The sequence below is a fragment of the Arthrobacter sp. Y3221087 genome, from assembly GCF_059089905.1.
The window spans coordinates 170,110-227,780 of sequence record NZ_JBNHFE010000002.1; the positions used below are offsets into that span (position 1 = coordinate 170,110).

Below are 57,671 nucleotides of genomic sequence, written 5' to 3' on the forward strand. Positions count from 1 at the left end.
ATGCAGGAGGCGGGCCTGCCCGCCGGAGTCCTGAATGTCATCCCCACCTCCACGGCAGGGGCCACCACCGGTCCGCTGATCAAGGACGCCCGGCTGCGCAAGCTCTCCTTCACCGGTTCCACTGAGGTGGGCCGCCGCCTGCTGTCCGATGCTTCGGAGACCGTCCTGCGTACCTCCATGGAGCTGGGCGGCAACGCACCGTTCGTCGTGTTCGAGGACGCGGACCTGGACGCCGCCGTCGCCGGGGCGATGCTGGCGAAGCTGCGCAACATGGGCGAGGCCTGCACCGCGGCCAACCGGTTCATCGTGCACGAGTCCGTGGCAGCCGAGTTCGCGGAGAAGTTCGCCGCGAAGATGAAGGAAATGACCACCGCCCGCGGCACCGAACCCGAGTCCAAGGTGGGCCCGCTGATCGATGCCAAGAGCCGGGACAAGGTCCACGAACTGGTCTCGGACGCCGTCGCCTCCGGCGCCAAGGCGGTCCTGGGCGGCGCTCCGGTGGACGGGCCGGGCTACTTCTACCAGCCCACCATCCTGGCGGGCGTTATCGAGGGAACCCGCATCCTTTCGGAGGAAATCTTCGGACCCGTCGCCCCGATCATCACCTTCTCCTCCGAGGATGACGCCGTGCGGCTGGCCAACAACACCGAATACGGGCTGGTAGCCTACGTCTTCACCAAGGATCTGAACCGCGGCATCCGGATGGGCGAACGCCTTGAGACCGGCATGCTGGGCCTGAACGCCGGCGTCATCTCCAATGCCGCAGCACCCTTTGGCGGTGTCAAGCAGTCCGGACTGGGCCGCGAGGGCGGCCTGGAAGGCATCGAGGAGTACCTCTACACCCAGTACATCGGCATCGCCGACCCCTACGCGGGATAAGCACCCGGGTACTTTGGCCCGGGCAGTCGCGCCCGGGCCGCCGGCCGCCGCCCGCCCTTACCGTGAACGCACGGGCAGGGTGCGGGTGGCGGCCTTTGCCGTTGCGGCGAGGAGCCGGCGTGCCGCGTTGAAGGGTGCCGCAAGCATCCGTCTCAGCCGCCCCATGACCGACGGCGGAAGCCAGGCGGCACGGAATCGTTGCCACCGGGTGGCGTTGGCGCGCAAGGCGAGCTCCAGGGCTTCGATGCGTGCCGCAGCGCCGGTGCCGCCCGCATCCTGCCGCTCCCGTCCGGCGTCGCCCGCCTTCGGGCCGGTCGGGGGCCGGCCGTACCTGTGCCGCTCGAAATCTGCGGTGATCACGCCCGCGGCCTGGTGCGCCGCTGCGTCCATCCCGCCGGGTTCCCCGAAGCGGGCGCGAAGCCGCCCGGCATAGGCCCGCGGGGTCTCGCTGGGGTCCGGGGACACCCCAAAGTCGGTGCCCAGGTCCAGCAGTTCGCTCCAGGCCAGCGGGACGGCTTCACCCGGGTCCCTGGGCCGGAGGCGCCGGGCCCGGGTAGTGGTCCGGACCAGGTGCGGTGACGCCGCCAGCAGGACCGCGCCCAGGACTGCGCCGGCACCGATCAGGAACGGCAGGAGCTGCAGGCCGGCCTCCGTGCCGCCACCTGTGCCGGGAGCCGGAATCGGGGCAGCGCTGGGCGCAGGGGCCGGCGCCGGAGTAGCGTCGGGAACCAGGTCAGCATTATTTTCGACTGCACCGGGGGCGGACGGGGACGAGGACTCGCTCGCGTAACCAGGAACCACGCCGCGGGAGGGGGTGGGCTCGAAAGGCACCCAGCCCACGCCCTGGAAGTACAGTTCCGGCCAGGCATGGGCGTCGCGCGCATCCACCTCGAACTCGGGAAGCGCGCCCTGCCCGGCCACGGTGACAGTGGCCCCGGTCAGCCTTCCCGGAGCGTAGCCCACCGCAATCCGGCTGGGAATACCTTCCAGCCGTGCCATGACCGCCATTGCCGATGCGTAGTGGATGCAGTAGCCGCTCTTCTGCTCCAGGAAGTCAGCCAGCACGGAGAGTCCGTTCCCGTCGTATCCGCCCTGCACCGGCGATTGCAGGGAGTAGGTGAACTCGGCCGAGCGGAGGTACCGCTGGATGGCCATCGCCTTCTGGTACGGGGTGTTGCTGGCGCCTGCCACGGTCCCGGCAGTGGTCCTCACGATCTCCGGGACGTTGCCGGGGATCCTGGTGAAATCCTCGGGAATGTTGTTCCGCAGCGGGGCCGAGGACTGTGCCAGGAGGCCGGCGGAAAGGTTCGGCACCGATGACGTGACCACGTACTCCTGCCGCCGGGAGGTGGTGTCCGAGCCCTTGATGCTGAGGGTGGCCGGATCCCAGGTCCACCGGCCGTCCAGCCCGCGCACCGATTCAGGAGCGTAGGGTGCCGGAAGGTAGGGGCTGCTGAAGGAGCCGGTATCAATGGCAGTCACCTGCTGCACCTGGTCGCTTGCCGGGGCGGCGTAACCGGGGTCAAGCTGCCCCACGAGCGGAAGCCGGGAGGCGTTGCGGTCGTCCGGGCCCCAGGATTCGCCGTCGAAATTGTCCACCGTTACGGACCGCAGGTAGAGCGGGCTGGCCGCATTTGTGGCGTAGGTGATCCTGCCGCTGCCGTCAGGGGTCCGCAGGCTGTTTCCCAGGGTGATCATGGGGTTCAGCCCCGTGGAGGTACCCCAGGGATTTAGCCGGGAGCCCTGCGGGAATGTTCCCTGGTCGAATCCGGGGATGGCCAGGGCAACCAGCTGGGTGGCCAGCAGCGCAGCGGCGCCGGTCAAGGCGGCCCGCCTGATCTGTCCGGGGGTCCGGACGGAATCGGCCTGGGTCCGTGGGTCAGGGGCGAACCATTGGCTGCAGGCGAGGATCATCAGGTAGCCGGCAACGGCACCGGTGAAGCCCCAGAAGCCGACGCTTTGCGGCTTGATCACGGCCGGCACCACCAGGATGGCGAACAGTCCCACTCCGGTGGCGGCGGGCATGCCCAGGGGTACGGCAAGTGCGTCCACGAGGATGACGGCCAGGCCGAGGAGGGCACACATCACCATGACGATTCCGACGTTCGGCGCCACCGGCGCAGTTTCGGATAGAACGGTTTCGCTGGCGCGCCGGATGAGCCGGCCCAGGTCGGTGAAAGTGGCAGGGGTGGGGATGAACCCCAGGATGCTCGACCCCCGGAAGAACGTGAGGGTAAGGATGGCGGCAAGGGACAGGAACCCGCCGGCAGTCACCAGCAGCGGCTGGGCCCGCACGGCCCGCAGCGAGGCCAGGGTGAAGCTCACCACCAGCACAGTGGTGAACACGGGCCAGTACCAGCCCCAGCCCCGCAGTACACCGTTCAGCGAGAGGGCAGCACCGCAGACCGCCACCGATACCGCAGCCGCCATCGCCCAGGGAAAGGCACCAACACGGGACCGGGCCGGGGATATTCCCACAGCCGGCTGGTGCTGCCCGGTCTCCGGCGGCCGGGCCGGGGCCATGGTCACCGGACCACCCCCGCCCCACGCCGGACTTCCACGGCCGGTGCCGGAAGCTCCACGTCCTGGTCAAATTGTCCCCACGCCGAGGCCACCGGGACTGACGGCGGTACGGCCACCGCACGCCACCCGCCCTGGCGCAGCGCTTCGAGGACGGGGCCGAAGTCGGCGGGCCTGTCCGCCACCAGGATGGCAAAGGCATTCGTGCCGTAACCGGCGGCAGGGGCGAGGGACAGCGCCTCCTCGGGTGAGATCCTCCCGAGCACGGCAATCAGGGGCCCCCGCATGCGGTGGGCTGACAGCTTGTCCATCAGCCGGTCGTCGAAGGGGGGAGGCCCGGAATCCTGGCCCGTGCGGTTGCGGGGGCCGGAAAGGGGGATATCGCGGGCCACGGCGTCCAGGATCCGGCTGTCACGGTGATGGTGGTGTGGGCCGGTGAGCTGGATCGCGGCAAGGCTTTCGCCGATGGACTGGAGCCCGGAGGTGCCGCTGTATTCCTCCGACTCCGGGTTGGGCGCGGACGGGGAATGGAGGAACGCCGGTTCCCCGCGGACATCCAGCAGCCGCAGGCCGTAGTTGCGCTCGGACAGATGCGTGCTGATGGACATCGCCGCCACCACGGCCCACTCGAAGGTGCCGCTGGTGGCCATCGCGGGCCCGTCCTGTCCCGAGAGCCCGGCAGGCACCGCCGTGGAGCCGGCGGAAAACGCCGGAAAGCGGTGGTCCAGGATGATGGTTGCCTCGGGCGTGGTGACGGATTCCTCCTGCCTGACCATGAGGGCACCGTGCCGGGCGGTGGCGGCCCAGTGGACCCGGCGCATGGGATCGCCGTGGCGGTATTCGCGGGTCATGACGTCGTCGTCGCTCGGGTTGGCCCGGATCCTGGTCGCTGTGACCCCGTCGTTGCCGCGTGCCCCGGCGAGCCCCGTCAGGGGAAGAACGACGGCGGCAGGCGTCACGGTCAGGATGTCGCCGTCGTCAATGGCCTGGCGGTGCAGGGAAAGCCCGAACGGATCCGTGAACTCAGCAGTGACCGGCCCAATGCGGAACTGGCCCCGCCGGGCAGAGCGCAGGGTGTACTCGTAGCGGCTGGTTCCGCCTGTGGCTGAGCGGGAAGGGAACCGGAAAGCAGGGGATTCACCGAACCGGGACGGCAGGCGCTCCTCCATGGTGGCCCGGCCGCTCCCGTTTCCGGTCCGGGAAACGGCCAGCCGCACGGTGGTGGGGGCCGACGTTTCCACGGGGGAGGGGTTGAACTCGCGGTAGACGCGGAAGCGGGGCTTGACCAGGCGGATGCCTGCCAGCGAAACCATGGGAAGGACCAGCAGCAGGACGCTGAGCGTGAGCAGGTCGCGCCGGCCCATGATGTAGGCCGCGGCCATGGCGGCGGCGCCGGCACCCAGCATCCCCCAGCCGCGCTGGGTGAAGAGATGCCGCGGAAGCCTGTCCAGCAGCGCCATGGTTCCGCCTAGCGGTTCCTGCCGAGGCCGGCCACGGATGCGGTGCTCCTGCCGGCATGAGCTGGGTTGGGATCCGATGGCGCATGCGGAACCGGCAACCGCGACAGGATGCCCCGCAGCACGCTGTGGGGAGTCTCGCCCGAGCCTGCTGCCTTCCGGTCCAGGATGATCCGGTGCGCCAGGACTGCCTCCGCGACGTGGACCACATCATCCGGCAGGACGAAATCGCGGCCGTCAAGGGCGGCCGTGGCCTTGGCAGCACGCAGCAGCTGCAGCATGGAACGCGGACTCGCGCCCAGCCTGAGGAGGGGGCTTTCCCGCGTGGCCCTGCCCACCGAAACCGTGTACTCCTTAACTGCCTGGGACACGTACACCTGCTGGACCGTGGAAATCATGGCCGCCACTTCGGCCGTGCTGACCACTGCCGACACCGTGGCCAGCGGTGACGCCGCCTGGTGCGTTTCAAGCATCTCGATCTCGGCGTCCTTGTCCGGATAGCCCATGGAGATCCGCGCCATGAAGCGGTCCCGCTGGGCCTCGGGCAGCGGATATGTCCCCTCCATCTCAATGGGGTTCTGGGTTGCCACCACCATGAACGGCTGGCCCAGGCGGTACGAGTTCCCGTCCACCGTCACCTGGTGTTCTTCCATGCACTCCAGCAGGGCCGACTGGGTTTTGGCAGAGGCGCGGTTGATTTCGTCGCCGATGACGATGTTGGCAAAGACCGCGCCCGGCCGGAACTCGAACAGCCGGGAGGCCTGGTTGTAAATGGAAACCCCTGTGACATCGGAGGGCAGCAGGTCGGGAGTGAACTGGATGCGGTTGACGGTGCAGTCGATGGTCCGCGCCAGCGTCTTCGCCAGGAGCGTCTTTCCGACGCCGGGCACGTCCTCAAGCAGCAGGTGGCCCTGCGCCAGCAGGACGGTCAGCGCGAGCTTGGCGGCATCAGATTTCCCGTCGATCACGGTATTGACTGTTGTCAGGATGCGCTGGCTGGCGGCGTGGAAAGACTCACCGTCCATCGCGGCCGCCTGCCGGTGGCCGTTCAGCCGGCTGACAGGCTCTGCGACGCCCGCAAAACTACCCGCGGCAGTGCTTCCCTCGGTGGCAATACGTCGGTGGGGTTCCATCGGCAACCTTTCAGCCCGGGTTTCACCTGGACGTGACAGCAAGCCTGCCTTCGCCCCTCGGTGGGCGTTCGCATCTGTTCGTACCAGACTACTAACACAACTGCACCGGCAGACAGAGAGTTCCGACAAATATGGGGCACCCGGCCGCGGTTAGGCTGGATGGATGTGCACTTCGCTGATTCCCGATGCCTACCGCACCACCGCCGCCGGGGAAGCCCCGGATGACGAGGGCGGCCGGACGCGGGATTTCCCGCCTGCACCGGAACCGCTGCCGGTGCCGGTGATGGACAACCACACCCATCTCGATTTCCCGGACGGAAAAGCGCCGGTTGGAATCCGGGCGGCCCTTGACGCCGCCGCCGCGGTGGGAGTCCAGGGAGCCGTCCAGGTGGGATGCGACCTGGAATCCTCCCGTTTCACCGTCCAGGCGGTGGAGCAGGACGAACGGCTACTCGGAGCCGTTGCCCTGCACCCCAATGACGCACCCCGTTATGCGGCCAGGGGTCAACTGGAGGAGGCGCTTGACGAGATCGAGGAGTTGGCTGCCCATCCCCGGATCCGTGCCATTGGCGAAACCGGGCTCGACTTCTACCGGACCCGGGGCGAGGGCCTGGCCCACCAGAAGTACTCGTTCCGGCGCCACATCGATATCGCAAAGCGCCTCGACCTGACATTGCAGATCCACGACCGGGATGCGCACAACGAGGTGGTGCAGGTCCTGCGTGAGGAAGGCGCACCGGAAAGGGTGGTGTTCCATTGCTTTTCGGGAGACGAAGAGCTGGCGGAGATCTGCAACCGGGAGGGCTGGTGGATGTCCTTTGCCGGCACGCTGACCTTCAAGAATGCGGCGAACCTTCGCGCTGCCCTCACGGTAGCGGATCCCGCCCTGGTCCTGGTGGAAACTGATGCGCCGTTCCTCACCCCCCATCCGCACCGGGGGCGCCCGAACGCCAGTTATATGGTGCCCTACACCGTACGGGCCATGGCCGAATTGACAGGATCCGACCTTGGCGTATTGTGCGGTCGAATCAGCGAGAATACCCTGCGGGCATACGGATCCTGGGCTTAATGCCATCGCGACCTTGGAGCCCGACCTGAATACCTGGTATGTAGAATTCTTGGCCGCTTTATAACGCTACGGTTACAGTGGACAACTGTTAGCCGGGGTCGGGGAAGGCCATCGGGTAATTCACTCAACCTGCAACATGTTCTGACGGGCCCTGGACCCGCCCAGGCCGTTGCGCGGAGTGTGGCGGCGCAACGGTGCCCGGACTGCTGTTACCACAGTGGTACCGGGCATTTTATTGCGCAATCCCCGTGCCCGGAAGAACCTAAAGTTACGGGCAAACGTGGTCAAGTTCTTCACAACGGACGGCAAGATCAGCTTTTTCAAGGTTGGGGCCCAGATGCTGGTGCTCTGCGCGCTGGTGGTGGGGCTCGTAGCCTTCGTCGGCAATAACAAAACCGTCACGGTGAACGTGGACGGCAAAGTCACGTCCGTGCAGACCTTCGGCGGAACGGTCGGCCAGGTGGTCAAGAGCGCCAACCTTGAGCTCAAGCCGACGGACCGCGTTTCCCCCGCGATTGACGCCTCCGTGAAGAACGGCACCGTCATCAACGTGAACCAGGCCAAGGAAGTCACCGTGAGCCTGGACGGGGCGGAGAAGACTGTCAACACCACCGCCCAGGATGTGGAAGACCTGGTGACGGAACTCGGAGTTGCCAGTGCCTCGTCGGTATCCGCTCCCAAGGACGCGCAACTCGCCGTTGAAGGTTCCTTCGTGTCCATTTCCACGCCCAAGACCGTCAGCATCGTCGCCGACGGCAAGGTGGACACCACCACCACCACGGCTGCCACTGTGGGCAACGTCCTGGAAGATGCCGGCCTGGCCCTTGGCGCCAATGACCGCACCTCCCAGCCCGCCAACGCGCACGTGGTGAACAACATGGTGATCAAGGTTTCCCGCGTCGATAACGGCCAGACCGCGGTGGCCACCGAGGACATCGACTTTGACACGGTGACCACCGAAAGCGCCGAACTGCTGAAGGGTGAAAAGGAAGTCACCCAGGCAGGTTCCGCCGGCAAGTTGGAGAAGACCTACAAACTGGTCCTGGTGGATGGCCGCGAAGCCTCCCGCAGCCTGGTGTCCGAGACGGTCACGGTGCAGCCGGTGGCGGAAAAGATCACTGTGGGCACCAAGCCCAAGCCCGTCGCCCAGGCGGCCCCGGCACCTTCGACGGGCAGCAACACCGGTGCTTCCGCACCGGCCATGATGAACGAGGCCATGTGGGACAAGATTGCCCAGTGCGAGTCCGGTGGAAACTGGAGCATCAACTCGGGCAACGGCTATTACGGCGGCCTGCAGTTCGATATCCAGACCTGGATTGGAGCCGGCGGCGGTGCCTATGCCCCCAACGCCAGCCTCGCCACCAAAGCCCAGCAGATCGACATTGCCAACCGCGTCTACGCACAGCGTGGCCTGCAGCCCTGGGGCTGCGGCTGGGCAGCCAGCAGCTGACCTCCACCTGAGCCACCCCTTGGCGCCCGCGGCCGGGTCCGGACTTTCCGGGCCCGGCCGCAGCCGTTAACCGGCCGGCGCGGTTCTTTCAGGGCAGGTTGGCGTGCAGAGCTGTCCCGGACGGATTCCCCGCGCGGGATAGGATACCTAGGTGACTGAACCCATCCCCGCCGCGCCCGCACCGCTGTTTGGTGCCTCCGATATACGCCGGCTGGCGGAGGAAATAGGGGTCCGGCCCACCAAGACCCTGGGCCAGAACTTCGTCATCGACGGCAACACCATTCGCCGGATCGTGGCCGCCGCGGACGTGCAACCGGACGAGACCGTACTGGAGGTGGGCCCCGGCCTCGGGTCCCTGACGCTTGGGCTGCTGGACGCCGCTGCCGCCGTGGTCGCCGTCGAAATTGATCCCGTTCTCGCGGCGAAGCTGCCCGAAACCGTGAAGGAATGGCGTCCCTCCGCCGCAGCTGCCTTCCACCTGGTGCACGCGGACGCCATGAAGGTCACCGGGCTTCCGGTCCAGCCCACGGCACTCGTGGCCAACCTGCCCTACAACGTGGCGGTGCCCGTGGTTCTCCACCTGCTGGAGCAATTTCCCAGCCTGCGGCACGGGCTGGTCATGGTGCAGGACGAAGTGGCGGACCGCCTCGCGGCCGGCCCCGGCTCTAAGACCTACGGTGTTCCATCGGTGAAGGCCGCCTGGTACAGCCATATGCGCAAGGCCGGCGTCATCGGCATGAACGTCTTCTGGCCCGCGCCAAAGATCCACTCCGGCCTGGTCGCCTTCACCCGCCGCGAGCCGCCGGCCACCACGGCAACCCGGGAACAGGTGTTCGCCGTCGTGGACGCCGCCTTTGCGCAGCGCCGCAAAACTCTGCGTGCCGCGCTTGCCGGTTGGGCCGGGGGAGCGCCGGAAGCTGAACGTTGCCTGGTGGCAGCCGGAGTGGACCCCACTGCCCGCGGTGAAGTCATTGACATCGCCGCGTTCGCCCGGATCGCCGAGGCCAAGGACACCGGGGCGTGACCGCCGCGCGCCCTGGCCGGTTCACCGCCAGGACCGTCAGGGTTAAGGCACCCGGCAAAGTCAACGTGTCCCTCGACGTCGGGCCCCTCCGCCCCGACGGATACCACTCCGTAGCCAGCGTTTACCTCGCGGTCTCCCTGTATGAGGAAGTGGCCGCCACCAGCAAGGAGACGCCCGGCATCACGGTCAGCATCAGCCCGGACAGCACCCTGGACCTGGACGCCGTTGACATTCCCCTGGACGGCAACAACCTGGCGTACAAAGCCGCCGCGATCATGGCGGACGTTTCCGAACATGCCACCGGCGTGCACTTGGAGATCACCAAGCGGGTTCCGGTGGCCGGCGGCATGGGCGGCGGGTCCGCCGACGCGGCGGCTACGCTCCTTGCCTGCGACGCACTCTGGAACAGTGGCCTCTCCCGGGAAGAACTGGCCCACTTGGCCGCCGAGCTCGGCGCCGATGTCCCGTTCTCCCTCCTGGGCGGCACCGCCGTCGGCCTGGGCCTGGGCGACAAACTGTCCCCGGCCCTGGCGAAGGCACAAACCCACTGGGTCCTGGTGACAGCCGACTACGGCCTGTCCACCCCGGAGGTGTACCGGACCCTGGACCGGCTGCGTGAAGCTGAAGGGGTGCAAGCGGCCGAACCCACCGGCGTCGACCCGCAGATCCTCACGGCCTTGCGCGGTGGCGACGCTGAAGCGCTGAGCCGGGTCCTGGTCAACGACCTCCAGCGGGCGTCCATTGAACTTGCCCCGTCGCTGCGCGATACGCTGGGCATCGGCGAATCCCACGGCGCCATTGCCGGCATCGTGTCCGGCTCCGGTCCCACGGTGGCCCTGCTCGCGGACGATTCCGTGGCCGCGGAGGCCCTGGCAGAGGCCCTGCAGCGCTACGGCTTGTCCGCCCTGGCCGTGCACGGTCCGGTTCCGGGGGCGCGCATCGTCTCCGACACCCTGATCTGACCCCCTTTTTCAATCCCACCCGAGCAGCAGAAAGCAGTTCCCTTTGGCACACCTTCTTGGCGGCGAAAACCTGACGGTTTCCTACGCAACCCGCACCGTCCTTGACGGCGTCACCCTGGGACTTGAGGAGGGCGACAGGATCGGCATGGTGGGCCGCAATGGCGATGGCAAGTCCACCCTGATGAGGCTGCTCGCCCTGCGTTCCACGCCGGATTCCGGCCGGGTCACCAAGCGCGGCGACGTCAACATCGGCTACCTGGACCAAAGCGACGTGCTCGACGGCGACCTGACAGTGGGCGCGGCAATCGTGGGGGACCAGGCCGACTACGAGTGGGCACGCAACCCTCGGATCCGCGAGATCATGGGCGGTCTTGTGTCCGACGTCGACTGGCACGCCAACGTCCATGCCCTTTCCGGCGGCCAGAAACGGCGGGTGGCCCTCGCCAAGCTGCTCATCGAGGACCACGACGTCATCATGCTGGACGAGCCCACCAACCACCTCGACGTCGAGGGCGTGGCCTGGCTTGCCCGGCACCTGAAGAGCCGCTGGCGGGCTAACCAGGGCGCCTTCCTGGTGGTGACCCACGACCGCTGGTTCCTCGATGAAGTGTGCACCAAGACGTGGGAAGTGCATGACGGAATCGTGGACCCCTTTGAAGGAGGCTACGCGGCCTACGTCCTTGCCCGCGCGGAGCGGGACCGGATGGCCGCCGTCGTGGAGAGCAAGCGCCAGCAGCTGGTCAAGAAGGAGCTGGCCTGGCTCCGGCGCGGCGCGCCGGCCCGGACGTCCAAGCCGAAATTCCGGATCGAAGCGGCAAACGCCCTGATCGAGGACGTCCCGGAGCCGCGGGACTCCACGGCACTGAACAAGATGGCCACGGCGCGGCTGGGCAAGGATGTGCTGGACCTTGAGCACGTCTCCCTCAACTTCCGCGGCGGCGACGACGGCCGGAAGCTTTTCGACAACATCACCCTGCGTCTGGCACCGGGTGAGCGCCTGGGACTGGTGGGTGTCAACGGCGCCGGCAAGACCACCCTCCTCAAGCTGCTCAACGGCGAGATCACTCCCGACGCCGGCAAGCTGAAGCGGGGCAAAACCGTGGTCACGGCCGTGCTCACGCAGGAAGTCAAGGAACTCGACGACGTCTCCGATCTCCGCGTCATTGAGGTCATCGAGCGGGAAAAGCGGTCCTTCAACGTGGGCGGCCGGGAATTCACGGCCGGCCAGCTCGTGGAGCAGCTGGGCTTCACCAACCAGAAGCAGTGGACCCCAGTGAAGGACCTGTCCGGTGGCGAACGCCGGCGCCTGCAGCTCCTGCGGCTCCTGGTGGGGGAGCCCAACGTCCTGATGCTCGACGAGCCCACCAACGACCTGGACACTGACACCCTTGCCGCCGTTGAGGACGTGCTGGACGGCTGGCCCGGCACCCTGGTGGTGGTCAGCCACGACCGCTACCTCCTGGAACGCGTCACCGACCACCAGATGGCCCTGCTCGGCGACGGCAAGCTCCGCGGCCTGCCGGGCGGCGTGGACCAGTACCTCGAGCTCCGTGAGGCCGCCCTGGCCGGTTCCACAGTGACCGGCGGCGGCAACCCGGTCACGAGCGCAGGCGGTGGCGCCCCGGCCGCCGCCCAGTCCGGCCCCTCCGAGGCCGAAAAGCGCGAGGCCCGCAAAGCCCTCAACCGGATCGAACGGCAGCTCAAGAAGCTGGACCAGCAGGAGAAGAAGCTCCACGACGACATGGTCAAGAGCACGGAGAAGTCCGACTTCGACGCCCTCGCCGAACTGAACAAACAGCTCAAGGAACTCACGGACGAAAAGGACGCCCTCGAACTAGAGTGGCTGGAGTCCTCCGAACTCCTCGGCGACTAGGTCACTTTGGTGCCGGAGGCGGCCCTTCGCCGTCGCTTAGACACGACGCATAGGGGCACCTGCGGTCGCTGAGCGACCTCCGGCACCCGATGCGCCGCGATGCGCTCCTTTCCGAAGGACCGCCTCCGGCGTTGGCGACGCGGGCACACGGGAGCGGGGCGGCTGTCCGGCAGCGTGCGTCAAAGCGACGAAGGAGCAGCACGCAGAGGACAGGTGCCCCGCTCACGAAGGTGACAACTCACACCTCAGACTGCAGCTCCGGATCCTTCTTGAGTCCGGTGAGCCCGTTCCAGGCCAGGTTGACCAGGTGTGCCGCGACGGTGTGCTTGTCGGGCTGGCGGCTGTCCTGCCACCACTGGCCGGTCATCGCCACCATGCCCACGAGCATCTGGGCGTACATGGCGCCGTCCTCGCCGCTGAAGCCGCGGCGGGAAAATTCGTCGGAGAGGATGTGCTCAACCCGGGCGGTAACGTGCGAGAGTAGGGTGGAGAAGGCGCCTTCCGGCTGGGAGGGCGGGGCGTCGCGCATCAGGATCCGGAAGCCCTCCGTGCGGTCTTCGATATAGGTCAGCAGCGCCAGCGCGGCGCGTTCCACGAGGACCCGCGGCTTTGCCTCCTCGGCCAGGGCGGCGCTGATGGCATCCAGGAGGATGTGGAACTCGCAGTCCACCACTTCGGTGTAGAGCCCCTCTTTCGAACCGAAGTGTTCGTAGATGACCGGCTTGGACACGCCTGCGCAGGCAGCGATCTCCTCGATGGTGGTCCCGTCCAGGCCGCGGGCGGCAAAGAGGCCGCGTCCGACGCCGATCAGCTGGCTCCGGCGCTGGAGTGCGGTCATTCGCGTCCGCGGGGGGTTGTTGCTCACATTTCCATCATGCCCTACGGCCCTGGCCCGGCTTTCCGGGGCTCCGGGGCGGGCACGGCGGACCCGTGTCGCGCGGCGCCCCGAACCCGTGGCAAAATAGGGACTTGTGCCCGGGCGTTGCGCCTGGGGCATGGTCCGCTCTGGTGTAACGGCAGCACCCCGGCCTTTGGAGCCGTGGAGTATAGGTTCGAATCCTATGGGCGGAACTGCTGTGCGAGGAGTTCAGTAGCATGACACCCGGTTCCGTGCCAACAGGCCGCCCGGACACCGCAAACGCCAGCGTAACCCAGGCAAGGAGAGCCCCTACGTGATCCCCGAGAAAACCGGCCCGGCCGCCGTCATCGTTCTGGCAGCAGGCGCCGGTACGCGGATGAAGTCACGTACCCCCAAGATCCTCCACGAAATCGGTGGCCGGTCCATGGTGGGGCATGCGCTGCTGGCGGCCCGCAGCATCAACCCGCAGCAGCTCGCCATTGTGGTCCGCCACGAACGCGACCTGGTGGCGGAGCACGTCGCCCAGCTGGATCCTTCGGCCCTGATCGTTGACCAGGACGACATCCCCGGCACCGGCCGCGCCGTCGAAGTGGCACTCCAGGCCCTTGACGCGGAACAGCAGCTCACCGGCACCGTGGTGGTGACCTACGGCGACGTCCCGCTGCTGTCCGGCGCGCTCCTGGCCGAACTCGTTGCCACCCATGAGAGTGAAGCCAACGCCGTGACCGTCCTGACCGCGGTGTTGGACGACGCCACCGGCTACGGGCGGATCCTGCGCGGTGAGGACGGCACGGTCACCGGGATCAGGGAGCACAAGGACTCCAGCGAGGCTGAGCAGCTCATCCGCGAGGTCAACTCGGGCATCTACGCCTTTGACGCCGCGGTGCTGCGGAAAGCCCTGGGCAAGGTCACCACCGAGAACGCGCAGGGGGAGAAGTACCTCACCGACGTCCTCGCACTGGCGCGGGAGGCAGGGGGCCGCGTGGCCGCCGTCGTCACCGCGGACCGCTGGCAGGTGGAAGGCGCCAACGACCGCGTCCAGCTCGCGGCGCTCGGTGCGGAACTGAACCGGCGCACCGTTGAAGCCTGGATGCGTGCCGGCGTCACCGTCGTTGACCCCTCCACCACCTGGATCGACGCATCCGTCACGCTCGACGAGGACGTCCGGCTCCTGCCGAACATCCAGCTGCATGGAGCCACCACCGTGGCCCGGGACGCCGTCGTCGGCCCGGACACCACGCTGACGGACGTTACCGTCGGTGAAGGCGCCAAGGTGGTCCGCACCCATGGTTCCGGCGCCGTGATCGGTGCGGGCGCCGCCGTCGGGCCCTTCACGTACCTGCGCCCGGGCACGGTCCTGGGCGAAAGCGGCAAGATCGGCGCGTTCTACGAAACCAAGAACGTAACCATCGGCCGCGGCTCCAAGCTGTCCCACCTCGGCTACGCCGGCGACGCCGAAATCGGCGAGGACACCAACATCGGCTGCGGGAACATCACCGCCAATTACGACGGCGAAAAGAAGCACCGGACGGTCATCGGCTCCGGTGTGCGGACAGGTTCCAATACGGTCTTTGTTGCCCCGGTCACCGTGGGGGACGGTGCCTACAGCGGCGCCGGTGCGGTGATCCGCAAAGACGTACCCGCCGGTGCCCTTGCCTTGAGCATCGCTGCCCAGCGCAACACCGAAGGCTGGGTTCCGGCACACAGGCCCGGAACCCGTTCGGCCGAACTGGCCCAGGCGGCCACCAAAGACTCCTCAAGTACCCCGGCATCTACAGAAGAGGGCAAGTAACAATGAGCGAAATTACGGCGCACGGCGAGAAGAAGCTGGTGCTCGCCACCGGGCGGGCACACCCGGAGCTTGCCCGGGAAATCGCCAAGGAGCTTGGAACCGACCTCCTCCCGGTGGACGCCTACGATTTCGCCAACGGTGAGATCTACGTCCGCGCGGGTGAAAGCGTCCGCGGCACGGACGCCTTCGTCATCCAGGCGCACCCGGCCCCGCTGAACAACCACCTGATGGAACAGCTGATCATGATCGATTCGCTGAAGCGTGCCTCAGCCAAGCGGATCACGGTGGTGTCGCCCTTCTATCCGTACTCCCGGCAGGACAAGAAGGGCCGCGGCCGCGAGCCCATCTCCGCCCGCCTGGTGGCCGATATGTACAAGACCGCCGGCGCCGACCGCATCATGAGCGTTGACCTGCACACCGCCCAGATCCAAGGCTTCTTCGACGGCCCGGTGGACCACCTGATGGCCATCCCGCTGCTGGCCGACTACATCCGCACCCGGGTCGACGCCGACAACATCACGGTTGTTTCGCCGGACACCGGACGCGTCCGGGTGGCGGAGCAGTGGGCCGAGCGCCTGGGCGGCGCGCCCCTCGCGTTCGTGCACAAGAGCCGCGACCTGACCGTTCCCAACCAGGCCGTGTCCAAGACCGTTGTGGGCCAGATCGAGGGACGCACCTGCGTCCTGATCGACGACATGATCGACACCGGCGGAACCATCTCCGGCGCCGTCCAGGTGCTGAAGAACGCCGGCGCCAAGGACGTCATCATCGCCGCCACGCACGCTGTCTTCTCCGAGCCGGCCGCCCAGCGGCTTTCCGATTCCGGCGCCCGCGAAGTGGTGGTCACCAATACGCTTCCGCTCTCGGCGTCCCAGCGGTTCCCGCAGTTGACCGTGCTGTCCATCGCACCGCTGATTGCGCGCGCAGTCCGCGAAGTGTTCGACGACGGTTCCGTCACCAGCCTGTTCGACGGCAACGCCTAAAGCCTTTTGCCGCGGCGGTCCCGGTTTAAGGAAACCGGCCCGCCGCTGGTAGGCTTGTCCCCGATACCTTGGCGAGGGAGAGCAGCCGGTTGGGTGTATGCCTGACAACGGCCTGCAGTCTCCGTTATCGACTGGGTCTGATCTGCCCTTCCAATGAAGGGCGCCTTCTTGAAGGGCCGGCTTCCGGCCGCCCGGCGTTGAAGGTCGCACCAGACCTCCGCCCTTGCTGAACACCGTTTAGTCTTCAAGGAGATATCCATGTCTGAGCAGAAGCTCGCAGCAGAACTGCGCACCGAATTCGGCAAGGGCTACGCCCGCCGCGCCCGGATGGCCAACCTGATCCCCGCCGTCATCTACGGCCACGGCGCAGAGCCCGTCCACATCACCCTGCCCGCCAAGGCCACCACCCTGGCCGTCCGCACCCCGAACGCCCTGCTGTCCCTGGACATCAACGGCGAAGGCCACCTGGCCCTGGTCAAGGACATCCAGCGCGACCCGATCAAGCAGATCATCGAGCACATCGACCTCCTGACCGTCCGCCAGGGCGAGAAGGTCACCGTGGACGTTCCGGTACACGTCACCGGCGAAACCGCCCCGGGCACGGTCCACAACCTCGAACTGACTGTGGTGTCCCTCGAGGCCGAGGCGACCCACCTGCCCGACGCCGTCGAGGTCTCCATCGAAGGCCGCGGCGCCGGCGAGCACATCCACGCTTCCGACCTGGTCCTGCCCAAGGGTTCCGCCCTGCTGACCGACGCCGAGGCGCTCGTCGTGAACATCTCTGAGGCCGTGGCAACCGAGGAAGAGACCGCCACCGAAGGCGGCGAGGCTGTTTCCGGCGAAGCTTCCGAAGCCGCCGAAGCAGCAGCCGAGTAATCACCCGGCATGCCCTTGCCAGTGGCCGGATCCCCGTGGGGTCCGGCCACTGCCATGTCCACCGCCGCTGGCCTGCGGCTTGTCCCAATTAGCCCACCCTAGGATTGACCCATGACTGACACCTGGCTGATCGTCGGCCTCGGAAACCCCGGAGTCCAGTACCAAGGCAACAGGCACAACGTCGGCCAGATGGTGCTCGATGAACTGGCAGGCCGGATCGGTGCCGGGTTCAAGACGCACAAGGCGCGAGCCCAGGTGCTGGAGGGGCGGCTGGGGATTGGCGGACCCCGGGTTGTCCTGGCAAAACCGCTGACCTACATGAATGTTTCCGGCGGCCCGGTGTCGGCGCTGGCCAATTTCTACGGCGTCACGCCTGACCACGTGGTGGCCGTCCACGACGAAATCGACATCCCTTTTAATACGGTAAAGCTCAAGATCGGCGGCGGCGAAGGCGGCCACAACGGGCTGCGCGACATCTCGAAAGCGCTGGCCACGAAGGATTACCTGAGGGTCCGCGTGGGAGTGGGGCGGCCTCCCGGCAGGATGGACACCGCCGACTACGTGTTGCGGGACTTCGGCTCCGCCGAACTCAAGGAACTGCCGTTCCTGCTCGATGAAGCGGCGGATGCCGTGGAGGCGTTGCTGCGCGAGGGGCTTACGGCAGCGCAGCGGAAGTTCCATCCCGCGAAGACCGGGCAGTAGCAACTTAGAAACTTAAACCCGTTTCAACCTGTTTCCCTGTGGGTGCCACAGGGTACTCTTCTTGCTATGCGGGGGAGCAATGGGGCTACAACCCGCTATCGGGGATGTAGGGGATAAGTTCATGTCAATCGAGCCACTCAGCTGGGGACGTGGGTCAACACCTCACGACGTAGTGCACACCCATGCCCCAGTAACGCCGGAACAGCAATGGTCCGCGCCTGCGCGAAGCGCCAATCTCGAAACCATCCACACGGCCCTGACCAGCGAAAACTCCCTGGGAGCTGTCATCACCGGCAGCCGGGGTGTGGGTAAGTCCTCCCTCGCCCGCGCGGCAGTGGCCGACCTTGGCCCGGACGTCTGGTCATTGCAGCTCCGCAACGGCCCCGCCGGATCCACCACCCCCTACGGGTGCCTGTCCTTCCTGCTGGCGCGGCTACCGCAGGCCTACATGGGGTCGCCCACAGCCATCCTCCGCGGCATCACGTCGCTGATCCGCAGCGACGCCGCAGGCAGGCCCTGCATCATCACGCTCGACACCGCCGGCAGCATCGACGACATGAGCGCCGGAGTGCTGTTGAACGTGCTCCTGACCGGTACCGCCAAAATCATCGCTGTGGCACCCGGCATCAGCGACCTTCCGGCCGACTTCCACTGGCTGCTCACGGACCACCGGCTGACGGAGGTGCGGCTCAGCAACCTCAACGAGCTGCAAACCCGCCAGGTCCTGCTGTCCCTGCTGGGCCACCGGGTGTCTGCCTCTCTGGTCAACACCTACCACCGCATGGTGGGCGGCAACCCGCTCCTGCTCAAGGCCCTGGTCACGGAGCAGCAGCTGTCCGGAAACCTGGTCCTGTCCGATTCCGTCTGGACCCTGCGCGACAAGGTGGTGCTCGACGGTGCCGCCAGCCTCGATGACATCGTAAGGTCCCGCTGGTCACGGGAAACCCCGGAAACCCGGGAAGTCATGGAGATGCTCTCCTGCGCACGGCGGGTGGAACTGTCCCGCCTGACCTCCATCTACAGTGCCGACGTGGTGGCCGACATGGAAGACGGCGGCCTCCTCGAGATTGACGACTCTGACCACCGCTGGGTGTCGCTGCGCGAAAAGTACATTGGCGACGTCGTGCGGACCTGGCTGAGCATCGCCCGGCGCCGGGAACTGCGCAGCGTCCTGATTGGCGGCGAGGAACCCGATCCCGCAGGCATGACGGTCGATGAGCTGATGGCCTTCGCGGCCTGGACGCACGAGTGCGAGGCTGAGCTGAGTCCAGCCTTCGCCCTCTCGGCCGCGGAAGCAGCGGTCCAGCTGTTCGATCCCAAGTTTGCCCTCACGTACGCTGACATGCTGAAGAGGACGGACCCCCAGTGGGTACCGGCCCAGCGGCAGAAAGCTGCCGCATACCTCCAGCTGGATATGCCGGTACAGGCCTTGTCAGCGCTGGATGAGATCACCCGGCCGGAAATCGATGCACTGGACGACGTCGAGGAATACGCCCATCTGGTGGCGTCCAAGGCCCAGGTGATGATGCGGCTTCCGGACCAGGCAGGAAAGGTGCCCACCCTCCTCGCGGAGGCACGGGAACGGCTGGCGCCTGCAGGAAACGGTGCGTTCTGGCCTGAACCGGGCGCGGCGGCGCTAAACCGCGTTGCCCTGACGGAGTTCGAATACCGGGCGTTCGTGGGCGACTACGCGGCGTTGATTCCCGAACTTGAGTCCGCCGGGGACCAGGCAACGAATCCCGACGCCGAATACCGCATGAATGCCGCCATCATCCTGATGACGGCCCTGGCATTGACGGGGCGGGAGATGGATGCCCTGAGCCTGATGCGGCAGCTAGGCGGGCAGATCAGCGATGCCTCCCATGTTGTGGGCCTGCGCGAGCGGTATAACCGGGAGGCCTACCTGGTGCTGCTGATGGCAGGCCAGTGGCGGCGGTGCATCGATCTTCTGGGCACGCAAAACGCCGAGGAACCATCCCGGCTGCCGTACGGCAGCGCCGCAGCCGAACTGGCCGCCGGAATCGCCTACGTCTATTCGGGCCGTGGCGCGGCCGCCCTCGATCCCCTGATGTCCGCGGCCGCGCAGCTGGAACTGCAGCCCGTGCAGACTGCGCTCCGGTTCGCATACTCGGCCACAGCCCTGGCCCATGCGCAAATCGGCAACGTCGTCCAGGCCAGGAAGTACCTCGCCAAGCTGCAACGGGTCTCCGGCGTATCCGGTTTCGCCACCGACAGCCTTATCGATTTCTGTGCCCTGGTGACGGGGCGCTGGCTGAACGACCCCGATGCCGTCAGCAAGCTCAAGCAATCGGCCCGCCGGAACATGGATGCAGGGCGGTACACGGTTGCAGGGGTGGAGCTCCTTGCGGCTACCGTTAACGGGAGCGACGCGGACTTCCGGCTTCTGGAGGAGATCGCAGACCACCGGCAGGGACCACTGGCAGAGGTGTCGCGGCTGATAGCGCTGGGGAGCCGCACCAAGGACGCCAAGGTACTCCTCGCCGGCGGAGAGCTCGCCGCCACCTTGGAACTGGACGCCGTCGAGGCCCGGTGCATGGCCCTCGCCGTGGACTTCGCACGGCAGGACGGCGACTCGATGTCCGCCCGGACCGCCCAGGCCCGCCTGGACATCCTGGCCGCCACAGTGACCAACCTGCCGATCGTGCCCAGCAGCGGCAGCCCGCTGCTCACCAGCAGGGAGCGCCAGATCGCGCGACTGGCCGGCCGGGGTGCGTCGAACCGCGACATCGCCCTGGAGATGGGCGTGTCAGTCCGGACTGTTGAGGGGCACCTCTACCAGGTGTTTACGAAGCTCGGCGTAACCTCCAGGGGTGATCTGACTGGACTCGTCTAACGGACATAAGACCGGCGCGGCGCAGCGGGCACTTACCGGCCGCCGCGAGCCGCTGGACAGGATCTGCAACATTGTCCGGAACCGCACCAGCCAGGCCGTCTTCGTCATGGCCGGTCCAGGCATCGGCAAGTCCTCGCTCACAGAGACGGTGGCAGAGCGGTTCAGGGGGGAGCTGAACGTCCTGCAGATCCATGGCAGCTCGGCGCTGGCAGCGGTGCCATTTGGTGTGCTGACCCCCTATACGACTGACCTGACCGCAGAGGAGTCGGTTTCGCCCGTAGCGGTCCTGCGGTCCATGTGGACGTATTTCGAGAAGCTGAAAGCCGGAAACGGCAATGCTGTCCTGCTGCTGGTGGACGATGCCCACCATCTGGATGAGGCCTCTGCGGGCGTGCTGGCGGACCTGATTTCGGCCGGCTGGGCGACAGTGGTGGCAGCGGCCAGGCCGCGGCCCGGACTCCCGCAGCCGCTGGACCAGTTGTGGTACGACGGCCTTGCGGAGCGCGTGGACCTGCGGCCCCTGAACCGGGAACAGATCGAGGAGGTTCTGGAGCACCTCCTCGCGGGAACAGTTCCTGCGGCCACCATTGACGCTGCCTGGAAAGCGTCCGGCGGCAATCCCCGCCTCCTGGATGCGCTGCTGCACGATGCCGCCGAAGCAGGGATCCTGTCCAAGCGGAACGGCATCTGGGTCCTGCTGGGCGCCCTGCCCTCTGATGGTGCCCGGCTGACGGCGGTGGTGGCCAAGGACCACCTCCGGCGGCGGCCCGAAGAACAGGAAGCACTCAAACTCATCGCCCTCGCCGGACCCGTTGGCAGGAAGGTCATCGAGGAGATCTGCGGGGCACCGGTGGTCCGTTTCCTGCTGGACCAGCAGATGGTGGTGGAAACGTCCGGTGTCCCGGCTGAACTTTCCCTGTGGAACAGCCTTTTCGCCGAGGCCATCAGGAACACCATCTCCGTGTCGCGCAGCCTGCAGCTGCAGGAAAAAATCCGAGCCCACCAGGACGGCACCGTGCTCCGTGGCGAAGGCCGGCTGCGGTCTGTGGAATGGGCCTTGGAATGCGGACTTAGTGTGCCTGACGCCGACATGCTCGAATCCGCCATCGAGGCGTTGTCCCGGTACCGCAACCCCAGCGCGCGATCCATCGCGGCCAGGGTGCATGCCCCGGACCTCGTGCCGCTGGCGCAGGCGGTGCAGGCCCGAGCCCTGTACAACGAGGGGTCCTATGCTGATGCGGCCACCCTGCTCGACGAATGCTGGCTCCAGCTCACTGGCCATCCCCAGGGCCCGGCGGTCCTGCTGCTGCGGATATCGGCACACCAGGCGGCGGGGCACCAGCTGACCGCCGTCGCGGAGGACGTGCGGGAACAAACGGGCTCACCGGGGGAGGGGACCGGGACCTGGCAGGAGGATCTCCTCCGGTTGCTGAAGGCAGGGTCCGAGGTGGATAACCGTGCGCTGGCAGTGGCTGTGGAAACCGTCAGGGACCGTCCGTTGGGTGGCGGCCACCAGCCCGTGGCGGCCGTTGGTGACGCGCTGCTGGCACACGCGCTCACGGCCGCCGGCCGCCCTGCCGAGGGCCTGGATGCCGCACTCCTGGCCGCATCCGAACTGCCGCCCCTGGACGGCAGCCTGTTTTTCTTTCCCGAATTCGTGCTGGGCCGCCTGGTGGTCACCTACCTGGCCATGGGCGAATGGGAATCAGCGGAACGCGAGTTGAACAGCTACGCCACCCACCACGACGCCGGTGCGGCAACCTTCGACGGCAGCCTGCAGCTGCTCAGGGGCTACTCGCTGCTGCGCCAGGGCCGGATGGAGCGTGCGTACCAGTTGCTGCTGCCGGCCGTGGAGGCACTGAGGCTCAATGACCCGCTCCACCTGTTCCGCTTTGGGTCTTCCCTTGGTTTCTACGTCGCGGCGCGGCTGGGGGATGCGGCCCAGGCCAAGCGCCTGGAACAGGACTACAAGGATGCTGTTGCAGGTGGGCCGCAGCATGACCTCCTGGCTGGCGCATATGCCGCCGCGGCCGGCGAATACCTGGCCCACGACGGCAAGGGCCTCGCCTCGCTGCATACCATGATGACTGCCGCGGAAGCAGCCGGGCGGACGGGCCACCTGCTGGAGCTTCTGGCCGTGTGCTGGGATTTGGGGGATCCTTCGGTAATCCCCATGGTGAAGGACACTGCAGGTGCCGTGCAGGGACGCTGGGCTGCTGCCATGCTGACCTTGGCCACCGGCTGGGAAGCTGCCGACGGCGATGCCCTGATGGCAACCGCCACATCGCTGGAGGAGTCCGGCTTCGTCAACCTTGCCCGCGAGGCGTACGCCCGTGCCAGCACGGTACTGGAGCAGGCCGGGGAACGCCGCCGGTCCCGGCAGGCGGTGGCCCAGCGGGAGAAGTGCGACCACGAACTGGGAGAACGGTTCCGCGAAGGACGCTTTATCGCCGCAGCCCCCGCGGTGCACCTGACCCGCCGGGAACAGGACATCGTGGAGCTTGCGGTCCAGGGCCTCACCGACCGTGAGATAGCCCAGCGCCTCATGGTTTCGGTCCGGACCGTGGAAGGACACCTGTACCGTACCTACGTCAAGCTGGGTGTGCGGAGCAGGGAGGAACTGGAGTCCGCGCTGCCCAAGTAGGCATTGCTACCTGCTTTTCTCCGTGCAGCCTGTACCGCGACGCCGTCAGCTGCCCAAGTAGTTCCTTGCCGCGGAAAACGAGTACACCCTACTCGTGTGCAGAGGGCTACTGCAGGATTTACTTAAGGAGGCAAAGGAGCGGCGGGAGGGAAACCGCAGAGATTGCCTGCAGGACATCAAGGCCTCTATCGACTTCCGGCCCCCAGGGACCGGGCCGAGACGGGGCCGGCGGCGTCAGAGTCTTCTGAGACCGAGACTCTCCCCCCAGCCGTCGCCGGCCCTCCGCTCCGCGGGCGAAGCCCGGAGCGGCTGTGGCGGCTGCCCCCGTGGGCGGCCGCCACAGCCGTGCTGTGGGACAATTGAGTGTCATCCGTTGGCATCTCAAGGAGATCGTTTTGGCCGTAGTAGCAACGCCAGCCACGCTGGAGCAGGCCCTGCCGGTGATGGATAACGCCGAAGTGATGCGCATCCGGAACGACTTTCCGGTCCTCCACCAGCTCGTCAACGGACGCCCCCTGGTCTACCTGGATTCGGGAGCCACCTCGCAGAACCCCGTGAGCGTCATGGAAGCCGAGCAGGAGTTCTATGAGCAGCGGAACGCCGCGGTCCACCGGGGCGCCCACCATCTCGCTGTGGAGGCCACAGAGGCCTTTGAAGACGCCCGGCAGACCGTGGCTGACTTTGTTGGTGCCGACTACTCCGAGACCATTTGGACGTCCAACGCCACCGAGGGCCTCAACCTCATCTCCTACGCGCTGTCCAACGCCGGGCTCTGGGCTTCGCAGGGCCGGGGCGATGCCGGACTGAAGGATCTCGCGCTGGTTCCCGGGGACGAGATCGTGGTCACCGAGATGGAGCACCACGCAAACCTCATACCGTGGCAGGAACTGGCTTTCCGTACCGGCGCCACGCTCCGCTACATCCCCATCGATGATGCCGGAAGCCTCAGGATGGACCAGGCTGCGGAGATCATCGGCAGCCGCACCAGGGTGCTTGCCTTCACCCACGCCTCCAACGTCCTGGGGACCATCAACCCGGTCCGCGAACTCGTGGCACTTGCCCGGGCAGCCGGCGCACTGGTGGTCCTGGACGCGTGCCAGTCGGCACCCCACCTTCCGCTGAAGGTCAAGGACCTGGACGTGGACTTCGCCGTCTTCTCCGGGCACAAGATGCTGGCCCCCACGGGCATCGGCGTCCTCTACGGCAAGCAGGAACTGCTGGATATCCTGCCGCCCTTCCTCACCGGCGGCTCGATGATCACCACCGTGACCATGGAGCGGGCAGAGTACCTGCCCGCGCCCCAGCGTTTTGAGGCCGGTACGCAGCGGATCTCCCAGGCAGTGGCCCTGGCCGCCGCCGCCAACTACCTCACAGAAACCGGGCTGGACCGGATCCACCGCTGGGAGGCCGAACTCGGTGCGCGGATGGTGGCAGGCCTGGAATCGCTCCCCGGCATCAGGGTCCTGGGGCCCGAAGCCGGGAAGGAGCGGATCGGACTGGCCGCGTTCGACGTCGAGGGCGTTCACGCTCACGATGTAGGGCAGTTCCTGGATTCCCGCGGAATCGCGGTGCGCGTTGGCCACCACTGTGCCCAGCCGTTGCACCGCAGGCTGGGCCTGACGGCCACCACCCGGGCAAGCACCTACCTGTACAACACCACGGACGACGTGGACCAGTTCCTGGATGCCGTGTCCGGCGTGCGGGCCTACTTCGGCGCCTAGCCCGAGGATAGAAGGTAAACCCATGAGCCTTGACCAGCTGTACCAGCAGATCATCCTCGACCACTCCAAGGCGCGGCACGGCAGCGGCCTGGCCGCGACCGAGGCCCCGGCGGGGGCATCCATCGGCCAATCCCACCAGCTCAACCCGGTCTGCGGGGATGAAGTGACGCTGCGCCTGGCCGTGGAGGATGGACGGATCGCCCAGGTTTCCTGGGACGGCGCGGGCTGCTCAATTTCGATGGCTTCGGCGTCGGTGCTCACTGAACTGGCCGAGGGCATGACCGTGGCGGAACTGCATCAAGTCATCGACAGTTTCCGGGAGGTTTTGCGCTCTCGTGGGAAGGTCCATGCGGATCCGGAACTGTTGAGGGACGCCGCCGCGTTCGAGGGTGTGGCCCGCTATGCAGCCCGCGTGAAATGCGCCATGATCTCCTGGGTGGCCGCCGAGGATGCCCTTAACCAGGCAGCCTGACCTACCGTAAACGCGAAAAGGCTCTCCTCCCGCCGGGAGGAGAGCCTTTTGGCATGCAGGGTCAGCCGAACAGTGCCATGATGCCGATGAGTGCCGTTGCGGCACCGAGCACCATGGAGACGCTCACCAGCACCACGTGGACGGTGAGGAACTTGGTGGCCTTGCCGGCCCCGTCCCGGGCCCGGGGATCCTTCATGACCCGCCGCAGGAACTGCGGCCAGACCACCAGGGACCAGACGCCGGCCACAATCAGGACCAGGGCCGCGATAACGGGCAGTTCCACCGGGTTAGTGGCTTTCCAGCCAGGCCTGCGCCTGCTGTGCCTGCAGGTTCAGTGCCTTGGCCACCATGGGCTCGGCAGCGTCGGCGATCTTGCCGCCCAGGAAAGGCACGGAGGACTTGACCTCGCCCTCGAGCTCAACGCGGGTTCCGCTGGCCTCGGCCACCAGGCGCTGGACGGCGGTGACGTCCACGGGTGCGCCGGCGATCTTGACGGTGATGTTGCTCTGGCGGGAGCCGTCTTCCGCGGGGGCGTTCCAGCTTTCCACCTGGGTCACTTTCAGGTGCTCACCCACGAACTTGCGGGCAAATTCGGGCAGGCGGGTGGTGGGAAGGGTGCGCACCGAGGTGGCGTTGAACGCGCCGGCGACGTCACCGTCCACGGTGAAAGATTCCAGGTTTCCGCCCACCAGCTGGCTGACGTGGCGCTGGAAGTCCTCGTTCACCAGGACAGCTGCGACGCTGTCGACGGAGTGCGGAAGGGAAGTGGTTGCGCTCAGGGCCATGGGTCCTCCTGGGACATTGGGGAACGGATTTAACTCAAGACATCCTACGGGGTCCCGGCCGGCCGCTCCGCATCGATGAGCTTTTGTGCCGCCCCGGTGATGTTCCGGGCCATCGCCGGGAAGATCAGGCTGTGGAACGGCAGGACCGCCAGCCAGTAGAGCCGGCCGCTGAGTCCCTTGGGGAAGAAGATGGCCCGCTGCCGGTACAGGCTGCCGGTGCCGTCGGGTTCCATGGACAGTTCCAGCCATGCCCGGCCGGGCACCCGCATCTCGGCCCGCAGCCGGAGCAGCCTGCCGCGGTCGATCCGTTCCACGCGCCACCAGTCCACCACCTCCCCGGCGGCCAGCATCTTGGGGTGCCGGCGCCCGCGCAGGAGCCCGGCCCCGCCGGTCAGCTTGTCCAGCCAGCCGCGCACCTGCCACGCAAGCGGGAGCGAGTACCAGCCGTTCCGGCCGCCGATTCCCTCGATAATCGTCCACAGGTGTTCCGGGTCCACGTCCCCGTGGAAGGTGCGTTCGTCGATGTAGACCGTGTGGCCGGACCAGTCGGGATCGCTCGGCAGGGGATCGGACGCCACTCCGGCATTTGCCCAGGTGGTCTCCACCTGGCCGTCCCGTTCCTTGCCCAGAGCCAGCGCGACGGCGGTGCGGTACGGCGTCAACCCGCCGTCGGGCTGGGGGATGAACCTGTCGATGTCATGCTCGCTGGATATGGCGTCGTGCTGCAGGGACTGGACCAGGGGGAAAGCCATGGACAGCGGGATGGGCGTGGTGAGCGCCACCCACATCCCGGCGAGCTTAGGGGCCGGGACCGGCAGGGCCAGCACCACCCGGTAGGGCAGGCCGGCTTCGGCGGCGTACTCCTTCATCATTGCCGCGTACGTGAGCACCTGGCGGCAGCCGATATCGAAGGTCCGGTTGATGGGCCCCTCCACGGATGCCGCGGCCACCAGGTAGTACAGGACGTCCCGCACGGCGATCGCTTCGATCCGGTTCCGGACCCAGCTGGGCGCCGGCATCAGGGGCAGCGTCTCGGACAGGTGCCGGATCATCTCGAAGGACGCCGAGCCGGAGCCGATCACCACGCCCGCCTGGAAGACAATGGCGTCCACCTGGCCGTCCAGGAATACCTGGCCCACTGCCTCCCTGGACCGCATGTGGGTGGATAATTCCACGCCCTGCGGATGCAGGCCGCCGAGGTACACCATCCTGGCCACCCCCGCATCAGCCGCCGCTTGGGCCGCGATGCCGGCCATCGCCTTCTCCTTGGCTTCGAAACCCGCCCCGGCAGCCATGGAGTGCACCAGGTAGTAGAAGACGTCGACGCCGTCCAGCGCCTTCCGCAGCGCGTCGCCGTCGTCCAGGCTGCTTTCCACCACCTCCACCTTGCCCCGCCACGGCACCCCGGCAATCTTGTCCGGTGACCTGACCAGCACCTTGACGGTGTGGCCTGCCTCAAGGAGCCGGGGCACCAGCCGGCCACCGATGTAGCCGGTGGCTCCCGTCACCAGGACTGTCTTGGGAATGTGGGGTGCATTGGTTCCGGTCATGCTCGCTCCTGTTCGTCCTCAGCAGTTCGGAGCGGCGGCCTGTCCGGACGGCCGCCCCGGTAAATGAGTGGGCCCTGCCAGCCTAAGTGCAGGATCCGCTGGCGGGACTGCCGGGGCCCGGAATGTCGCCGGTGCGCGGTAGGCTGGAGGTTACCCGGGATTCGCAGCGAATTTCGGGTTTTCGCGTTGCCTGCGATCCCCTTGAACACCACAGGAGCTTCTGCCATGAGCCTTCCCGGCCCGTCCGCCGCCGGCCAATCCACTGCAGGCCCGTCGCTGGATGGCCTGCGGCGCGTCCTCGCCGAGGACCAGACGTTCGCGCGCGTCCGGGCGGAAGCCGCCAGGGGATTCAGCGTCCGGGGCCAGGATTACCAGATCAGCGCGCCCGCCGGGCTGCGTCCCGTGCTGCTCGCCGAGATGTCCGACGGCCTCAGGGCCGCCGGGCCAGAAGAGTCCGACGGCGGCGGGCCGGGCGTGGTCCTCGCCGTCACCGCCACCGGCCGGGAGGCGGAGGACCTGGCGGCGGCACTTCGCGCCTACCTGCCCGCGGGTGCCGTGGCCGAGTTCCCCAGCTGGGAAACGCTGCCGCACGAGCGCCTCTCGCCGCGTTCGGACACGGTGGGACGGCGGCTGGCCGTCCTGCGCCGGCTGGCCCATCCGGAGAGTTCGGCAGCGGGCCGGCTCCGGGTGGTGGTGGCGCCCGTCCGGGCCGTGGTCCAGCCCGTGGTGGCCGGACTCGGTGACCTGGTGCCGGTCATGTTGAAGGTGGGCCAGGACATCCCGTTCACGGACGTGGTGCGGAGCCTCGCCGATGCCGCCTACGCCCGGGTGGACATGGTGACGCACCGGGGCGAGTTCGCCGTCCGCGGCGGCATCATCGACGTGTTCCCGCCCACCGAGGACCACCCCATCCGCGTGGAGTTCTTTGGCGATGAGGTGGACCAGATGCGCTGGTTCGCTGTGGCCGACCAGCGCTCGCTGTCAGCCCCCGGAATCCACCACCCCACCGAACTGCATGCGCCGCCCTGCCGGGAAATCCTCATCACCCCGTCCGTGATGTCCCGCGCCGCGACGCTCAAGTCCCAGCTCCCGGCCGCCGCCGACATGCTGGAGAAGATCGCCGGCGGCATCGCCGTGGAGGGCATGGAGTCCCTGGCGCCGGTGCTGGTGGACGCCATGGTCCCGTTCGTGGACCAGCTTCCTGCCGACTCCATTGCCGTTGTCATCGAGCCCGAGAAGGTCCGCACCCGCGCCCACGACCTCGCCGCCACCAACGAGGAATTCCTGGAGGCGGCTTGGTCCACGGCGTCCGACGGCGGGACGGCGCCTTTGGACCTCAGCTCGCAGGCGTCGGCGGCGCTGCACTCGGCGAGCTTCCGCTCGCTGGGCGAGACCCGCGCGTCCTCGCTGGAGCACGGCGTCTCCTGGTGGTCCATCACCTCGCTGGCCCAGGACGCGGAACTGCTCCCGGAGATCGACGTCCTGAACCTGCACGCACGGGAGCCCCGCGGCTACCAGGGCGACGTGGCGGAAATGATGGACTTCATCGGTTCGCATGTGCGCGACCAGTGGCGGATCGTCGTGGCCACTGAAGGTCCCGGTCCCGCACAGCGCCTGGCGGAACTGTTCCACGACGCCGATATCCCCTGCGCCCGGGTGGACAGCCTGGACCACGAGCCCCAGCCGGGGATCATCGAGGTGACCACCGCCGCCGTCGGACGCGGTTTTGTCCTGGACGGCCTGAAGCTGGGACTGCTCACGGAAGCCGACCTGCTGGGCCGGACCTCCGCAGCCTCCACCAAGGACATGCGGCGGATGCCGTCCAAACGGCGCAACGCCGTCGACCCCCTGCAGCTGGTGGCGGGGGACCATGTGGTCCACGAACAGCACGGTATCGGCCGGTTCGTCGAGCTGATCCAGCGCAAGGTGGCGGGCGGAGCCGACGGCGTACGCGAGTACCTGGTGCTGGAGTACGCGCCGTCCAAGCGGGGCGCACCGGGGGACCGGCTGTTCGTGCCCACTGACCAGCTGGACCAGGTGACCCGCTACGTGGGCGGGGACACCCCGGTCCTGAGCAAGATGGGCGGCGCGGACTGGGCGAGCACCAAGTCCAAGGCCCGCAAGGCCGTCAAGGAGATCGCCGGGGAGCTGATCCGGCTGTACTCGGCACGGATGGCCTCGCGCGGGCACGCCTTCGGCCCGGATACCCCGTGGCAGCGGGAACTGGAGGAAGCCTTCCCGTACGTCGAGACGCCGGACCAGTTGACCACCATCAACGAGGTCAAGGCGGACATGGAGCGGGAGATCCCGATGGACCGCCTGGTGTCCGGGGACGTGGGCTACGGCAAGACCGAGATCGCGGTGCGGGCGGCCTTCAAGGCGGTCCAGGACGGCAAACAGGTGGCCGTGCTGGTGCCCACCACCCTCCTGGCCCAGCAGCACTACGAAACCTTTACCGAACGGTTCTCCGGCTTCCCGCTGCGCGTCAAGCCGCTGTCCCGGTTCCAGGGTTCCAAGGAAGCGAAGGAGACGGCGGAAGGCGTCAAGAACGGCTCGGTGGACGTGGTGATCGGCACGCACCGGCTGCTGTCCAAGGACTTCGAGTTCAAGGACCTCGGACTGGTGATTGTGGACGAGGAGCAGCGGTTCGGCGTCGAGCATAAAGAGGCGCTGAAGAAGATGCGCACCAATGTGGACGTGCTGGCCATGAGCGCCACCCCGATTCCCCGGACACTCGAGATGTCGCTCACCGGCATCCGGGAGACCTCCACCCTGGCCACGCCGCCGGAGGAACGCCACCCCGTGCTGACCTACGTGGGCCCCTACACGGACAAGCAGACCTCCGCCGCGATCCGCAGGGAGCTGATGCGCGAAGGCCAGGTGTTCCTGGTCCACAACCGGGTGTCCACCATTGAACGGACGGCGGCGAAGATCCGCGAGCTGGTTCCGGAAGCCCGGGTGGAGGTGGCGCACGGCAAGATGTCCGAGAGCCGCCTGGAACAGATCATCGTGGACTTCTGGGAGCGGCGCTTCGACGTCCTGGTGTGTACCACCATCATCGAGACGGGCCTGGATATCTCGAACGCGAACACCCTGATCGTGGACGGTGCGGACAAGTACGGCCTGTCCCAGCTCCACCAGCTCCGCGGGCGCGTGGGCCGTGGCCGCGAGCGTGCCTACGCCTATTTCCTGTACCCGTCCGAGAAGCCGCTGGGGGAGGTGGCGCTGGAACGCCTCAAGGCCGTGGCAACGCACAACGAGCTCGGCGCGGGCATGCAGCTGGCCATGAAGGACCTGGAAATCCGCGGTGCCGGCAACCTGCTGGGTGGCGAACAGTCCGGCCACATCCAGGGTGTCGGCTTCGACCTCTACATCCGGCTGGTGGGCGAGGCCGTGGCGGACTTCCGCGGTGAGGCCGAGGAAAAGGCTGCCGAGATGAAGATCGAGCTGCCGGTCAACGCCCACCTTCCGCACGACTACGTTCCGGGCGAACGGCTGCGGCTCGAGGCCTACCGCAAGCTGGCGGCAGCGCAGACCAACGAGGCGATCGACGAGGTCTTCGCCGAACTGGTGGACCGCTACGGTGAGCTTCCGCTGCCGGCCCAGAACCTGGTGGCCGTGGCCCGGTTCCGGGTGGCTGCCCGCGAGGCAGGGTTGTCCGACGTGGCGCTGCAGGGCAACTTCATCAGGTTCTCGCCCGCGCAGTTGCCGGAGTCCAAGGTCATGCGCCTGAACCGGATGTACCCGGGATCGCAGTCCAAGCCCGCACTGGACGCGGTGCTGATCCCCAAACCAAAGACCGCGCGCATCGGCGGCCGGGACCTGCAGGACGCGGAAATCCTGGGATGGGCCGACGGCGTCATCCGGAACATCTTCTCCGACCAGTCCGTTCCCGTCGCTCAGACAGGGGCCTGACGGATGATGGGAGGACACCACGCCGCGTCGGGAGCCGCGGCGTGGGTAGCTGTTGCCTCCACGGGCCCCTACACGCTGGGCTGGTACCCGTTGGATCCAACCGGCATCCTGATTGGCGGCCTGGCCACTGCAGGAACGGCACTGGTCTGCGACTGGGACCACCGCTCCAGCACGGTGGCCCAGTCCCTGCCGCCGCTGTCCAACGCGATTGCCCGCGGGATTGAGAACGCCAGCGGCGGGCACCGGCAGGGAACGCATTCCATCCTGGGCGCGGGGGTCTTCGTCCTGCTGGCCGCGCTGGCGTCCCGGTTCCAGCTGGAGACCCCCTGGGGGCTCCTGTCCGTCGGTGCCGGCCTGCTGTGCATGTGCCTGATCAACATCGCGGCGAAGGCCCTGAAGCTTTTTCCCAAGAGCGGGTTCCTGACCAACTGGGCTTTCGCACTGGCGATGGCCGGACTGGTCACGGTGTATGCCCCGGAACAGTGGACCTGGCTGCCCGTGTCCATGTTCATTGGTGTGGTGGTGCACATCGTGGGCGACCTCATCACCACCGGGGGAGTCCCGCTCCTGTGGCCGCTGGTGGTCCGGCCCCCGAAGGCGCTGCGCAGGGTCCCGCTGCTGCGGTACGTGTGGCGGCCCAACGGGGCACTGTCCTTGCCACTGCTGGGACGGGCCGGCTCCAAGCGCGAGTGGCTGGTGCTGATCCCGGTGAGCGCGTACGCCATGGTGGGCATGACGGTGGCCGGCTGGTCCATTGCGCACAGCCAGTGGACGCGGATGGCCGATGCCGCCGTGGCCTGGACCAGGCTCTGGTTCTAGCGCACGAAAAAGGACCCCCGGACGGGCGTCCGGGGGTCCTTTTCGTACAAAAAGCTTCTTAGTGCTCGCCCGCTGAGTCCGAGCGGCCCCAAATGGTCTGCGGGATCCAGAACGCCAGGGCGAACAGCACCAGGCAGACGGCCATCGGCCAGGGGTTGCCGAGCGTGAGGAAGGACAGCGAGTAGATCGCCCCGAAGAACAGCGCCATGATGATCACGAACAGCACAATGCTGCCGGAGAGCTTGTTCTCGTTCTGCGGGGTCCGGACAGTGCGCTGGTCCGATGTGTCCTGGCCGGACGCGTTAATCTTGCTGGACAATTTCGTTCCTCCTCGGCCCCGCAGGGCTCAATCTGTGGCGGCGTCCGGCCTGCCGTCAGTAGGCGGCTGAACCCTGTTCACCCTTGACGATGGCAATACCGGAGCTGGCACCAATACGTGTTGCACCAGCAGCAATCATAGCCTGAGCATCGGCCAGGGAGCGCACGCCGCCGGAGGCCTTGACGCCCAGGTCCGGGCCCACGGTCCTGCGCATGAGGGCGATATCCTCGGCCGTGGCACCTCCACCGTTGAACCCTGTGGAAGTCTTGACGAAGTCCGCGCCGGCTTCCACGGCCGCCTGGCAGGCGAGGACCTTCTGGTCGTCCGTGAGAAGGGCGGTCTCAATGATCACCTTCAGGATGGCGCCGCTGGCATGCACCGCCTCCGCCACAGCGCTGATGTCCTCGATGAGTGCACCCTTGTCGCCGGCACGGGCGGCGGCAATGTTGATAACCATGTCCACCTCGTCGGCGCCGTCAAGCACGGCGCCGCGGGCTTCGAAGGCCTTGACGTCGGTGGGTGTGGCCCCCAGCGGGAAGCCGACCACCGAGCAGGTGAGGACGCCGGAGCCTTTCAGGGCATTCTTGACGGTCTTGACCCAGATGGGGTTCACGCACACGGACTTGAAGCCGTATTCGGCAGCCTCGGCGCACACTTTCAGGACGTCGGCCTCGGAGGCTTCGGGCTTCAACAGCGTGTGGTCGATGTAGGAGGCAATGCTCCCGGCATCAGCGGGGGCTGGCTGAACGGAAGGGGTGGCTTCGTTGCTCATGATGGTCCTTTCCGGGGGCCTTATGGGCCCCGGCACGTCCTGGAACTCGGTTCGGCACCATCTTGTCACAGCCGGGGCAACAGCAAGATGCGGCCGGTCAGGCGGCTGCCTGCAGGTCCGGCCCGGTTGAGGCCGCGGCCAGAAGCTGCGTGGCGCAGGCTCCCGCGGCGGAAGCTGCCGCCACGAGCAGGCCCAGCCGGACGCCGTCGTACGCTGCGGCGTCCCCGATGGCCCAGATGCCGGGGACGGACGTCCGGAAGTCCTGGCTGATGACAATTCCTCCGCTCGCCGCGGTCCGCAGTCCCGCGCTGGCAGCGAGGCTGTCCCGTGCCACCCGCTCTTCAGCCAGGACCACCAGGTCGCCGCTCATGCTGCTGCCGTCCTCGAAGACCACCGCGGAGGCCGCCAGCCCGGACACGGACTGCCCGGGGACGACGGCGGCCGGGCGGGCGGTGGTGCGGATGGGCCGCACGCCGCGGGCACGCAGGACGGCCTCAGCCTGGCCTGCAGCCGCCCCGTTGCCCACCAGGATCCCCAGCGGCCGCCTGCCCAGCTCCCGGGTCACCTGTCCCACGGCCTCGGCAATGCGTGCGGCGTCGTCGATGGTGGAGTAGCTCAGGCACTGCGCCGCCCCCTCCACGGGGTTGGCGACGGGGGATGATCCGGTAGCAATCACCAGGTTGTCGTAGGAGAATTCCAGGCCGTCGGCCGTGGCCACGGTCCGGTTCACGGCGTCGATGTGGCTGGCGGGCTGGCCGAACCGCACCGACACCTGGGGGAGCAGTGCAAGCTCCAGCAGTTCCTCCGGCGTGTCGTCCCGGCCGCTGAGGACCGTGATGGTGCCGGCGAAGCTTGCCCGGTCCAGCTGCCTGACCAGGGCCTGTGCGGCCGGGCCGGCTCCGGCGATGACGATGCGGGTGGCTGCGGAGGTGGACGGGGTGGGTGCCGGAGCGGACATGTGCTGGCCCTTTCGCTGGCGGCCTGGACGGCCGGAAGTTCGTGATGGAACCCAGCGTAGGGGGACGCTTTTACCGTTGTGTTTCCCCTCGGTTGCCGTTGTGAGGGGGCCCGTTCGACAGTTTTTACCGGCCGGTAACAGAACCGGTGACGCGGCTCTCATTCGGCCGGCGTCCGACACACGGGCCCCTCAAACGGGAGCAGCGGGGTGCTAGACGCGGATCCGGTAGCCCCGCTTGACCACGGTTTCCACCAGGCGTCCGTCCGGCAGCGAGGACCGCAGCCGGCTCACGGTCATGTCCAGGGCGTGGACCGATCCCCGCAGTTCCAGCAGTTCGGAGAGCGACTCGCGGGAGAGGACTGCACCACCGGCGCCGAGCAGCGCCCGCAGCAGCAGCAGCGGGGCAGGCGCCAGTTCCACCGGCTGGCCGTCGATGCGCAGGCTCCGCCCCCGCAGTTCGATGTTGCCGGACCTTGTTTCCAGGCGGCGGACGTGGTTCAGCGCCAGGTGCTCGCAGACCAGCCGGATTAGCGCCCCCATGCGGAAGCGTTCCGGGACCAGGGGCGCCACCCCGGCATCAATCAACGGCTGGGCGGTCACGGGACCCACCACCGCGGTGGTGACGTTGGTCTTCAGGCTGTCGATCAGCTGCTTGTAGACGCCCATCTCGTGCGCCGTGCTCCACATGGCATCGACGGCGGGGGCGCTGGTGAAGGTAAGGACGTCCAGGTTCCCGCTGCAGGCGGCCTCGATGAGGCGCGGAAGCTTGTCTTCGCCGTCGGGCTTCACCCAGCGGTAGGGCGTGACGGTCAGGACGGTGGCGCCGGACATGCGCAGGCGCTCCAGCTGGCGGACATCCGTGTAGCCGTGCAGCTGCACGGCCACGGTCTTGCCCCGCACACCTTCGGTCAGCAGCATGTCCACCAGGGTGGCGGTGGTCTCGTCGCTGCTGATTCCGACGTCGGCGAGTCCGGCCGCGCGCACGGCGCCGCGCGCCTTCGGTCCCCGCACGAACATCCGGCACGCGCCCAGGGTCTCCAGGAGTTCCTCGCCGATGCCGAAGGAATCCGCGGCCTCGCACCAGCGCCGCATCCCGTAGGCGGTGGTGGCGATGCACAGGTCCGGCCTGGCCGCGATGATGGCGCGGGTGTCTTCGATGAGGCGCATGTCCTCCTGGACGGGGGCGATTTTCAGGGCAGGGGCGTGCAGCACTTCAGCGCCGCGGCGTTCCAGGGCATCGATCAGATCCTGGGACCTGCGGTCCGACGTGACGCCGATCCGGAAACCCTCCAGCGGGGCTTCTGCGGCATCGGGTGTTTCTTCGACCTGCGGTGTTTCGGCCGGTGCGAGTGCATTCATGGAGGTCAATCCTTTCACGAGCCCAGCAGCGAGGCCGCCAGCCTGTCCAGGTCGGCGGCGGCCTCAGCATGCCCGCGGTTGGCTTCCGCCACCCGAACCACCTCGCCGATGACCAGCACGGCCGGGTTGCTGCACCCGGCAGCGGCGGAGGCAATGGTGCCCAGGTCCGCGATGGTGGTCCGCTGGCCCGGGCGGTACCCGCGCTCGACGACGGCCATCGGCATGTCGGGGCGCATGCCTGCCCGGCGGAGTCCGGCGGCCAGCTGGTGGAGGGTGCCAATACCCATCAGCACCACGATGGTGCCGCCGAGGCCGGCCAGGTGCTGGTGCTCCTTTTCGGTGAGCGGCGCGTGGCCGGAAACCACGGTGAACATGTGGCTGACTTCGCGGTGCGTGACCGGGATGCCGGCAGCTGCCGGGACGGAGATGGCGCTGGTGACGCCGGACACCACATGGACCTTGACGCCGGCGGCCACGCAGGCGGCAACTTCCTCGCCGCCGCGGCCGAAGACGTACGGGTCGCCGCCCTTGAGGCGGACCACGTTGTTGCCGGCGAGGGCGCTTTCCACCATGAGCTTTTCGATGTCCGCCTGGCTGACCTTGTGGTGGCCCGGCTTCTTGCCCACATCCACCAGTTCGGCGGAGGTGAGGGACGGCAGCTCCTGGTACGGGGCCAGGCGGTCGTAGAACACCACGTCCGCGTCCCGCAGTGCCTTGACCGCGGCGACGGTCAGGAGTTCGGTGGTGCCGGGTCCGCCGCCCACCAGGGTGACGTGGCCGGCGGCACCGGCAGCGGGTTCGGCGGCCACCGGAATCCCGGTTTGCCGGCAGCGGTCCAGGAGAGCGTCCCAGCCGGGCTGGCCGTCGTCGACTGCCGCCACCAGGAACGGCCGCTCGGGCAGCGGGCCGTCATGGCCCGCGCCCTGCGGGGTGCTCAGGCGGTAGACGACGGCGCCCGCGGCTTCGTAGCGGCGCACCGCCTGCCGCGCGGCAGTGTCGGAGCCCGTGACCAGGACGTCGCGTCCGGTGAGGTCGATGCTGAGCTGCATGGCTATGCCTCGTTCTCGTTGCCGGCACGAACCGGGATGGAGGCCCCGATCAGGACCTTGCCCTTCTCTTCCGGCGTGGCGGGGCGCATCTGGCCGCGCTCGTCCGGGACGAAGGTGATGGAGTCGTCCTTCTGGTCCGGGGCGTTGACGAAGGAACGGAACCGGCGCAGGCGCTCGGGGTCCTTGAGGGTGTCGGCCCACTCGTCGATGTAGGTGTCCACGTGCTTGGCCATGGCCGCTTCAAGGTCCTCGGCGATGCCCAGGGTGTCCTTGACCACCACGTCCTCAACGTGCTTGATGCCGCCGTCGAGCTCTTCCTGCCAGCGGGCCGTGCGCTGCAGGCGGTCCGCAGTGCGGATGTAATACATGAAGTAGCGGTCAATGTACTTGATCAGCGTTTCGTCGTCGAGGTCCTTGGCGAGCAGTTGCGCGTGCGCAGGGGTTGCACCGCCGTTGCCGCCCACGTACAGGTTCCAGCCGTCTGCCGTGGCGATCACGCCCACGTCCTTGCCGCGGGCTTCGGCACACTCGCGGGCGCAGCCGGAGACACCCATCTTGAGCTTGTGCGGGCTCCGCAGGCCGCGGTAGCGGAGCTCCAGTTTGATGGCCATGGCCACCGAATCCTGGACGCCGAACCGGCACCAGGTGGAACCGACGCAGGACTTCACCGTGCGCAGGCTCTTGCCGTAGGCCTGGCCGGATTCGAAGCCGGCGTCCACCAGTTCTTTCCAGATCTCGGGGAGCTGTTCCAGCCGGGCGCCGAACATGTCGATCCGCTGGCCGCCGGTGATCTTGGTGTACAGGTTGTACTTCTCGGCCACGGCGGCGATGACGCCGAGCTTTTTGGGCGTGATCTCACCGCCGGCGATGCGCGGGACCACCGAGTAGGTGCCGTCCTTCTGCATGTTCGCCAGGGCGCGGTCGTTGGTGTCCTGGAGGGTCCCTCGGCCGGCGTCCAGCACATAGGCGCTGTTCTGGCTGGCCAGGATGTTGGCGATGGTGGGCTTGCAGATGTCGCAGCCTGCGCCCTTGCCGTACTTGGCCATGATCTCTTCGAAGGAGGTCAGTTCCAGGACGCGGATGGCGTCGAAGAGTTCCTGGCGGGACAGTTCGATGTGCTCGCAAAGGGCCTTGGAGACCTCGACGCCGGACTTGGTGAGTTCGGTTTCCAGCAGCTTCTTGAGCATCGGAACGCAGGAGCCGCACTGGGTGCCGGCACGGGTGCAGCCCTTGAGCTCGCCGAGTTCCTGGACGGGTGCGTTGCCCTCGCAGGCGCCGCAGCCGTTGATGGCGTCGCGGATGCTTCCCGCGGTGACGTTGTTGCAGGAACACAGGGTGGCGTCGTCCGGCAGCTCTGTTTCGGGGGCGTCGCCGCCGCCGGCGGCACTGAGGAACGCTCCGGGCTCGGCGGGAAGTTCGCGGCCGAGGAGCGGGCGGAGGCTCATGTACGGTGAGGCGTCGCCGACGAAGATGCCGCCCAGCAGGGTCTTGGCATCGTCGGTGGTGACGATCTTCTGGTAGACGCCGCGGGCGGGGTCGGCGTAGACAATCTCGAGGGCGTGCTCAGTCTTGGCAAAGGCGTCACCGAAGCTGGCCACGTCCACACCGGAGAGTTTCAGCTTGGTGGCGGTGTCGAATCCGGGGAACGTGGCGTCGCCGCCGTGGAGGCGGTCGGCCACGATCTCGGCCATGGTGTTCGCGGGAGCCACCAGACCCAGGCACATGCCGCCGTAGTTGGCCACCTCGCCGATGGCCCAGATGCCGGGTACTTCGGTTTCGCAGTAGTCGTTGATCACCACGCCGCCGCGGGGACCAAGGCTGAAGACCTGTTCCTCGCCCTCGGCGGCGCGGAAGAGTTCGTCGCGGGGCCGGACGCCGATGGCCACAATGACCATGTCCGCTTCGATGATGCGGCCGTCCGCCATGAGGACGCCGGTGACCTGGCCGTCGTCGGAGAGCACCTCGGACGGGAAGACGCCGCCGTGGACTTCGAAGCCCTTGGCCTTGATGAGCCGGCCCATTGCCTGCCCTGCGCCCTCGTCCAGCTGGGTGGCCATCAGCCACTGCGAGCCGTCAATGACGATGGGGTTTGCGCCCAGCTGTTCCGTGCCGGCGGCCGATTCGAGGCCGAGCAGGCCGCCACCGATGGTGACTGCATTGACCTTCCGGCCGAGCTTCTCAGTGAGTTCGGCAATTTTCTGGTTGATGGTCCAGACGTCTTCAAGCGTGCGGTAGACGTGGGTGAGCTCGTTGCCGGGGATGGGCAGGCGGGCGGCGTTCGAGCCGGTGGCCACCACCAGTTCGTCATAGGGGTAGGTGTTGCCGGTGGACGTCTCCACGGTCTTCGCGCCGGCGTTGATCTTCACAACGCGCTCGCCGGTCTTCAGCTCCAGCGAAGGGTGGTCCCACATGGAAGCGGATCCCAGGGTCAGGTCCACGCCGGTATCGGTGAGGGCCTTGGACAGCGCGACGCGGTCGTAGGGGAGGTGGGCTTCCTCGGTGAGGACCGTGACATGCCAGCCATCGAGGCCACGGGCATGCATTGCGTCCGCAAAACGGTGGGCCGCGGGGCCGCCGCCGGCGACGACAATGCGGCGCGTTGTCTCGGTGTTTGAAGTCTGTTCGGTCACTGTGGGCCTTTCGCATGGGCCGCAGCGGTGCTCCGGCCTTCTCTGACGAGTGTCCATCCAGACTAGGGAGAGGCAGTTTCGCCTCAGTTTCCCCTTTGTTTCGCGAACTTAACTTCTGCATCACGAACGCATTTCGGGCCGGGTTAGGTGTCTTTTACGCGCCGGACACATTTGCTGCATCCCCACGAAACACCCCGCGCCTAGCGTGGAACCCGGCCGCACAGGCAGCCACAACCCACGGACAACAAGCACAGGGAAAGGAGCCGGACATGACGGCAACACTGGAACTTGGGGCGCTCGACACCGCAACCGCCGAGGCCGGAGCGGCCGCCGCCGGGTGGCACCGGGTCTGCCACCTGAACGACCTGGAACCCTCCTGGGGTGAAGCGGCCCTGGTTGCCGGGCGCCAGATCGCCCTCTTCCGCACCGGGCCCGGTGAAGTCTTTGCGGTGGCCCACGAGGATCCGGCCACCGGCGCGCATGTCATGGCGCGCGGAATCCTTGGCTCCAGGGGGGCCCGGCCCACCATCGCCTCGCCCCTGCACAAAGAGGTCTACGACCTCGAAACCGGGGAGTGCTTCAGCGCTCCCGGCCTAAAGCTTGCCGCCTTCAGCAGCCGGATCGTCGACGGTTTCGTCGAAGTGGAGCTGTAGACAACAGCACATCATCCCGCACCACCCAGGAAAAGGGGCGCGCAGGCAGGCGCCCCTTTCACGGCTTAAAGTCCCAGCGCCTCGCTGACGTCGCGGAGCACTGCATCCAGCGATGCCCGGGCTGCCTGCCGGGCGGCGGGCAGTTCCGCGGCGGAGGCAGCCTGGTGGATCACTTCCAGGTAGCACTTGAGCTTGGGCTCAGTGCCGCTGGGCCGGATGATCACGCGCGTCAGGTCCCGGGTCACGTACAGCAGGCCGTCGGTGGGCGGCAGCTGGTCCGTGCCCTGGGCAAGGTCCGTGAAGACTTCCACCGTGGACGATCCGAAGGATTCCGGCGGTGACACCCGGAGCCGGTTCATCATCGCGTCAAGGAGCCCCAGGTCGGCGACCCTGATGCTCAGCTGGTCGCTGGCGTGCAAGCCGTGCTTCAGGTACAGCTCATCGAGGGTATCGAAGATGGTTTTCCCCTCGGCCTTGGCTGTCGCCGCGAGCTCGGCGATGAGGACCGCGGCGGAGATGCCGTCCTTGTCCTTCACGACGTCCGGTGCCACGCAGTAGCCGAGGGCTTCCTCGTAACCGTAAACCAGCCCGGGTACCCGGGAAATCCATTTGAATCCGGTGAGCGTTTCCTCGTGGGCGTAGCCGGCGGCCGTGGCGATCCTGGCCAGCAGCCGCGAGGACACGATGGAATTGGCAAAAACCCCGCTCACGCCCTGGGCCTCACCGCCGGGGTCAGTGGCAGCCAACCGGGCCACCACGTGGGCACCCAGCAGTGCCCCCACTTCGTCTCCCCGCAGCATCCGCCAGGCCCCCGTGTCCGGGTCCTTTGCGGCCACCGCGGCCCGGTCCGCATCGGGGTCGTTGGCGATCACGATGTCGGCATCCAGCCGCGCTGCAGTTTCCAGGGCGAGGTCCAGTGCCCCGGGTTCCTCCGGGTTGGGGAAACTGACGGTGGGAAAGCCGGGGTCCGGCTCTGCCTGTTCGGCCACCAGGGTGACATCGCTGAAGCCCGCGGCCTGAAGCACGGCCCGTGCTGTTCGGCCGCCCACGCCGTGCAGGGGAGTGAGGACGACGCGCAGGTCCCGGGAGGGAAAGTGGTCCTGCAGGGCGAGGGACGCCGTGGCGCGCTGGTAGTCCGCGGCGATGGAGCCGTCCAGGACGGTCCAGCCCTCCGGTGCCAGCATGATCGACTCCAGCGGCCCCACCGCGCTGATCCGGGCCGAGATCTCTATGTCATAGGGGGTGACGATCTGGGCGCCATTTCCGCTGTCAGGTACGGCGTGGCGGCCCAAGTACACCTTGTAGCCGTTGTCCTGCGGCGGGTTGTGGCTGGCGGTGACCATCACGCCGCCGTCGCAACCCAACGCCCGCACGGCGTAGGCCAGCACGGGGGTTGGCAGGGCCGAGGGCATCAGGAAGGTTTCGATACCGGCAGCAGTGAAGATGGCCGCGGTTTCCGCCGCGAAAATGTCCGAGTTGTAGCGGGCGTCGTACCCTACGACGGCGCGCGGCCGGGTTCCCCGGGAGGCCCGGCTCACCGCGTCCGCCAGGAACGCTGCCAGGCCCGCCGCGGCACGCCGGACCACCACGCGGTTCATGCGGTTGGGCCCGGGGCCGAGCGCGGCCCGCAGGCCGGCCGTGCCGAACTGGAGGGTGCCGCGGAAGCTGTCTTCGAGTTCCTGCCGGGCGGCAGGATCACCCTCTTCCACCAGCCTGACCAGTTCAAGGAGGGACGCCGACGTTGCGGGATCCGGGTCTTGGGAGGCCCAGGTGCGGGCTTCGTCGAGCAGGCGGAAATCGGCATCGGAAGACGTCATGGGCATAACGCTATCGTCATTGTCCGCCTACTTCGCGCAACGCGGAGCCCGTTGGGGCGCCGCCTCTTTCAGAGCTTGGCGATGATATCGGCGAGGAGCCTGGAGATCCGCGGGCCTGCTGCCTCTCCCGATTCGATGACCTCCTGGTGGCTGAGCGGCTGCGGGCTGATGCCGGCGGCAAGGTTGGTGACCAGCGAAATCCCGAACACCTCCATGCCGGCATGCCGGCCTGCGATGGCCTCCAGCGCGGTCGACATGCCTACCAGGTCTGCGCCAATCCGCTTGGCATACTGCACTTCCGCCGGCGTCTCGTAATGGGGCCCGCTGAACTGGGCGTAGACCCCTTCGTCGAGGGTGGGGTCCACCTCGCGGGCAAGGTTGCGGACCCGTGAGGAGTAGAGATCTGTCAGGTCCACGAAGGTGGCCCCCTCCAGCGGGGATGCCGCGGTGAGGTTTATGTGATCTTTGATGAGTACCGGTGTGCCGGGCGCCCAGTCCTCGTTGAGTCCGCCGCAGCCGTTGGTGAGGACCAGCGTGCGGCAGCCTGCGGCGGCTGCGGTGCGGATGCCGTGCACAACGGCGCGTACCCCTTTGCCTTCGTAGTAATGCGTCCTGGCGCCAAGGACCAGGGCGCGCTTGCCGTTCCTGGCCAGCACCGAGCGGATGGTGCCAACATGCCCTTCCACGGCGGGGGCGTGGAAACCGGGGACTTCTTCGGCGGAAAGGGTGGCCGTGGTTTCACCGATCAGGTCGGCTGCGGCGCCCCAGCCGGAGCCAAGCACCAGCGCCACGTCGTGGCGGTCCACTCCTGTTTCTTCGGCGATGTAATCGGCAGCGGCCCGGGCCGCGACGAAGGGATCGGTGTTCAGGAAGTCTGTTGTACTCACCAGTACAAGTTATCCTGCCGCTCCTGTTGCGCCCACCACAGGCGCCCGCGGCGGAGCGTGGAATTCTTGGTGCTGCGGCGGTGATGGGCGAGAATGATTGATTGTGACTACGCATCCAGATTTCAGTTCACCCCGGATCGCAATCCTGGGAGGTGGTCCGGGCGGATACGAAGCCGCCATGGTGGCCGCCTCGCTGGGAGCGCAGGTCACCATCATCGAGCGCGCAGGCCTGGGCGGATCCGCCGTCCTGACGGACGTTGTGCCATCCAAGACCCTGATCGCCACAGCGGACCTGATGACGCGCGTTGCCGAGGCAGGCGAGCTGGGCGTGAAGTTCGACGTCGACGGCGGCGATTTCGTCCCGGTGATGCGCGCGGACCTGAAGCACATCAATGACCGCCTGCTGAACCTGGCCCGCAGCCAGTCAAAGGACATCCACGACGGACTCGAGGGCCAGGGCGTGCGCATCCTGACCGGTTCCGGCCGGCTGCTGGATAACCACACCATCGAGGTCATCACCCTGGACGGCACCGAGATCGTGGAGGCGGACACCATCCTGCTGGCCGTCGGCGCGCATCCGCGTGAGCTGCCCACCGCCCGGCCGGACGGTGAACGCGTCCTCAACTGGACCCAGATCTATAACCTGGACGAGCTGCCCGAGGACCTGATCGTGGTGGGCTCCGGTGTCACCGGCGCGGAATTCGCCTCGGCCTACAACGGCCTTGGCTCAAAGGTCACGCTGGTTTCCAGCCGCGACCGCGTGCTGCCTGGTTCCGATGTGGATGCCGCTGTGGTGCTGGAGGAAGTGTTCGAACGCCGCGGCGTCCGCGTCATGTCGCGTTCACGCGCGGAATCCGTGGAACGCACGGAGGACGGCGTGGTGGTCACCCTCAGCGACGGCTCCAAGGTGACCGGCAGCCACTGCCTGCTCTGCCTGGGCTCCATCCCCAACACCGCCGGCATCGGACTGGAAGAGGCGGGCGTGGCGCTGAGCGAGAGCGGCCATATCAAGGTCGACGGCGTCTCCCGGACCAGTGCGCCGAACATCTACGCTGCCGGGGACTGCACCGGCGTCCTGCCGCTGGCCTCCGTGGCAGCCATGCAGGGCCGGATCGCCGTCGCCCACTTCATGGGTGACGTCGTTACTCCGCTGAAGCTGCACCAGGTGGCTTCCAACATCTTCACTTCCCCCGAGATCGCCAACGTGGGGGTCTCCGAAGCGGATATCGATTCGGGCAAGTACCAGGGCGATGTGGTGAAGCTTTCGCTGCGCAGCAACGCCCGGGCCAAGATGCGCAACGCCCGGGACGGGTTCGTGAAGATCTTCGCCCGCAAGGGATCCGGCACGGTTATTGGCGGCGTCGTGGTGGGGCCCAACGCCTCGGAGCTGATCTTCCCCATTTCCATCGCCGTGAAGCAGAAGCTGCATGTGGACGATGTGGCCAGCACCTTCACCGTCTACCCGTCGCTGACCGGGTCCATTTCCGAGGCGGCGCGGCGCCTGCACGTGCACCTGTAACAGCGGGGTACCGGCAGGGGGCGGGAAAGTCTGGACCCTGCTGCGGCCGCCTGCATAGACTCCTTCAAGGACCGGCCGGGAATTCCGATTACGAATCTCCGGCCGTCCCTGCATCAGCCGACGACGCGAGGAGAATCCCATGGAACTGCAGGACGTCAAGTGGAACGAGCAGGCACGCGAGAAAATCCTGTTGGACGCCGACAGGGCGCTGCAGGAAGCGGTCCGTGAAGCAGCATCGTCACTGTCGGACGCCGGCAAGGACGAGGTGTACAAGTTCCTGTACGAGAAGCTGAAGCCGCAGTTCGTGGACTTCCAACCGGGGCCGGACCTCACCGAGTACGCGGAAGCAGTGGCAGGCGGAGAATTCTCCGCCGCTGCCGAAGCCGGGGCTGAAGGGTAGGCGGGATCATGGCAATGGCTCTTGAACGGCCCCGCCGCGGCAAGATGATCGGCGGCGTTTGCGCAGCACTCTCGGCCCGGTTCGGCCTTCCAAAGTTCCTGGTGCGGTTGGGATTCGTGATCTTCGGCCTGGTGGGGATCGGCGAACTGGTTTACATCGCGCTGTGGATCATTATTCCGAAGGCGCCGGCGTAGCAAACAAAGCAATGAATTGGCCCCGTAAACGGGGCCAACCCATACATCGGGACGGGCCCGTATCGGGAACGCTACTGACTGGTAATAACCTGCAACAGGAGTTAGGCAAATCATCGTGGAAACCCGCATTGATCCTGCGGTCGGGCGGGGCGCGGCCCCTTACTTAGGTGGCTGAGACCGCCTGAAAATGTTTTTCGATCAGCCCCCTGATGTCTTCGTGGCAGCCGCCGCAGCCGGTTCCGGCGCGGGTTGCCTTGGAGACCTCGGCCACGGTGGAGCAGCCCTCCGAGACGGCGTCCTGGATGGCAGAGCCGCTGACGCCCGCGCAGCGGCACACGGTGCCCGCAGGATCGGCGGTACCGGCTCCGGGCAGCTGGTCCGGCCCGTCCAGCCGCAGCAGCAGCGACCGGTCCGCCGGCAGCTCGGCCGAACGCTCAAACAGCCCCACCAGTTCGGCGGCGGTCCGTGGCATGCCCACGGCCACCAGCCCTTCCAGGACGCCGCCCCGGGTGGTCATCTTCACGTAGCGGCCGTGTTCCGGATCCGCCCACTGGGCCACCTGGAGCCGGGGACGCCCGTTGGCAGCGCCGGCGTTCAGGGCTTCCTCGTCCCAGGGATCGGCGCTGTTGTCGCCGGCCACAGCCATGTTCAGGCCGCGCGCTTTCAGGACGATCACGCCGGGCTGTTCGGCCGGCAGTTCCGGCAGGACTTCGGCGTCATCGACCGCGCCGTTGGCGAGCAGGGCCAGGTACTCTGCCAGCCATTCGGCCTGGCGCCAGCCGGGACCCACCAGGCCGGATGGACCCTTGGCGTTGCGGCAGGCCGCGCAGTCCGGGTCCGGGCAGCGCACCTCCGCGCAGTCGCCGATGGCGAAGATGTGCGGTTCATGGTGGGCGCGGAGCCGGTGGTCCACCAGGATGCCGGCTGCGGTGGAGAGCCCGCAGCCTTCGGCCAGTTCGGTGCGGGGGCGGACGCCGCACGAGATGACCAGGAGGTCCCCGTCAATCGCCGAACCGTCGTCGAGCAGCAGCGCCGAGAAACCGCCGTCGGGAGCGTTGTGCTCAACCCCGGTGGAGCGCGCGTTTCCAGCCATCCGCACGCCGCAGTGGCGCAGCCCCGCGGCCAGGACGGCGCCGCCGCCCCGGTCGATGTTGCGTCCCAGCGGGTGCGGGCCATTGTGGACCACCGTCACGGTGGCGCCTTCCTCGGCCGCGGCAAGGGCTGTTTCCAGGCCCAGGACGCCGCCGCCCAGGACCACCACACGCTTGCCGCCGTCCACCGCCCGGCGGAGCACGTCAGCGTCGCGAAGGTCGCGCAGGGCCGTCACACCGGCCGGCAGGACGGGGGAGGCGGGGTCCGGGTTGATGCCCGTCAGGTTGGGGATGACCGGCCGTGAACCGGTGGCGAACACCAGCCGGTCGTAGTGGACGGAGTCGCCACCGGAAAGGAGGACCTGCTGCCGGGCGCGGTCCACGCGCCGGACCCGGACACCGAGGCGGACGTCAACGCCTTCGGCCACCAATGCGGCGGCGTCGGAGAGGGCGAGGGCATCGGCTGTGGTGCGGCCAACGCCCAGGTCCGCCACCAGGACGCGGTTGTAGGCGGCTTCAGCTTCCTCGCCCACCACGGTCAGCCCCACGTGCCCCGCACGTACGGCGGGGAGGAGTTCGTCAACCAGCCGGGCAGCCACCGGGCCGAATCCAACAATGACAACCTGCTCGCTCATGGGGCCTCCGTCGTTTGAAGCATCTTGCTGGAAAGGGGTGCAGCCACGGCCCGCACCCAAACCTTGTTGAACTTGAACTCAGGCATCCCGGACGTGGGGTCCGTGGCCGCCTCGGTCAGGCGGTTTGCGCTGCCCAGTCCGGGGAAGTGGAACGGCAGGAAGACCGTGTCCGGCCTGATGTCGTTGCTGAGCTCGGCCTTGCACACCACCTCGCCGCGCTCGTTGGCCACGGACACGAGGGAATCGGCCGTGATGCCCATGGCCTCGGCGGCAGCGGGGTGGACCTGGACCTTGGCCTCCGGCTGGGACGCCAGCAGCTCGGTGACACGCCGTGTCTGCGCACCGGACTGGTAGTGCTCCAGCAGCCGGCCGGTGATGAGGGTCATGGTTTTCGCTGCGGGGTCAGGGCTGGGGGCAGGCGTACGACGGCGGCGGGGGACCACGGGGGTCATCACGGCTTTGCCGTCGGGGTGGGCGAAGCGGTCCCGGAACAGCCGGGGCGTGCCGGTGCTGCCGGCAGGGTAGGGCCAGTAGGCAGCTTCCCCGCGGTCCAGCATGGCGTAATCGATGCCTGCGTAGTCGGCCAGGCCACCGGCGGAGGCGAGCCGCAGTTCCTCGAAGACGGTTTCGGGGTCCTCGCTGTAGGTGGACGGGGCGTCCAGCCGCTCCGCCAGACGTGCCATGATCCACAGTTCGCTGCGGGCGCCGGCGGGCGGGGCCAGGGCGCGGCGGCGGCGGAGGACCCGTCCCTCGAGGTTGGTGAGGGTGCCTTCCTCCTCCGCCCACTGGAGCACCGGGAGGATGAGATCGGCCTCCGCGGCGGTCTCCGACATGAAGAAGTCACAGACCACCAGGAAGTCCAGGCTCCGCAGGCCGGTGGTCACGGCGTTCGCGTCGGGGGAGGCCACCACCACGTTGGAGGCGTGGATGAAAAGGCACCGGACGCCGTCGGGCTGGCCCAGCGACTTCAGCAGCTGGACCGCAGGCAGGCCGGGACCGGGAATGGTTTCCTCCGGAACGCCCCAGACGCGGGCCATATGGGCGCGGGCGGCGGGGTCGGTGATCTTGCGGTAGCCGGGCAGCTGGTCGGCCTTCTGGCCGTGCTCGCGGCCGCCCTGGCCGTTCCCCTGGCCGGTCAGGGTGCCGTAGCCGCTGCGTGCGGAACCGGGCAGGCCCAGCAGGAGGCTGAGGTTGATGGCCGCGGTGGCGGTGTCGGTGCCGTCGGTGTGCTGTTCCACGCCGCGGCCGGTGAGGATGTAGCTGCCGCCTTGGCGGGCGCCGGCGGCAAGCCTGCGGGCGGTCTCCCGGACCAGGTCGGCGGGGACGCCCGTGAGGGACTGGACGCGTTCGGGCCAGAAGGAGTTGACGCTGCGGACCACGGCGCTGTAGCCCGAGGTGCGTTCCTCGATGAAGGCGGTGTCCACCAGGCCTTCGTGGATGACCACGTGGGAGATGCCCAGCAGGAGGGTGAGGTCGGTGCCCGGCAGGGGCTGGAGGTGGAGGCCGCCGCCGTCGGCCGTGAAGTCGGCTGTGGCGGAGCGCCGCGGATCCACCACAATCAGCCCGCCGGCGTCGCGCGCTCCCTTGAGGTGCTGGACGAAGGGCGGCATGGTTTCGGCCACGTTGGAGCCAAGCATGAGGATGGTGCTGGCGGCGTCGAGGGCTTCCAGCGGGAAGGGCAGGCCGCGGTCCACGCCGAAGGCGCGCATTCCGGCGGCCGCCGCGGAGGACATGCAGAAGCGGCCGTTGTAGTCGATGCGCGAGGTGCGCAGGGCCAGCCGGGCGAATTTGCCCAGCATGTATGCCTTTTCGTTGGTGAGGCCGCCGCCGCCGAAGACGCCGACGGCGTCGGCACCGTAGCGTGCGCGTGCGTCCCGGACGGCGGATGCGGCGAGGTCCAGGGCACGGTCCCAGCTGATGGGCCGGTGCACGCCGTCGGCACCTTTGAGGAGGGGCTCGGTGATCCGGCCCGGGTGGTTCAGGAGCGTTGCGGAGGTCCAGCCCTTGCGGCACAGGCCGCCCCGGTTCGTGGGGAAATCGCGTCCGCTGACTTCAAGGGCAGCCGTTGCCGCAGCTGCCGGGGCGGAGGACCGCAGGGTGGGCAGGAGCGGCACGGGGACTGGCCCCGGCTGGGGAGCCGGGGCCAGTTCCGCTGGAGACGTGAGCGTCATGGCGCACTGCAGGGCGCAGTAAGGGCAGTGCGTGTCGGCGCTGTTGGTCATGTTAGACGTGTCCCATCGCATTTCGGTTGGCGTTGCGGATGTAGCAGAACCAGCAGACGGCGAGCATCAGGGCGTAGGCCGCGACGAAGCCGTAGAAGGCGGGGGTGTAGGAGCCGCTGGCCGCGTTCGATGCGTTCAGCACCTGCGGGATGACGAAGCCGCCGTAGGCGCCGATCGCGGAGATCAGGCCCAGCGCCGAGGACGCCAGGCGCTGGGTGGCCACCGAGCTTGCCCCGGATTTGGCTGCCCGGCTGGAGGTGGCGAAGATGACCGGGATCATGCGGTAGGTGGCACCGTTTCCGAAGCCGCTGGCGGTGAAGAGCATCAGGAAGAGGGCCAGGAAGAGCCAGAAGTTCTTCAGCGGCAGGGTCCAGATCATGGTCAGCGTGATGACGCCCATCGCGGCGAAGGCCGTAACGGTCATCCGGGCCCCGCCCATGCGGTCGGCCATGCGTCCGCCGTAGGGGCGGGCCAGGGAGCCCACCAGGGGCCCGAGGAATGCGAGCGACAGGGCGACGGTACCGACGGCGATTGAGGAGAACTCCGGGAAGTAGTCCTTGATCAGCTTGGGGAACACGCCGGCGAAGCCGATGAAGGAGCCGAAGGTGCCGATGTACAGCAGCGCCATGATCCACAGGTGCGGTTCCTTGAGCGCCGCGACGGAGCCGGCCACGTCACCCTTGGCGCTGGTGAGGTTGTCCATGTACTTCCAGGCGCCGAAGGCGGCGAGCAGGATGAGCGGAACCCACATCAAGCCTGCGATGGGCAGGTTGACGGTGCCGGCGGCCAGGAGCGTGATGGCGATCGGGACGGCGAGCTGCGCGACGGCGGCACCCATGTTGCCGCCGGCGGCGTTCAGGCCCAGCGCCCAGCCCTTTTCGCGGGCCGGGTAGAAGAAGGTGATGTTCGCCATGGAGCTGGCGAAGTTGCCACCGCCGAAACCGGCCAGGGCGGCGATCAGCAGCATGACACCGAACGGCGTTTCCGGGTTGGAGACGCACAGGGCCAGGCCGATGGAGGGGATCAGGAGCAGCAGGGCGGAGACGATGGTCCAGTTGCGGCCGCCGAAGCGGGGGACCATGAAGGTGTAGGGGATGCGGAGTGTGGCGCCCACCAGGCTGGGCATGGAGATGAGCCAGAAGATTTCCGACGTGGAGAAGGCGAAGCCGGCGGAGGGGAGCTGGACCACCACGATGGACCACAGCTGCCACACGACGAAGCCGAGGAACTCGGCGAAGATGGACCAGTTCAGGTTGCGGCGGGCGATGGAGCGGCCTGCGGCTTCCCACTGCTCCTTGTTTTCGGCATCCCAGTTGGCAATCCAGCGGCCGGGACGGAATTCAAGGGCGGGGGCGTCGGTGGTGCGGGTAGTGCCGGGCTGTGCGCTGGCGGATGCGGCTGCTGGCCCTTGTGCATCGTCAAGGTCCAGGGAATTGCCAGTGCCGGCATCTGCGGTGCGGTCGACAGTCACGGGTTACCTCCTTCGGGGGATGTTGTCCTTCCAAGGTAGGGACGGCGCGTTTCACGGACCGACGCCGGATGTTAACGCGTTGTGACATTTGCCTATCGGCCCGCCAGGGCCATCGTTAGGATGTCCCGCGGCTCCACACAATGAGACGGACGACACGCGTCCGCATCCTGGACTTTTCGTCCATTCACTGGACCACGGGAACTAAGATCGAACTCTAACTATTTCGAGCCGGGGGCTATCCCTGCGTCCGGCGGGTTCTCACGAAAGCGTTTACCTTTATGTCTTCCACCGATACGTCCGCGCTGCCGGGCGCACCCCAGCCGGTGAACTCCCGGGGCCGCGTGATCGTCGCCAGCCTGATTGGCACCACGGTTGAGTTCTACGACTTCTATGTCTACGCCACAGCCGCGGTCCTCGTGTTCCCGCAGCTGTTCTTCCCCAACCAGAACGAGACCACCCAGCTCCTGAGCTCCTTCGCCGTGTTCGGCGTCGCGTTCATCGCCCGGCCGCTGGGCTCGATTGTCTTCGGCCACTTCGGCGACAAGTTCGGCCGCAAGGGCACCTTGGTCGCCTCGCTGCTGACCATGGGTATCGCCACCTTCCTGATCGGCTGCCTGCCCACGGCGCTGGTGCCCGGCTGGGCGTTCTGGGCTCCCGCGCTGCTGGTGGTCATGCGGTTTGCGCAGGGCCTGGCCCTCGGCGGTGAATGGAGCGGCGCAGCCCTGCTGGCCACCGAGAACGCGCCGGCCAACAAGCGTGCAATCTACGGAACCTTCCCCCAGTTGGGCGCGCCCATCGGCTTCATCATCGCGAACGTCATCTTCCTGGTGTTCAGCTACGCATTGTCCCCGGCTGACTTCATGGCATGGGGCTGGCGTGTGCCGTTCCTGCTCAGCGCCGTCATGGTGATCATCGGCCTGTACGTCCGCCTGAAGCTGATCGAAACCCCAGCCTTCACCAAGGTGCTCGAGTCCAACGAGGTGGCAAAGCTTCCCCTGGGCCGCGTGTTCAAGACCAGCTGGCGCCAGCTGATCCTGGGAACGTTCATCATGCTCGCCACCTACGTGCTCTTCTACCTGATGACCACGTTCACCCTGACCTACGGCACCCGACCGGCCAGCCTTGAGGCTGCCCGCGCTGCCGCCGAGAAGGCCGGCAAGCCGATGACCGAGGCCGCCGCTGCAGCGTTCGTGCCCGGCCTGGGCTACACCCGCAACGACTTCCTCTGGATGCTGATCGCCGGCGTCGTGTTCTTCGGTATCTTCACCCTCGTCTCCGGGCCGCTGGCGGAGAAGTACGGCCGCCGCAAGATGCTCCTCGCGGTGACCGGAGGCATCTTCGTGTTTGGCCTACTGTTCGTTCCGCTCTTCAGCGGCGGGTTCGTTGGCACCATGGCGCTGCTGGTCATCGGGTTCTCGCTGATGGGCCTCACGTTCGGCCCCATGGGTGCGCTGTTGCCCGAACTGTTCCCCACCAACGTCCGGTACACCGGATCCGCGGTCAGCTACAACTTCTCCAGCATCCTCGGCGCAGCGGTGGCGCCCTTCATCGCCGTCGCACTGTGGGAAGCGGCGGACGGCAGCCCCGTCCTGGTGGGCGTCTACCTGACCGCCATGGCCGTGCTCACGCTGATCGCCCTGTTCGTGAGCAAGGAAACCCGCGACGTGGATTACGAGAACAACGTGGCCTGATATCCGGTCCCGTGCGTTCCGGCCCGGTTAGTGGCTGAAGTGCCCGGCGCGTTCCCCGTCAACAGGGGAGTGCGCCGGGCATTTCGTTGTTCGGGGCGCAGTAACCGGGCGGGAAAGCACGGCGGATAGTGCAGGTCACCGGGCGTAGCGGGCCACGAAGTTCCGCAGGATCTTCATGGGTTCCGTCACGGTGTACTGCCGGGCCTTGTCCATCAGCTCCTCAGCCGATTCAGGCGGAAAGTAGCCCGCATACCGGTAGATGTCGATCCGGGTGACGAGGCCCTCCACATCCAGCTCAGGGTGGAACTGGGTGGCATACAGGTTTTTCCGGATGCGGAACATGTGGACCGGGCAGGCCGCGGACCGCGCCAGCAGCACGGCGTGCGGCGGCAGGACAGTGCAGGCCTCCTTGTGCCCGGTGAACGCCGGAAAGCTCGGCGGCATCCCCTCGAGCAGCGGGTCCCCCAGGCCGGCGTCGGTAAGTTCAATCTCGACGCCGCCCAGCGGTTCGCCGTAGGTCCGGTCGATCACGGCGCCCTGATGCCTGCCGAGGGTCCCCACGCCGTAGCAGGCCCCGAGGAAGGGGAAGTCCCGTGCCACCAGCTCATCCAGCAGCCCGGAAAGCTCACGCTCCACCCGGTGCTGCACAGCAGTCTTCTCCGCCGGCGGGTCACTGGACGTGAACGGGCTGCCGCCCACAATCACGCCGGAGTAACGCGAGAGGTCAAGGCCGGGCATCGGCGCCGCCTCCAGCCGGATCCGGTGGAGTTCCTGCGGCTCCAGGCCGCCGTACCGGAGATACGCGTCGTACTCGTCCTCGGCCGCGGCATCTTCGGCCCTGGATGCGAGCAGCAGGAATGGCAGCATCTGCTAAGTGTGCCCTGCTGCGCGGCCGCCTGTCAGCTGTTGGCCGGCTGGCTCAGGGAACGGCGTGACTGCGGCCTGGCAGCGGGATCGGCATGCCGGTGCACCAGCTTCCAGTAGCCTTCCTCGCGGCGGAACACGCTGGTCACCCGGAGCGCAAACTCCTCGGCGACGCCGGCACCGTCAAGGCGGGCACGGAAGTGTTCGGTTTCCACCAGGAACGCCGTGTTGCTGGCCTTGTAGGACGTGATGGTGTCGAAACCGAGCATCTCGCCGTCCTGGAACTGCCGGGCGGCCTGGTCAAGCCGGGCCTCCACCTGGGCCCAGCCCCGGGCGACGCCGCCGAAGGGGTTGGCCAGGGTGACGTCGTCGAGCCGCGAGTACAGCTCTTTGATGGGTTCCGGGTTGCCCCGGGTGATCTCGGGAACCGCAGCGTGGTAGCGGTCCACTTCTTCCTGAAAGCTGGGTGCGAGCATGATTGCCTCCGGCGGCTAGTCTTCGATGATGGCGATGACGGCGCCGGCACTGACCGTTTCGCCGGCTGCTGCGGTGAGGCCCGTGATGGTGCCGGAGCGGTGCGCGGTCAGGGGCTGTTCCATCTTCATGGCCTCCAGGACCACCACCAGGTCACCCTCGGCCACGATGTCGCCGTCGGCCACCGCCACCTTCACAATGGTGCCCTGCATGGGAGAGGCGAGGGCGTTGCCGGTCGCCGCGGCCGGGCCGCCGGAGCGGGACCGCTTCTTGGACTTGGCGGGCTTGGCCGCCACCGCCGATCCCGTGCCTGCCGAAGCCAGCGACGCGGGCAGCACTACTTCGAGGCGCTTGCCGCCCACCTCGACCACCACGCGCTGGCGGTCCTCGGCAGCTTCGCTTTCGGCGATGCCGTCAGGGGTCCAAGCCGGCAGGTTGTTGGTGAATTCCGTCTCGATCCAGCGGGTGTGGACCTTGAACGGGCCCTCTGCCGGGGCGAACGCGGGATCGGAAACCACTGCCAGATCGAACGGGATGACGGTGGGGATACCCTCCACCACCATTTCCTCCAGGGCACGGCGGGCGCGCTGCAGGGCCTGCGGCCGGCTGGCACCGGTGACAATCAGCTTGGACAGCATGGAGTCGAAATTGCCACTGATCACGTCACCCTGCTCAATGCCGGAATCGATGCGGACGCCGGGGCCGGTGGGGTTCTTCAAAACCCGGATTGTTCCCGGGGCGGGCATGAAGTTCCGGCCCGGGTCCTCGCCGGTGATGCGGAACTCGAACGAGTGGCCGCGGACCTCGGGGTCGCCGTAGCCGAGCTTCTCGCCGCGGGCCAGCCGGAACTGCTCGCGGACCAGGTCGATGCCGGTGACTTCTTCGGAGACGCAGTGCTCCACCTGGAGCCGGGTGTTCACTTCGAGGAAAGAGATGGTGCCGTCCTGGCCCACCAGGAACTCGCAGGTGCCGGCACCGAGGTAGCCGGCTTCCTTGAGGATCGCCTTGGAGGATTCGTAGAGCCGCCGGTTCTGCTCCTCCGTCAGGAACGGGGCAGGCGCTTCCTCCACGAGTTTCTGGTTGCGGCGCTGCAGCGAGCAGTCACGGGTGGAAACCACCACCACGTTGCCGTGGGCGTCGGCAAGGCACTGCGTTTCAACGTGGCGGGGCGCGTCCAGGAAGCGCTCAATGAAGCACTCGCCGCGGCCGAAGGACGCAGTGGCTTCACGGACGGCGGAATCGTAGAGCTCAGGGATCTCCTCGCGGGTCCGTGCCACCTTGATGCCGCGGCCGCCACCACCGAAGGCCGCCTTGATGGCCACAGGAAGGCCGTGCTGGTCCACGAAAGCCAGGATCTCTTCGGCGGATTCCACGGGATCGGCCGTGCCGGGAACCAGGGGAGCGCCCACCTTTTCGGCGATGTGCCGGGCCTGGACTTTGTCGCCGAGGGCGGAGATGGCCTCCGGGGACGGCCCGATCCAGGTGATCCCGGCCTCGATCACGCGCGCGGCGAACTGGGCGTTTTCGGCCAGGAAGCCGTAGCCGGGGTGGATCGCGTCCGCGCCGGACTGCCGGGCAGCGTCAATGATCTTGTCCATCAGCAGGTAGGACTCGGCTGCAGTGTTGCCACCCAAGGCGTAAGCCTCGTCAGCGAGGCGGACGTGCAGGGCGTCGCGGTCCGGGTCGGCGTAGACGGCCACGGATGCGATGCCTTCATCGCGGGCGGCGCGGATGATGCGGACGGCGATTTCACCGCGGTTTGCGATCAGCACCTTTGTGAGGGTCGACTGCGTGGTTCCTGCGGACTGCTCCAAATTTGCTGACAAGGCGTCTCCTTCTTTCCTTGAGGGAGCCTAGCGCGCTTTTGGAGGTTTCGCCGATATTACTTGCGGAATCCGCGTGTAAACCGGGAAGGCTTTGTAGGGAAGCTACAAGATGCCTCGAAATGGTGATGATTTATGGCGCGGGCCAGAGGTCGGTGATGCGGACGTGAGCGGAGGCGAGCAGGCCCCGGAGGGTGGAGACGGAAAGGCCGACGACGGCGTGCGGGTCCCCGTCCACCTTCCGGATGAACGCCCCGCCGAGGCCATCTATCGTGAAGGAGCCGGCGCAGTGCAGGGGCTCGCCGGTGGCGATGTACGCGTCGATCTCCTCAGGTTCCATTTCCATGAACGCGACCTCGGCGGAGGCGACCGCTCCAAGCGTGGCGCCCGAGCCGGGCTCCCCGCCGTCGTCGTCCCCGTCTGTGTCCCGGCAGTCCACCAGCCAATGCCCGGTGTGCAGGACTCCCGCGTTGCCGCTCATCCGGAGCATCCGCTCGCGCGCAATGTCCGCTGTATAGGGCTTGCCGTGTGCCTCGCCGTCAAACTCGAAAACCGAATCGCAACCAAGAACCAGCGCGCCGTCGGCTTCGGGCAGTGCCGCCACGGCTTCGGCCTTGGCCCGGGCAAGGAGCAGCGCGGTGTCGTGCGGGTCGGTGACGCCGTAGTGTGCCTGGACGGCGGCCTCGTCCACGTCCGAGACCAGGACCGAATGTTGGATGCCGGCCTCGGCCAGGAGCTTGGTGCGGGCGGGGGACTGGGAAGCAAGTATCAGGCGGACCACGCCTCCAGCCTAGTCCGTCCCGCCCGCGGGCACCGGAGCCGGAGTCAGTGGACCAGCTCGCCCGATGCCTCCGCAGCCTCCGGCCGGCGAAGCCTGGCCCCCTCCACGTCCACGTCCGGCAGGATCCGGTCCAGCCAGCGGGGCAGCCACCAGGACTTTTCGCCCAGCAGGTACATGACCGCCGGGACGATGGTCATGCGGACCACGAAGGCGTCGAGGAGGACACCGAAGGCCATCGCAAAGCCGAGCGGCCGCACCATGGTGAGGTGGCTGAAGATGAAGCCGGCGAACACACTCACCATGATGATGGCGGCGGCTGTGACCACCGCAGCGGCGTGCCGGAAGCCCACCCGTACTGCTTCCTTGGCGGACGAGCCGTGCATGTAGGCCTCGCGCATGCCGGAGGCGATGAACACCTGGTAGTCCATGGCCAGCCCGAACAGGACTCCGATCAGGATGATGGGCAGGAAGCTCAGGACCGCCCCGGGGTTGGCGACGTCGAACACGCCTCCCAGCCACCCCCACTGGTACACGGCCACCACGGCGCCGAAGGCCGCGGCGAGGGAGAGCAGGAATCCGCCGGTGGCGAGCAGCGGAACCACGATGGAGCGGAACACGAGCAGCAGCAGGATCAGGGAAAGGCCGACGACGATTGCCAGGTAGGGCGGCAGGGCCTCGCCGAGCTTGGTGGAGACATCGATGTTGCCGGCGGTCTGGCCGGTGAGGCCCATGGACACGTTGTGTTCTGCCTGGATCTCATCGTTCAGGCCGCGCAGTTCCGAGACCACCTGGACGGTGCTTGCGCTGGCCGGGCCTTCTTTGGGGATGACCTGGAAGACGGCCGTCCGGCGGTCCTCGCTGAGCGCGACGGGCACGGCGGCCACCACGTTATCGACAGAGCGCAGTTTGTCCGCGACGTCGTATTGCAGGGCCTGCGCCTGGGCCTCGTCAAGGTTGGCGGGGAACTCGCCCACGGCCACGATGGGGCCGGTGACGCCTTCGCCGAAGCTCCGGGCTGTCAGGTCGTAGGCCTGGTAGGCCTCGGATTCCACGGGTTCCGAACCGCCGTCGGGCAGGGCGAGCTGCAGCTGGGCGGCGGGCAGGGCAAGGGTTCCCAGCAGGGCCACTCCGGCGAGCAGGGCCAGCACCGGATGCCGGGTGACCAGGCCGCCCCAGCCATGTGTGCTGCGTTCACGGTCGGCCGCCTCGTCCGCGGCCTCGTGCCCGGGCTCGGCACTGTGCGCCTCCGCCTTGGCCCAGGCCCGCCGGGAAATGATCCGGCGGCCAATCAGCGACAGCATGGCCGGGGTGAGGGTGATGGCCACGAGGACCGCCACGGCTACGGTGCCGGCGGCCGCGAGGCCCATGACCGCGAGGAACGGCAGCCCGGGAACCACAAGGGCTGCGAGGGCGATGATGACCGTAAGGCCGGCAAACACCACGGCATTGCCGGACGTGCCGGTGGCGCGCGCAACGGACTCCTCAGGGTCCATCCCGGCCAGGAGCTGGGTGCGGTGCCGGTTCACGATGAACAGCGAGTAGTCGATGCCCACGGCCAGGCCAAGCATGAGGGCCAGCATGGGCGAGATGGAGCTCATGTCGAAGAGGCCGGACAGCGCGAAGGTGGTCCCGACGCCCACGCCTACGCCCACCACCGCCATGAGCAGGGGCAGGCCGGCCGCCACCAGCGTTCCGAGCATGATGATCAGCACCAGGGCCGCCA

The 57,671-nt window shown here is 67.6% G+C and carries 44 protein-coding genes and 1 tRNA gene (2 of these 45 only partly in view); 22 read left to right on the forward strand and 23 right to left on the reverse strand.

Features of this window, described 5'->3' with window-relative positions; all coding sequences use genetic code 11:
• Positions 1-879: the 3' portion of an NAD-dependent succinate-semialdehyde dehydrogenase gene (locus AC5RUO_RS10525; protein ID WP_494010598.1), read on the forward strand. The gene continues 621 nt to the left of window position 1, outside the view; the window shows 879 of its 1,500 coding nt (coding positions 622-1,500); its start codon lies beyond the left edge, outside the window; it ends in the stop codon at positions 877-879.
• 57 nt (positions 880-936) lie between these two features.
• Here AC5RUO_RS10525 and AC5RUO_RS10530 read toward each other — a convergent pair whose 3' ends face one another.
• The 3 genes from AC5RUO_RS10530 to AC5RUO_RS10540 are packed head-to-tail and all read right to left on the reverse strand — an operon-like array spanning position 937 to position 5,989.
• Positions 937-3,408, reverse strand: coding sequence for a transglutaminase TgpA family protein (locus AC5RUO_RS10530; RefSeq protein ID WP_494103472.1), 2,472 nt, complete (start codon positions 3,406-3,408; stop codon positions 937-939).
• Entirely contained in the window at positions 3,405-4,859 is a 1,455-nt protein-coding gene (locus tag AC5RUO_RS10535) for a DUF58 domain-containing protein (RefSeq protein ID WP_494103473.1), read from the reverse strand. The genes AC5RUO_RS10530 and AC5RUO_RS10535 overlap by 4 nt, the downstream gene beginning before the upstream one ends.
• A gap of 8 nt (positions 4,860-4,867) precedes the next feature.
• Positions 4,868-5,989, reverse strand: a complete 1,122-nt coding sequence (locus AC5RUO_RS10540) for an AAA family ATPase (protein WP_494103474.1) — start codon at positions 5,987-5,989, stop codon at positions 4,868-4,870.
• Between the two features lie 163 nt (positions 5,990-6,152).
• On the opposite strand from AC5RUO_RS10540, the gene AC5RUO_RS10545 reads away from it, so the two are divergent.
• The 5 genes from AC5RUO_RS10545 (at position 6,153) to AC5RUO_RS10565 (ending at position 12,367) form a co-directional block, all read left to right on the forward strand.
• The gene (locus AC5RUO_RS10545) at positions 6,153-7,058 is read left to right on the forward strand and encodes a TatD family hydrolase (RefSeq protein ID WP_494010594.1); all 906 of its coding nucleotides are present in this window, start codon (positions 6,153-6,155) and stop codon (positions 7,056-7,058) included.
• 280 nt (positions 7,059-7,338) lie between these two features.
• On the forward strand, positions 7,339-8,508 hold the full coding sequence (locus tag AC5RUO_RS10550; protein WP_494010593.1) for a resuscitation-promoting factor: 1,170 nt from the start codon (positions 7,339-7,341) through the stop codon (positions 8,506-8,508).
• A gap of 151 nt (positions 8,509-8,659) precedes the next feature.
• Positions 8,660-9,532, forward strand: a complete 873-nt coding sequence (gene rsmA, locus AC5RUO_RS10555) for a 16S rRNA (adenine(1518)-N(6)/adenine(1519)-N(6))-dimethyltransferase RsmA (RefSeq protein WP_494010592.1) — start codon at positions 8,660-8,662, stop codon at positions 9,530-9,532.
• Positions 9,529-10,494: a 4-(cytidine 5'-diphospho)-2-C-methyl-D-erythritol kinase gene (locus AC5RUO_RS10560; RefSeq protein WP_494010591.1), complete on the forward strand. Its 966-nt coding sequence runs from the start codon at positions 9,529-9,531 to the stop codon at positions 10,492-10,494. The genes rsmA and AC5RUO_RS10560 overlap by 4 nt, the downstream gene beginning before the upstream one ends.
• 43 nt (positions 10,495-10,537) lie before the next feature.
• A complete protein-coding gene (locus AC5RUO_RS10565) occupies positions 10,538-12,367 on the forward strand; it encodes an ABC-F family ATP-binding cassette domain-containing protein (RefSeq protein WP_494010590.1) in 1,830 nt (609 codons plus the stop codon).
• Between the two features lie 238 nt (positions 12,368-12,605).
• On the opposite strand, the gene AC5RUO_RS10570 is transcribed toward AC5RUO_RS10565, so the two are convergent.
• Positions 12,606-13,232: a TetR/AcrR family transcriptional regulator gene (locus AC5RUO_RS10570; RefSeq protein ID WP_494010589.1), complete on the reverse strand. Its 627-nt coding sequence runs from the start codon at positions 13,230-13,232 to the stop codon at positions 12,606-12,608.
• Positions 13,233-13,366: 134 nt separating this feature from the next.
• Between AC5RUO_RS10570 and AC5RUO_RS10575 the strand changes: the two genes are divergently transcribed.
• From AC5RUO_RS10575 to sufU, 9 genes are all read left to right on the forward strand, one after another.
• Positions 13,367-13,438: transfer RNA gene (locus AC5RUO_RS10575), tRNA-Gln, on the forward strand.
• Positions 13,439-13,539: 101 nt separating this feature from the next.
• Positions 13,540-15,018 (forward strand): bifunctional UDP-N-acetylglucosamine diphosphorylase/glucosamine-1-phosphate N-acetyltransferase GlmU, encoded by a 1,479-nt coding sequence (glmU, locus tag AC5RUO_RS10580; RefSeq protein ID WP_494103475.1) that lies wholly within the window; start codon positions 13,540-13,542, stop codon positions 15,016-15,018.
• A 2-nt stretch (positions 15,019-15,020) separates the two neighbouring features.
• Positions 15,021-16,001, forward strand: coding sequence for a ribose-phosphate diphosphokinase (locus AC5RUO_RS10585; protein ID WP_009356261.1), 981 nt, complete (start codon positions 15,021-15,023; stop codon positions 15,999-16,001).
• 258 nt (positions 16,002-16,259) lie between these two features.
• Entirely contained in the window at positions 16,260-16,877 is a 618-nt protein-coding gene (locus AC5RUO_RS10590) for a 50S ribosomal protein L25/general stress protein Ctc (RefSeq protein WP_494010587.1), read from the forward strand.
• Positions 16,878-16,988: 111 nt separating this feature from the next.
• Positions 16,989-17,579, forward strand: coding sequence for an aminoacyl-tRNA hydrolase (gene pth, locus AC5RUO_RS10595; protein ID WP_494103476.1), 591 nt, complete (start codon positions 16,989-16,991; stop codon positions 17,577-17,579).
• A 121-nt stretch (positions 17,580-17,700) separates the two neighbouring features.
• Positions 17,701-20,433, forward strand: a complete 2,733-nt coding sequence (locus AC5RUO_RS10600; protein ID WP_494103477.1) for a LuxR C-terminal-related transcriptional regulator — start codon at positions 17,701-17,703, stop codon at positions 20,431-20,433.
• Between the two features lie 106 nt (positions 20,434-20,539).
• On the forward strand, positions 20,540-23,077 hold the full coding sequence (locus AC5RUO_RS10605) for a LuxR C-terminal-related transcriptional regulator (protein WP_494103478.1): 2,538 nt from the start codon (positions 20,540-20,542) through the stop codon (positions 23,075-23,077).
• A gap of 395 nt (positions 23,078-23,472) precedes the next feature.
• Positions 23,473-24,798 carry a SufS family cysteine desulfurase gene (locus tag AC5RUO_RS10610; protein WP_494010583.1) on the forward strand — a complete coding sequence of 442 codons (1,326 nt, stop codon included), beginning with the start codon at positions 23,473-23,475 and terminating at the stop codon, positions 24,796-24,798.
• Positions 24,799-24,820: 22 nt separating this feature from the next.
• Positions 24,821-25,270 carry a Fe-S cluster assembly sulfur transfer protein SufU gene (gene sufU, locus AC5RUO_RS10615; RefSeq protein WP_494103479.1) on the forward strand — a complete coding sequence of 150 codons (450 nt, stop codon included), beginning with the start codon at positions 24,821-24,823 and terminating at the stop codon, positions 25,268-25,270.
• A gap of 61 nt (positions 25,271-25,331) precedes the next feature.
• On the opposite strand, the gene AC5RUO_RS10620 is transcribed toward sufU, so the two are convergent.
• From AC5RUO_RS10620 to AC5RUO_RS10630, 3 genes are read right to left on the reverse strand one after another with little or no spacing between them, the layout of a single operon-like run.
• Positions 25,332-25,553, reverse strand: a complete 222-nt coding sequence (locus AC5RUO_RS10620) for an SCO4848 family membrane protein (protein ID WP_494010581.1) — start codon at positions 25,551-25,553, stop codon at positions 25,332-25,334.
• Positions 25,554-25,557: 4 nt separating this feature from the next.
• On the reverse strand, positions 25,558-26,055 hold the full coding sequence (locus AC5RUO_RS10625; RefSeq protein WP_494010580.1) for a DUF2505 domain-containing protein: 498 nt from the start codon (positions 26,053-26,055) through the stop codon (positions 25,558-25,560).
• Positions 26,056-26,099: 44 nt separating this feature from the next.
• Positions 26,100-27,605: an SDR family oxidoreductase gene (locus AC5RUO_RS10630; protein WP_494103480.1), complete on the reverse strand. Its 1,506-nt coding sequence runs from the start codon at positions 27,603-27,605 to the stop codon at positions 26,100-26,102.
• Positions 27,606-27,830: 225 nt separating this feature from the next.
• Here AC5RUO_RS10630 and mfd point away from each other — a divergent pair, with 225 nt between their 5' ends.
• Both mfd and AC5RUO_RS10640 read left to right on the forward strand, forming a co-directional pair.
• Positions 27,831-31,520 (forward strand): transcription-repair coupling factor, encoded by a 3,690-nt coding sequence (gene mfd, locus AC5RUO_RS10635; protein ID WP_494103481.1) that lies wholly within the window; start codon positions 27,831-27,833, stop codon positions 31,518-31,520.
• A gap of 6 nt (positions 31,521-31,526) precedes the next feature.
• Positions 31,527-32,339, forward strand: a complete 813-nt coding sequence (locus tag AC5RUO_RS10640) for a metal-dependent hydrolase (protein ID WP_494010700.1) — start codon at positions 31,527-31,529, stop codon at positions 32,337-32,339.
• 58 nt (positions 32,340-32,397) lie between these two features.
• Here AC5RUO_RS10640 and AC5RUO_RS10645 read toward each other — a convergent pair whose 3' ends face one another.
• The 6 genes from AC5RUO_RS10645 to nirB form a co-directional block, all read right to left on the reverse strand.
• Positions 32,398-32,658 carry a hypothetical protein gene (locus tag AC5RUO_RS10645; RefSeq protein ID WP_494010577.1) on the reverse strand — a complete coding sequence of 87 codons (261 nt, stop codon included), beginning with the start codon at positions 32,656-32,658 and terminating at the stop codon, positions 32,398-32,400.
• Between the two features lie 55 nt (positions 32,659-32,713).
• Positions 32,714-33,430, reverse strand: a complete 717-nt coding sequence (deoC, locus tag AC5RUO_RS10650) for a deoxyribose-phosphate aldolase (RefSeq protein WP_494103482.1) — start codon at positions 33,428-33,430, stop codon at positions 32,714-32,716.
• A gap of 97 nt (positions 33,431-33,527) precedes the next feature.
• The gene (locus AC5RUO_RS10655; RefSeq protein ID WP_494103483.1) at positions 33,528-34,388 is read right to left on the reverse strand and encodes an FAD-dependent oxidoreductase; all 861 of its coding nucleotides are present in this window, start codon (positions 34,386-34,388) and stop codon (positions 33,528-33,530) included.
• Positions 34,389-34,598: 210 nt separating this feature from the next.
• Positions 34,599-35,747 (reverse strand): uroporphyrinogen-III synthase, encoded by a 1,149-nt coding sequence (locus AC5RUO_RS10660; protein ID WP_494010574.1) that lies wholly within the window; start codon positions 35,745-35,747, stop codon positions 34,599-34,601.
• 14 nt (positions 35,748-35,761) lie between these two features.
• Positions 35,762-36,796: a uroporphyrinogen-III C-methyltransferase gene (cobA, locus tag AC5RUO_RS10665; RefSeq protein ID WP_494103484.1), complete on the reverse strand. Its 1,035-nt coding sequence runs from the start codon at positions 36,794-36,796 to the stop codon at positions 35,762-35,764.
• A gap of 2 nt (positions 36,797-36,798) precedes the next feature.
• Positions 36,799-39,426, reverse strand: a complete 2,628-nt coding sequence (nirB, locus tag AC5RUO_RS10670; protein ID WP_494010572.1) for a nitrite reductase large subunit NirB — start codon at positions 39,424-39,426, stop codon at positions 36,799-36,801.
• A 269-nt stretch (positions 39,427-39,695) separates the two neighbouring features.
• On the opposite strand from nirB, the gene nirD reads away from it, so the two are divergent.
• Complete coding sequence (nirD, locus tag AC5RUO_RS10675) at positions 39,696-40,079, forward strand: nitrite reductase small subunit NirD (protein ID WP_494010571.1); 384 nt, start codon at positions 39,696-39,698, stop codon at positions 40,077-40,079.
• A gap of 65 nt (positions 40,080-40,144) precedes the next feature.
• On the opposite strand, the gene AC5RUO_RS10680 is transcribed toward nirD, so the two are convergent.
• Positions 40,145-41,896, reverse strand: coding sequence for a phospho-sugar mutase (locus tag AC5RUO_RS10680; RefSeq protein ID WP_494103485.1), 1,752 nt, complete (start codon positions 41,894-41,896; stop codon positions 40,145-40,147).
• Between the two features lie 68 nt (positions 41,897-41,964).
• Complete coding sequence (locus AC5RUO_RS10685; protein WP_494103486.1) at positions 41,965-42,783, reverse strand: purine-nucleoside phosphorylase; 819 nt, start codon at positions 42,781-42,783, stop codon at positions 41,965-41,967.
• Positions 42,784-42,886: 103 nt separating this feature from the next.
• Here AC5RUO_RS10685 and AC5RUO_RS10690 point away from each other — a divergent pair, with 103 nt between their 5' ends.
• The 3 genes from AC5RUO_RS10690 to AC5RUO_RS10700 all read left to right on the forward strand — a co-directional run bounded on the left by AC5RUO_RS10690 (position 42,887) and on the right by AC5RUO_RS10700 (position 44,896).
• On the forward strand, positions 42,887-44,302 hold the full coding sequence (locus AC5RUO_RS10690; protein ID WP_494010568.1) for an NAD(P)H-quinone dehydrogenase: 1,416 nt from the start codon (positions 42,887-42,889) through the stop codon (positions 44,300-44,302).
• Positions 44,303-44,441: 139 nt separating this feature from the next.
• The gene (locus tag AC5RUO_RS10695) at positions 44,442-44,702 is read left to right on the forward strand and encodes a hypothetical protein (protein WP_494010567.1); all 261 of its coding nucleotides are present in this window, start codon (positions 44,442-44,444) and stop codon (positions 44,700-44,702) included.
• An 8-nt stretch (positions 44,703-44,710) separates the two neighbouring features.
• Positions 44,711-44,896 carry a PspC domain-containing protein gene (locus tag AC5RUO_RS10700; protein WP_494010566.1) on the forward strand — a complete coding sequence of 62 codons (186 nt, stop codon included), beginning with the start codon at positions 44,711-44,713 and terminating at the stop codon, positions 44,894-44,896.
• Positions 44,897-45,059: 163 nt separating this feature from the next.
• On the opposite strand, the gene AC5RUO_RS10705 is transcribed toward AC5RUO_RS10700, so the two are convergent.
• The 3 genes from AC5RUO_RS10705 to AC5RUO_RS10715 are packed head-to-tail and all read right to left on the reverse strand — an operon-like array spanning position 45,060 to position 50,315.
• Complete coding sequence (locus AC5RUO_RS10705) at positions 45,060-46,622, reverse strand: FAD-dependent oxidoreductase (protein WP_494103487.1); 1,563 nt, start codon at positions 46,620-46,622, stop codon at positions 45,060-45,062.
• Complete coding sequence (locus AC5RUO_RS10710) at positions 46,619-48,844, reverse strand: molybdopterin oxidoreductase family protein (RefSeq protein ID WP_494103488.1); 2,226 nt, start codon at positions 48,842-48,844, stop codon at positions 46,619-46,621. The genes AC5RUO_RS10705 and AC5RUO_RS10710 overlap by 4 nt, the downstream gene beginning before the upstream one ends.
• A 1-nt stretch (position 48,845) precedes the next feature.
• Entirely contained in the window at positions 48,846-50,315 is a 1,470-nt protein-coding gene (locus tag AC5RUO_RS10715; protein WP_494103489.1) for an MFS transporter, read from the reverse strand.
• Between the two features lie 278 nt (positions 50,316-50,593).
• Here AC5RUO_RS10715 and AC5RUO_RS10720 point away from each other — a divergent pair, with 278 nt between their 5' ends.
• Positions 50,594-52,006 (forward strand): MFS transporter, encoded by a 1,413-nt coding sequence (locus tag AC5RUO_RS10720; RefSeq protein ID WP_494103490.1) that lies wholly within the window; start codon positions 50,594-50,596, stop codon positions 52,004-52,006.
• Positions 52,007-52,141: 135 nt separating this feature from the next.
• Here AC5RUO_RS10720 and AC5RUO_RS10725 read toward each other — a convergent pair whose 3' ends face one another.
• From AC5RUO_RS10725 to AC5RUO_RS10745, 5 genes are all read right to left on the reverse strand, one after another.
• Positions 52,142-52,873 (reverse strand): glutamine amidotransferase, encoded by a 732-nt coding sequence (locus AC5RUO_RS10725; RefSeq protein WP_494103491.1) that lies wholly within the window; start codon positions 52,871-52,873, stop codon positions 52,142-52,144.
• A gap of 32 nt (positions 52,874-52,905) precedes the next feature.
• Complete coding sequence (locus AC5RUO_RS10730; protein WP_494010560.1) at positions 52,906-53,346, reverse strand: YybH family protein; 441 nt, start codon at positions 53,344-53,346, stop codon at positions 52,906-52,908.
• Positions 53,347-53,361: 15 nt separating this feature from the next.
• A complete protein-coding gene (locus tag AC5RUO_RS10735) occupies positions 53,362-55,170 on the reverse strand; it encodes an acetyl/propionyl/methylcrotonyl-CoA carboxylase subunit alpha (protein ID WP_494010559.1) in 1,809 nt (602 codons plus the stop codon).
• 130 nt (positions 55,171-55,300) lie between these two features.
• Positions 55,301-55,948, reverse strand: coding sequence for a Maf family protein (locus AC5RUO_RS10740; RefSeq protein ID WP_494103492.1), 648 nt, complete (start codon positions 55,946-55,948; stop codon positions 55,301-55,303).
• A 44-nt stretch (positions 55,949-55,992) separates the two neighbouring features.
• A protein-coding gene (locus AC5RUO_RS10745) for an MMPL family transporter (RefSeq protein WP_494103493.1) crosses the window boundary here: on the reverse strand, positions 55,993-57,671 show its 3' portion. 844 nt of this gene lie beyond the right edge of the window; the window shows 1,679 of its 2,523 coding nt (coding positions 845-2,523); its start codon lies off the right edge, out of view — the gene reads right to left on this strand; its stop codon occupies positions 55,993-55,995.

Excerpts from the sequence above, each read along its gene's own strand:
- AC5RUO_RS10640 (WP_494010700.1), top strand. The coding sequence starts at position 31,527 with ATGGGAGGACACCACGCCGCGTCGGGAGCCGCGGCGTGGGTAGCTGTT.
- AC5RUO_RS10680 (WP_494103485.1), bottom strand. The coding sequence starts at position 41,896 with ATGACGTCTTCCGATGCCGATTTCCGCCTGCTCGACGAAGCCCGCACC.
- AC5RUO_RS10590 (WP_494010587.1), top strand. The coding sequence starts at position 16,260 with ATGTCTGAGCAGAAGCTCGCAGCAGAACTGCGCACCGAATTCGGCAAG.
- sufU (WP_494103479.1), top strand. The coding sequence starts at position 24,821 with ATGAGCCTTGACCAGCTGTACCAGCAGATCATCCTCGACCACTCCAAG.
- AC5RUO_RS10630 (WP_494103480.1), bottom strand. The coding sequence starts at position 27,605 with ATGACCGGAACCAATGCACCCCACATTCCCAAGACAGTCCTGGTGACG.
- AC5RUO_RS10605 (WP_494103478.1), top strand. The coding sequence starts at position 20,540 with ATGGCCGGTCCAGGCATCGGCAAGTCCTCGCTCACAGAGACGGTGGCA.
- AC5RUO_RS10625 (WP_494010580.1), bottom strand. The coding sequence starts at position 26,055 with ATGGCCCTGAGCGCAACCACTTCCCTTCCGCACTCCGTCGACAGCGTC.
- AC5RUO_RS10725 (WP_494103491.1), bottom strand. The coding sequence starts at position 52,873 with ATGCTGCCATTCCTGCTGCTCGCATCCAGGGCCGAAGATGCCGCGGCC.
- AC5RUO_RS10660 (WP_494010574.1), bottom strand. The coding sequence starts at position 35,747 with ATGAATGCACTCGCACCGGCCGAAACACCGCAGGTCGAAGAAACACCC.
- mfd (WP_494103481.1), top strand. The coding sequence starts at position 27,831 with ATGAGCCTTCCCGGCCCGTCCGCCGCCGGCCAATCCACTGCAGGCCCG.
- AC5RUO_RS10705 (WP_494103487.1), bottom strand. The coding sequence starts at position 46,622 with ATGAGCGAGCAGGTTGTCATTGTTGGATTCGGCCCGGTGGCTGCCCGG.
- AC5RUO_RS10695 (WP_494010567.1), top strand. The coding sequence starts at position 44,442 with ATGGAACTGCAGGACGTCAAGTGGAACGAGCAGGCACGCGAGAAAATC.
- AC5RUO_RS10720 (WP_494103490.1), top strand. The coding sequence starts at position 50,594 with ATGTCTTCCACCGATACGTCCGCGCTGCCGGGCGCACCCCAGCCGGTG.
- AC5RUO_RS10710 (WP_494103488.1), bottom strand. The coding sequence starts at position 48,844 with ATGACCAACAGCGCCGACACGCACTGCCCTTACTGCGCCCTGCAGTGC.
- AC5RUO_RS10545 (WP_494010594.1), top strand. The coding sequence starts at position 6,153 with ATGTGCACTTCGCTGATTCCCGATGCCTACCGCACCACCGCCGCCGGG.
- cobA (WP_494103484.1), bottom strand. The coding sequence starts at position 36,796 with ATGCAGCTCAGCATCGACCTCACCGGACGCGACGTCCTGGTCACGGGC.
- AC5RUO_RS10655 (WP_494103483.1), bottom strand. The coding sequence starts at position 34,388 with ATGTCCGCTCCGGCACCCACCCCGTCCACCTCCGCAGCCACCCGCATC.
- AC5RUO_RS10535 (WP_494103473.1), bottom strand. The coding sequence starts at position 4,859 with ATGGCGCTGCTGGACAGGCTTCCGCGGCATCTCTTCACCCAGCGCGGC.
- AC5RUO_RS10700 (WP_494010566.1), top strand. The coding sequence starts at position 44,711 with ATGGCAATGGCTCTTGAACGGCCCCGCCGCGGCAAGATGATCGGCGGC.
- nirD (WP_494010571.1), top strand. The coding sequence starts at position 39,696 with ATGACGGCAACACTGGAACTTGGGGCGCTCGACACCGCAACCGCCGAG.
- deoC (WP_494103482.1), bottom strand. The coding sequence starts at position 33,430 with ATGAGCAACGAAGCCACCCCTTCCGTTCAGCCAGCCCCCGCTGATGCC.
- AC5RUO_RS10540 (WP_494103474.1), bottom strand. The coding sequence starts at position 5,989 with ATGGAACCCCACCGACGTATTGCCACCGAGGGAAGCACTGCCGCGGGT.
- AC5RUO_RS10585 (WP_009356261.1), top strand. The coding sequence starts at position 15,021 with ATGAGCGAAATTACGGCGCACGGCGAGAAGAAGCTGGTGCTCGCCACC.
- AC5RUO_RS10600 (WP_494103477.1), top strand. The coding sequence starts at position 17,701 with ATGTCAATCGAGCCACTCAGCTGGGGACGTGGGTCAACACCTCACGAC.
- AC5RUO_RS10730 (WP_494010560.1), bottom strand. The coding sequence starts at position 53,346 with ATGCTCGCACCCAGCTTTCAGGAAGAAGTGGACCGCTACCACGCTGCG.
- pth (WP_494103476.1), top strand. The coding sequence starts at position 16,989 with ATGACTGACACCTGGCTGATCGTCGGCCTCGGAAACCCCGGAGTCCAG.